Raw genomic sequence first — 57,671 nt, 5'->3', positions numbered from 1 at the left:
GCGCCACGTCGAGCGCGTCGTCGTCACCCATCCGCCGTAAGTCGAATGTGACGAGCCTGCGGCCGCGCAACTGACTCGGCACCTGTCCTCTGTCGATGCGATACTTCAAGCCTCTGACCAGCTCGGTCTTGCCCACACCCGCCGGGCCGGACAGCAGCACGCTGTACCGCCCGCGGCGCACCAGGATCTGGGTGAGACGTTGCAGCTCCCGATCCCGCCCCACGGCCGGCCGTTCCGCACCGGCCGGCGGAGTGTCTGCCGAGGATGGCCCGACGAGCTTCGTCAGCAGCCCGGCTCGATCGACGCCCAGCTCGTCGAGGATCCGGAACGCTCCACCGTCGCTCTGCCGCAGCAGAGCGATCAGGACGTGCTCGATCCGGACCTCGCGGTCCTCCGCGTTCTCCGACTCCGTCACCGCGAGTCCGCAGATCTCCTTGGCCCGCCGCGTGAACGGAATGCCGGTGGGGTCCTCCCTGGCCGGTCCCCGGGCGCGGGGAAACGTGGCGAGCGCTCTCCCCCGGGTGATCCCGGCATCGCGCAGCAGGTCGGACGCGGTTGTCCCGGTCGCGCCGACGAGGGCGAGCAGGACATGCTCCGTACCCATGTAGTCGTGGCCCAGCTCGTGCGCCTCCTCCTGCGCGCGGAGGAAGACCCGGCGGGCTGCCGCGTCGAACTTCTCAAACATCGGTGCCGTCCTGGAGCTTGCGAAGCAGCTCCTCCGCCGTCGCGTCCGCGTCTTTCACCCGATCGGACTCCAGCTCGATCTCCCGCTCGCCCAGCCGCACCCGGATGCGGGTCGGCTGCCGCTGCCGGCCCAGCCAGCCCGCGACCGCTCCGGCGAGCGCCGCCAGCAGCGTGTTGTTGTCGGTCACCCACTGCAGCGCGTCCGGGACGAAGCCCATCTCGCCGGGCTTGATCGGTGCGTCGACGCGGCTCAGACGCGTACCCCGCAGATCGGCGTCGGAGCGCAGGTCGCGCTCCACGGCGCGCAGGGTCTCCGGGTCCGCGAAAATCTTTACGGTGAGCGCCATGAAAGCACGTTACGGCATCAGCTCAAGCGCACCTGCAGACTGGAGAGGCTGGGGCGCACGGTGACCACCGTGCCGGCCGGGTAGCGCAGCGTGTGGTCGCGCTCGGTGGAGATCAGGACGAGGCCGATCCGGTGCCCGGCGGCGAAGACGTGGTCGGTGGTCTGGAGGTCCCAGTGGAAGGTGTACTCCCGGCCCGCCGTGATCGGCACGGTGCGAGCGGGTGAGAACCGGTTCCGCACGTCCAGCCAGCCGCGCGTGACGATCTCGAACGGGGTCGACGCCGTGACGTACTCACGCTGGTTGAAGCAGCCCGGGTCGCCCTCGATGCCGGGGCCGATGCAGTCCTGGGTGGTCAGGGTGCGCAGGCCGGCGTACCGATCGGCGGCCCCGTAATCGACGAGCAGGGCGGTCAGGTACGGCGAGTCGCCGGTCAGCGAGGCGCGCACGGTGACCGTCGGCGTGCCGGTGAGCCGGGTCTGCCGGGACAGCGGCGACGACAGGTAGGCGAGGCGGTTCGGGTCGGCGCCGATCGTCGCGGCGAGATCCTCGGCGGTCCGGGACGGGTCGTCCACGAACGACTGGGCCGCGTGTGACCAGCCACCGCCGAGCGTGCCGTCACCGAGCCGGAGCGACTGGGACAGGCCGGGCAGGGGCCAGCGGGCCGAGGTCTGCCAGACGCCGGGCGCGGTCTCCACGTCCGCGATCGGCTCCCGCATGACGCCGGTGTCGATCTTGTACAGCCACTGGTCGAACCATCGGTGCAGGGTCGTGAGCCACTGCTGCCGCCGTACGTTGAAGGGGTCGGTGTGCGCGGCCTGGTGCAGCCAGATCTTGCGCGGCACGCCGCGCGCGGAGAGCGCGTCCCACCACTGGCCGGCCTGGAGCGTGCGCACGTTCTCGTCGTGCAGCCCGTGCACGAGGAAGACGCTGGCCCGCACTTTGTTCACGTCGCGCAGGTAATCACGTTCCGCCCAGAACGCGCTGTAGTCACCGGTCTCCCGATCCTGCGCTTTCTCCAGATAATTCATCGCTTCGGTGCAGACTTCCGGATCGGCGCGCGTCAGCACGGCCTTCGCCAGCACGTCGGTGTCCTCGCCCTGGAACCCGCCGGGCGCCACCACGCCGCCGTTGGCCCGGTAGTAGTCGTACCAGGAGGAGATCGCCGCGATCGGGACGATCGTCTCCAGGCCCTGCACGCCGGTGGTGGCGACCGCGTTCGGCAGCGTGCCGTTGTAGGAGACGCCGATCATGCCGGTACGCCCGGTGGACCAGCTCGCCGCGACGGGCCGGCCCGCGGCGTCGAACGCCGGCGCCCGCCCGTTCAGCCAGTCCACAACGGCTTTCGCGCCGAGCGTCTCGTTGCGCCCGCCCGAGGTCGGGCAGCCGTCCGACCCGCCGGTGCCGAGGCTGTCGGCGAAGACCACCGCGTAACCGCGCGGCACGAAGTAGTTGTCCAGATATCCGGCGAAGGTGATGTTCTGCGCCCGGTCGACCACCCCGGCCGAGCCGACCGTGAGGCCGCCGTCGCGGTCGATGTCGTCGTGGTTCGGCACGTCGTTGAGGCCGGCGTAGTACGGGCTGGCCTGGAAGATGGCCGGCACCTTGACCGGGGCCACCGGCCGGATGACGCGCACCGCGACCCGGTCCGGCTTGCCGTCGGCGTCGCTGTCGACGCTGGTCTGCACCCACACCTGCTCACGGATCGCCGAGGCGTAGTCGTAGATCGGCTGGGTACCCGGAGCGGCGGCCTGCGCGGGCGCTCCGGTGAGCACGGGGGCGCCGACGAGGGCCAGCAGAACCGCCAAGACGATGCGCATCGCCGCACTATATCGCCGCACGTCGATCAACGGTACGGATGATGCATCGATCGCCGACTTCGTCTACGGTCAGCGGTGTTCCGATGTGGACAGGAGAATCCGCGATGAAGCTGAGGATCTTCGCGGCGGCGGCCACCGCCACCGCCCTGGTCATCGTCCCCGGTACCGCCGCCGCCGCAGGTGGGCACGGTCACCGCGACCCATGTGCGCGACAGGCCAACGACACCTACGCCGAACTGCTCAAGTGCGTGACGCTCAACGGCGTTCTCGGTCACCTCCAGAAGTTCCAGAAGATTGCCGACAAGAACGACGACGCCTACTACCCCGGCTCCCGGGCGGCCGGCACCGAGGGGTACGCGGAGAGCGTCAGGTACGTCTCCGGGCTGCTCCGCAAGGCCGGCTACAAGGTCACACTCGACGAGTTCGAGTTCGAGTTCGTCTTCCCGGCCCTGCTCCAGCAGCTCACCCCGGTGAACGCGGAGTACGAGACCGGCGCCTTCACCAACAGCCCGCCCGGCGACGTGACCGGCCCGGTCGTCCCGGTCGACGTCAACCTGACCGGCGACCGCGCCACCACCAGCGGTTGCTCCGCCGACGACTTCACCGGCCTGGACTTCAGCGGGCCGAACGACATCGCGCTGGTCCAGCGTGGCGGCACGCTGCCGGACGGCACCACCGCCTGTTCCTTCGTGATCAAGGCGCAGAACGCCGAGGCGGCCGGCGCCGAGGCCGTGATCGTCTTCAACCAGGGCAACGACCCGACCCGGGAGGGCCTGATCGTCGGCACGCTCGGCGACAACCCGACGGTCACCATCCCGGTGGTGGGCGCTAGCTTCGCCGACGGCGCGGCACTCGCGCAGGCCGGCTCGACCGCGCGCGTGCGGGTGCTGCCGTCCGAGACGCGCACCGACGTGAACGTCATCGCCGAACTGCCCGGCAAGAACCGGAACAACGTGGTGATGGCCGGCGCCCACCTGGACAGCGTCGGTGACGGGCCGGGCATCAACGACAACGGCTCCGGCTCCGCCGCGATCCTGGAGACCGCGCTGCAGATGGCGAGGATCAAGCCGCAGAACACCGTGCGGTTCGCCTGGTGGGGCGCCGAGGAGGAGGGCCTGATCGGCTCGACCGCGTACGTCGCGGACCTGCCCCAGGCCGAGCGTGACCGGATCGCGCTCTACCTCAACTACGACATGGTCGGCTCGCCGAACTACATCTTCCAGGTCTACGACGCGGACGAGTCGTCGTTCCCGGCCCCGGTCGTGGTGCCGCCCGGCTCGACCGCGATCGAGGACCTCTACGAGTCGTACTACACCTGGAAGGACGAGCCCTACGACGACGCCGAGTTCTCCGGCCGCAGCGACTACCAGGCGTTCATCGAGGCGGGCATCCCGTCCGGCGGCCTGTTCACCGGCGCCGAAGTGGTGAAGACCGCCGAGCAGCAGGCGATCTGGGGCGGTGTCGCCGGCGAGTCGTTCGACCAGTGCTACCACCAGGCCTGCGACACGATCAACAATCTGGATCTGCGCGCGCTCGAAGTCAACAGCGACCTGATCGCCTTCGCGCAGCTCACGTTCGCCTACTCGACCGAGTCGGTGAACGGCGTGCCCGGCCGGAAGGTCCCGGGCAAGCCGATCCGGCTGCCGGCGCCGGCCGGCCCGCAGGGCACGTTCAGCACGGACGGCGGGGACGGCCCGCACCACCCGGAGGACTGATCTTCACAGGTCCGCAAGGGCCCGACCAGGGGCGCGGGCCGCGGCGATCAGCCGCGGCCCGCTGCCTTGTCCTTCCGGGTGCGTTGAGGGTACGTGTACCGCTTCCGCCCCCGCCTTTTCCTGTTGTCCGGGGTACTGCTCGGCATGGCATCGCTGGCCGCCGCCACGACGGCTGCCCGGACCGGCGCCGATCGAGCCTTCTGGGTCCCGGCGACCCCGCCGCCGGCCCTGGTGGCGCACTACACCTTCGACGGCACCGGGCCGGCGACCTGGGCGGACAGCTCCGGCAAGGGCCACACGCTCACCCCGGTCACCGGCCACGCCACCCCGGAGCTGGCGGTCCGTGACACCGGCCGGGCCGTGCGCTTCCCCGCCCCCTGCCGGATGTCGCCCTGCCCGCGACTGGTGCTGCGGGCCGCGAGCAGCCCGGACCTGAATCCCGGCGTCCGGCCGTTCCGGTACGGCGCGTCGGTGCGGCTCGCTCCGAACCGCACCAGCAAGGGGCAGAACATCCTGCAGAAGGGCTATGCGACCGAGGGCAGCCAGTACAAGCTGCAGGTCGACGGCCGGTCCGGCCACCCCAGCTGCGCCCTGGTCGCCGGCGCGGCGATCCACCTGGTCCTGGCCCGGGTGACAGTCGCCGACGACCGCTGGCACACCGTCGAGTGCCGCCGCCACGGCGCGAACCTCGCCGTCTACGTGGATCGGACCGCCCAGGGCATCGTGGCGCTCCCGACGGACCTGTCAGTGGTGAACAGGGACCCGCTGAGCCTCGGCGGCAAGAGCGCGTTCGGCGACAACGACCAGTTTCACGGGATGCTCGACGACGTCTGGGTCGCGGTCGGCTGACGGTCCCGCTCCCACAGCTTGCGCGCCGCGGCGGCCTCGGTGAGGGCCCGCAGCAGCGGCAGCGCCTGCTCGGTGGCGACCCGGCCGGCCTGCTCGAACTCCGGGATCCGGGAGAGCTCCCAGAACGCGTACCCGTCCACCTCCGGGCTGAGCACCAGGTCGGCGTCCTTCGCCAGGTTGTTCGTGCCGCCCGGCTGCAGCGTGGAGACCGCCACCATGATGTGCAGGATCGTGGCCGGCGGGCGGCGCGGCAGCGGGCCGGACACGTCGACCGCCACCACGATGTCGGCCCCGAGCCGGCGGGCCACCCCGGCCGGGACGATGTTGACGAGCGAGCCGTCGACGAGCATCAGCCCGTCCCGGTCCACCGGCGGGAACACGCCGGGCACGGCCGCGCTGGCGAGCACCGCCTGGGCCACCGGCCCGTCCCGCATCACCACCTCCTCGCCGGTCGCCAGGTCACAGGCGACCGCCGCGAACGGCAGCCTCAGGTCGTCGAAGGTGGCGTGGTCCAGCGCCGTCTCCAGGAAGACGCCCAGCCTGCTGGTCTCGAAGAGCGCTTTCCGGGTACGGCCCGGGCGCACCAGCCGCGCCCACCGCAGCGTCTGCGCCAGCTTCAGGATCTCGGACGGCGACTTCCCGGCCGCGTAGAGCGCCCCGACCAGCGCTCCGGCGCTGGTCCCGGTGATCACCGCCGGCTCCAGCCCGGCCTGGTCGAGCACCTCCAGCACGCCGACGTGCGCGGCGCCCCGCACCGCGCCGCCACCGAGGGCCAGCCCGATCCTGATCTCCGGCGTCTCGTCCCGGTCCATTCCCCCACCCTGCGGTCCGCCCGGACGCTTCGGCAAGCCGGTGTGTCCAGCTCCATCCCGGCTGTCCAGCCCTCATCGCGCCAGCCCTCATCGCGCCAAACCTCACCGCGCCAAACCTCATCGCGCCAGCCCTCATCGTGTCAGCCCAGACCGAGCTCGGCCCGCCGCTTCTCCACCGAGGCCGCCAGCCGCTCCGGGTCACAAGCCACCAGATGGTCACGAATCAGCAGGTGGATGAAGCGGTACTCCCCCTCGGCGCTGGTGAGGATGCTGCGATCGGTGGCGAACCTGAGAAACGCCCGACGCCACGGCACCAGGTCACCGGCGACGTACATCGACAGCCATGACGCGCGGCCGGTGAGCGCCAGCCCCAGCAAGATGGCGGGCACCAAGCCGCTGAGCAGGCCGACCACGAGACCGGCCAGCGGCGCGATCATCGGGCGGAACCACGACTCGGTGAACAGCAGAATCGACGCGGACATACCGGCCAGGGAGACCAGGAAACCGGCGACCCTGGCCGTCCTGGACCTTTCCACAGGAGGAAACGACGGACTTTCCAGGAAGGGCACCACCGTGCCGAAGACCAGGAACACCGTGCCGAGGCCCGCCGCCCAGGCCGTCCCCGCCGACCGCGGAACGCCGGTGAAGAACGTGGTGACGGCCACCCCGGTGCCGACCGCCAGAGGGATGAACGGGAGGAGCCGGTCCGAGTGATCGTCTCTCCACCAGATCACGGTGCTGACACCGGCCACGGTCATGATCACCATGGCGGGAAGGACCCGGGAATCCGTGTCGACCGCGTTCACCGCGACGTGCAGCGTGATCATCAGTCCGGCGGAGAAGACCAGCAGGAGGACCACGACGGCGACGAAAAGCCACCATCTGCGTATCAGGTTCGCCCAGCCGTCGACCAGCGCGAGATCGACGAACTGCCAATACAGCAGACCGCCCAGGATCAGGGCAAGGAAGCCGTTCGCCCCGACTGCCACAGCCGCGGTGCTCACCACCGCGGCCACGGTGAAGGTCGCCGGAAAGAAGCGCACCGCGGAAACGGCCAGCCCGGCATCACTGACCGTGCTTTTCGCATTCATGTCGTCGGGGAAGATCACCCGGACGCTGCCGCCGGCCTTGAGCGAGCCTTCGGCCAGCAATCGGAGAGCCCGCAGCACCTGCACGGCCGAGCTGATCTCACCGTATCGGCGGCGGGCCAGCACCTCCACCAGGTACGCGTCGAACACGTCCGCGCGCCGGGCCTGCCGATCGGTCTCCTCGGGGAGCGCCGGCAGCGCCGCGTCGCTCTGCGCCAGCGCCATGATGTGCAGCATCAGCGGCGTGGTCAGCAACTCCCACAGCTCGTCGTCGGCACGCAGGGCCTCCGCAGTGCGGGCCAGATACGGGCTGACCGTGTCGAAGTACGCCGTCACCTGCTCCCTGGTCAGCGGCCGGATCGACACCGCGCCCTGCAGCCGGAGCCGCGCGGACAGCTTCTCGTAGTCGGCTTCCCGGCTGCACACCACGACCCGGGTCGCGATCCCGCGCTCCTGCAATCTGTTGATCTCCGCGACGCAGCGGTCGCGGTACGAGTCGCGGACCTCGTCGAGCCCGTCCAGCAGCAGAATCAGCCGGTCGGCCGCCAGCCACGACCGCGCCACCGCGACCGGGATCCGGTAACGCCGCTTGAGCGACACGAGCAGCCAATCCGCGAAGGCCCGGGGTTCCTCCTCGCCGCCACCGAACAGCCGCCAGCGGCTCGCGCCGGAGCGGGACCAGTCGGCGAGATCGACCACGACCGGGATCCGCGTCTCGTCGGCGCGAGCCACCAGCATCGAGGCCAGATCGATGAGCAGCGTCGTCTTCCCGGCTCCCGGCGCGCCGAGGATCAGCATCGAGCCGTCCATCTCGTCGAAGACGTCGGCGATGCCGTGCTCCGCGGAGAGCTGGAAGTCGGCGCCGCTGATCCGCTGGACAAGGTGCACGGTCTGCCGGACCGCCGTCGGGCGCTCGTCGAGGGCGAGCGCGAGCCGGACCTTCTCGTCGAGGGCGCCCTTCTGCCGGCCCTCGACGTAGTGGGCGATCTGGGCGAGGGCGCGCGGGGCGTTGCGCGGGTCGTCCGGGTGCAGCGCCGAGATCGGCTTGGCCGGGCGGCCCTCCCGCCGGGACAGCCACTCCAGGACGATGACCACGGCGACGCAGGCCAGGGCCACCGGCCACAGCCAGTTGATGTAGGGCTTCAGCCACGGCGGCGCGTCACCGCTGGTCCCCACGTTGACGGCGACCGGCACCACGAGCAGGCTGGCGATCGCGCCGAGCGTGATCTGAAGGATGCGGCCCATGTCGGCGACTCCACCGGATGCGGACGGGTCACCGATTGTCGCAGATCGTGGCGCTGTCCTATTTGACCTTTCGGGTGGATCTGGCGACCACCGTGTCGTACTCCGGGTGCTTCTCCAGCCAGCCGCTGATGAAGGGGCAGATCGGCACAACGGTCCGGTTGCGGGACTTCGCGTCGTCCATCACGGCCTTCGCGAGGGCGGAACCCACGCCGTGCCCCTCGTACGCCGGGACGACCTCGGTGTGCGTGTAGACGATGATGGCGCCGGTCAGCTGATAGGTGACGAACCCGGCCAGGTTGCCGTCGTCGTCACGCGCCTCGAAGCGTTCGCGCTCGGGCGCGTCGGTCACAGAGATGCTCACCGTCCCATCCAATCAAGCCAGGAGCAGACCAGCGGCGGCGGGCAGGTCGGCCACCACGGCGGTCGCGGGCGGCTCGTCCGGGCAGTCGGTGTACTCGCCGGTGCGTACCCGGATGGAGCGGGCGCCGAGCGCGGCCGCGACCGCCACGTCCTTGCCCGGGCGGTCGCCGATCACCACGAGCTCGGAGGGCGCGACGCCGAGCCGGGACGCCGCCTCGCGCAGGCCGGCCGGATGGGGCTTGCGGACGGTACGGCCACCCAGCTCGTCGGTGATCACGACGACCGGGAAGAAGTCGTCCATGCCGACCGCGGCCAGTTTGGCGCGCTGGATCACCGGGTTGCCGTCGGTCAGGCAGGCGATCGGGTAGCGGGCGGCGATCGCGTCGAGGGCGGCGGCCGCGCCGGGGAACACGGGCAGCCGCCGCGGGCGGTAACCGGTGAACGCCGCGACCAGGACCGGCAGGATCGCGGGCAGCTCGGCGGCCGGTACCCCGTACCGGAGAAGGGCTCTGTCGATCGTCCCGCCGCGATCCGATCCGGCGATCAGCTGACGCCGGACCGCCCGGCCGAGCCGCACCGGGTCGAGGCCCGCCGCGGCGCCGGCGCGACCCACCGCGCGGGCCGCGCCGTAGAGGTACGCGGCCTGCGGGTAGATCGTGTCGTCGAGGTCCACGACGACGCCTGTCACGCCGAGGAAGGCGGCGGAATCGGTCACGCCACGGCCCAGGGCAGCGGGCCGGCGGTGTAGTCGGGCTCGTCCAGGGCGAGCAGCGCGTCGACGATCGGATCGGCGAGCAGCTCGGCGACGCGCGGACCGGTGTTGCCGTCACCGTACGGGCAGGGCAGCGCCGCGATGTGCGCGAGCATCAGTGGCGCGCTCAGCCGGTGGGCCGCCGCGACCGCCCGGTCGGCCTCCTCGTCGGTGCTGATCCCGGTGAGCACCGCGGTTCCGGTCTCCACCCCTTCCCAGCGGGGCGTGGAGCGCCGCAGCACGACCACCGGGACGCCGAGGTAGGAGGCCTCCTCCTGGAGTCCGCCGGAGTCGGTGACGACGACCCGGCTGGTGGCCAGCTCGCGGAGCAGGTCGTCGTAGCCGAGCGGGTCCTCACAGGTCACGCCGGGCACCGCGGCGAGGCGTTCGGCGAGGCCGTGTTCGCGCAGGCGGGCGCCGGTGCGCGGGTGGACCGGGAAGCGGACCGGTCCGATGTCGGCGAGCCGGGCGACGACGCCGATCAGGCGGGCCAGGCGATCCGGGTCGTCGACGTTGCTCGCGCGGTGGGCGGTGACGAGCACCCCGGTACGGTTCGCGGGCGGCACCGGCGTGATGCCACGCTGCCGCAGCGCGTCGATCACCGGGTTGCCGACGATGAAGATCCGGTCGGCGTCCACGCCCTCTCCGGCGAGGAAGCCGGCGGCCCGGCCGGTCGGCGCGAAGTGCAGCTGGGCGGTGGCCGCGGCGACCCGGCGGTTGACCTCTTCGAGGCTGCGCGGGTTGAAGCTGCGCAGCCCGGCTTCGAGGTGGGCGAACGGCACGCCGGCGGCACGGGAGGCGAGGGCGTACGCGGGAACGGTGTGGGTGTCGCCCAGGGCGAGCACCAGGTCGACCGGGTTGGACCGCAGCACCTCGTCGGCGCCCTCCAGCAGCGCGCCGAGCCGGCTGCCGCCGTCCTGCGCCGCTTCCGGCAGGGACCGCCGGATGTCCGGCCGCAGGCCGAGGTCGCGCTGCACGTCACCGGCCATCGCGGCGTCGGTGTGCTGCCCGGTGTCGACGGCCAGGACGGTGTGCCCGTACTCGCGCAGGGCGGCCACGACCGGGGCAAGTTTGATGACCTCGGGCCGGGTGCCGAACGGGACGAGGATGCGTTTGGCGGTCATCGGGCAGCTCCCACGAGCTCGTCGGCGGACGTGTAGAAGATCTCGCTGAAGTACCGGGCCATCCGCAGGCCCGGCCGGAACTCGAGCGGTGGCAGGTCGGCGGCCGGGTCGAGGATCCCGGCGACGTAGGTGCCGACCACGTCGGCGCCGGCCGCGAGGGTGAGCGGCAGGCCACCGGAGAAACGCGGGTTGACCTCGACGATCGTGACCTCGCCGGCCGGGCCGACGAAGCCCTGCACGTTGGCGGGGCCACTGTGGCCGACGGCCCGGAGCGTGGCGGCGACCACCTCGGTGACGGCCGGCGACGCGAACGTGGTGCCGCGCACCGAGATGCCGCCCCGGGTCTCGTCGCGCCAGCGGGGCACGCAGGCCAGCATCCGGCCGTCCCGGGCGACCAGGGCGTCGGCGGTGAACTCGCGGCCGTCCAGGCGGGTCTGGACGATCGCGCCGGGGACGGTGAAGAACGCGTGCGGCAGGTCGGCGGGCTCGTCGACGAGGACCACGTCGCGGCTGCCCCGGCCGCGGGCCGGTTTCACCACCCAGGGGCCGGGGACCAGGCCGGCGGTGCCGGCGGTCCAGGCGGTCGCCGGGTGCGGCACCCCGGCGGCGTGCAGGGCGGTGGCGAAGGCGACCTTGTCGAGGCAGGTCTCGGCGGCGGCCGGGTCGGGCAGCCAGGTCCGCACGCCCATCTCGTCGAGACGGGCGGTGAGCGGGGTCAGCGCCCGGTACTCCTCGGCGACCGTGCAGACCAGCGCCGACGGCCGGTGCTCCGCGAGGACGGCGAGCAGGCTGTCCGCGTACCCGGGCTGGTCCGCTCGCGGCAGCACCGCGGCGTGCGCGGCGAGCCGGAGCCCGGCCCCGTCGGGGTTGGCGTCCAGCGCGAGGACCTCGTCGCCGGCCTTCCGCAGCGCCTGGATCACCGCGACGCCGGCCGGACCGCCGGCGCCGGTCACCGCGATCAGGCGGCCGGTCGGTGCCGGCCCGGTCGGTGCCGGCCCGGTCGCGGCCGGCGCGCGCATCAGCCAGGCACGGGCCCAGAGGCGCAGCGCGATCACGTCGGCGCTGGCGATCGGCTCCCACTGGCGGGCGGCGACCACGTCGGCGAGCGCGTCCAGCACCCCGGTGTCGGTCTCGTGGGTGGCGACGGCGAGCAGGGTGGCGGTGTGCACGCCGAGGCCCTTGCCGGCCAGGTCGCGGACGATGGCGGCGCGGCGGGCGGCGTTCTCGTGGCCGACCCGGTAGTCCACGCGGGTGCGCTCCCGGCGGCGGGCGAGGCGCGCCGACAGGGCCCGCGGCAGGACCTTGCGGTGCAGGAACGCCGCTACCTGAACCTTCGGCGCCTTCGGGGCGTCGTCGGAGTCGAGCGGCACCCGGTGACCGAGCCCGGGACGGGCCCAGGCCTCGGGCCGGTCCGCGGTGTGCCGTCCCGTGTGATCCTGCTCGGCGCGCTGGGCGTCGTACATCGTCATTCCGATCATGATGAGCAGTCCGATCAGGGTGTAGGCGAAATTGATGACCGCGCCGATCCAGTCGTGGAAGAAGACCAGCGCGTCCACGGCGAAGTACCGCCCGGCCAGCAGCGACAGCAGGAGCCGGACCTGGTTGGCGGCGAGCACGAAGACGGCCGCGACGGCGAACCCGGCGATGACCTGGGACCGCTCGCGCAGGACGATGACGGCGAGGGCGGCCAGGGCCAGGACGCTGGACAGGATCGAGCAGGATCCGGTCATCTGCGCGACCACCGGCTCGAACCCGGGACCGAAGACGAGGAACGAGTCGCCGAGCGCCGCCGAGATCCGGTCGACGCCGAGCGCCAGGATGATCTGCTCGCAGATCCGCACCTCGAGGTGGCGGGCCCCGTCGATCCAGAGCAGGTATCCGCCGACGCAGCCGAGCACCGCGAGCGCTATCTCGATCAGGACCAGGTGGCGGCGGCGGGCCGTGCCGCCGGCGACCAGCCGGCGCGCGGCCCGGTCGTGCAGGGCGTGGTCGAGGCGGCGGGCGACGAGGGTCATGCCGCCTCCATCACCGGGGCCTGGACCGGGGCGCTGGTCGCGCCCGAGCGCGCGGTCTTGGACCAGCTGTAGGTGGTCCCCCACATGCCGTCGAGGTAGGCCTTGGTGGCGGTCAGGATCGACATCCCGAAGGCGGGGATGAATCCGACGAGCATCCACACGGCCTTGCGGGACACCCGCCCGAGCACCAGCCCGACCGCGAGCTCGGTGAACGGCCCGGCGAACAGCAGCGCGGACAGCGAGATCATCTGGAGGAGGGAGGCGCCGCCGATCCCGAAGGCCCTCAGGGCGATCAATATCAGCCCGAGACCGCAGAGAACGGGCACGTGGTAGACCCAGAGGAAGAGGACCGTCTCCAGTTTCTCCATGAGGGACAGATGGGGTGAGACGACCACCGGCCGCCAGTAGTCCCGCAGACACTTCTGGTGCCCGCGCGCCCACCGGTACCGCTGCCGCCAGAACCGGCTGTTCGACAGCACCGCTTCCTCGAAGTCGACAGCGGTCGAGTCGTAGCGGACCCGGTACCCGTCCAGCAGCAGCCGCAGCGTGAGGTCGGTGTCCTCGGTGACGGTGTGCGGGTTCCAGCCGCCGAGGGCCCGGATCAGATCGGTGCGGACCGCGCAGTTCGCGCCACCGTAGGCGGGCAGCTCGAACAGCGCCTGCCGGCCGTACTCGTTGACCAGATAGCCGGACAGGTAGTCGATGAAGATCGTCGACGCGAGGTTCGACTCGACACCGTTGCGGACCACGCAGCGCCCCATCACCGCGCCCACCCGCGGGTCCCGGAAATGCCTGACGAGCCGGCGCAGCACGCTCGGCTCGGGCTGGTGATCGGCGTCGAAGATGACCGCGATCTCCGCCTCGACCAGGGCGAGGGCGTCGTTGAGGGCGCCCGACTTGCCGCCGCCGGCGCCGGGCGGCCGGTGCAGCACCCGCAGCCGGGGGTTGGCCGCGTGCCAGGCGTCGAGTTTCGCGCCGGTGCCGTCGGTGGAGGCGTCGTCGACGACGACCACGGTCAGCGCCGACGGCGGGTAGGACAGGTCGAGCATGGCCGCCACCATGCCGTCGACCACGAGTTCCTCGTCCTTGCAGGCGACCAGGACGGCGATCGAGGGGGTGTAGGTCTCGATGCCGACGACGGGCGCGTCGAGGTCGCGTTCCGCCCAGCGGGCCGCTGAGACCGCGAACGCGAGATGCCGGAAGAAGAAGAGCAGGAACACGACGTTGAGCACCGTCGCGGCCCAGCCCAGCGTCCGGTCAACGCCGAACAGCGCGAACGCCGCGGCGAGGACCAGGACGTGGGTGAGCAGGGCGCGACGGTGGTGCTCCGGCACGCGGCGGTGGCGCCCCCGTCCGGCAGGGGACGCCACGCCGCCGGTCACGCGGCTACCTGAGCCGCGTACACCGGCATCTCCGACCTCATCGGCAGCACCAGAGGCGGCGCCAGATCCCACACGAAGCGGGCCGGCATGTACGCCTCCGCGAAACGGACCCGGGCCTGGGCGCCGAAGTGCCGGGCCGAGGCGGCGACCACCTCCGGGTCGACCATCGCGGACGACTCGACCTGGCTGCGGTGACACGCCAGGGCGGCGATCTTGCGGTCCAGGTGTGCCGAGATGTCGACGTAGACGGTCGGCTCGAACCGGGTGGTGGACGGGCTGCGGTAGTGCAGGATCCGCCGGCTGTGCCGGGTCGCGGACAGCGTGGCCGCCGCGACCGCGCGGTGGTCCTGGTGCGAGTCGTCCGGCGCGTGCACGTAGACGACGTCCGCCTCGGCCTCGCGGATCGCCTGCTCGATCAGCGCCACCGTGGCCGCGTCCGGGCTGACCGCGCAGTCCACCAGACTGCCCCAGATCAGGCCGCAGTCCAGGCTGCGGGCGGCGGCCTCGGCCTCGGCCCGGCGGCCGTCGACCAGGCCCGGACCGTTCTGCCCGCCGGTCACCACGAGCATGGTGACCTTGTCGCCGGCCGCCCGGTGCGCGGCGAGGGTGCCGCCGCAGCCGAGCTCGATGTCGTCGGGGTGCGCGCCGATCGCCAGGACGCTGCGCATCGTCACGGCTGGGTCACCGTGCGACGCTTGCGCCACAGGTAGACTCCTCCGCCCACCAGAGCAGCGATGACCAGCACGAGGATCGGCCCGGAGCCGTTGCCGCCGGCGGGCAGGCTGACGTCCTTGCCGCACGTCGGCCGGTTCCAGTGCCCGGTGACGTACTTGCCGCCGACCTTCCAGGTGACCTGGGTGTCCTTGGAGATCCACCCGGTCGCGAACGACGCCTTGTGGGTGCCCGGGTCGAACCGGGTGGTGACCTTCGCGTCGGTGCTCCTGGTCGTGCCGGTCAGCACGACCTTGTTGTTCTCCCCGGCGTCGATCTTCCCGGACTTGCCGGCCGTGCTGACGTAGCCGAACACCGCGCGGTAGGAGTTGGTCTTGCTGTCCTGCACGACACAGTCACAGGTGGGCGTGCCGGAGAACGTCTGCCAGGTGGCCGCCGCAGGCGTCGAGTTCAGCACGAGCACCGTCGCGATCGCGGCGACCAGCGCGGCACCGGACGCCGCCAGGAGCGCACGGCGCCTCCGCAGTGACTGGGGCACGAGACGCATGGGTTTACCTCCGCAGGTCTGCCGGACACGCCGGGTGGCGCGTCGTACCCATCGGCCCGGCCCGGAGATGCCTGAGTAGCGGGCGGGTTGCACCGCGACATCTGTAAGGGTGTGCCGAGTTCGCCCGTCGTTGCAGCGAAATGCTCGATTCCGGCCTCGGCTTCGCCGTCGGCACCTGCCTTCTCCGGTACGGGTGACCGAACGGTCCCCGAGAGTCCTTGATGATCTTCGGTAACGTGTCCGGCCATGACTCTCACCGATGTGCTGGCCAGGGCAGCTGCTCTCGCCCCCGATCAAGGCATCGTGCATGTCGGAGACACCGAGCGTTTCGTCGGTTACGCGGAGCTGCACGCCGACGCGCTGCGCGTGGCGGGCGGCCTGCGGGCGGCCGGCTTGAACCCGGGCGACCCGCTGCTGGTGGTGGCGGCCGCCGGCGAGGACTTCCTGGCGCTCTTCTGGGGTGCGGTGCTGGCCGGGGTCGTACCCGTGCCGTTGCCGCCGGAACCGGACCGCCTGGCCGCCGTCCGGCGTCATCTGTCGTCGCCGGCCGCTTCTCCGGTGTCGCCGGCCCTGGCCGGTGACGCCGTCCTGCCCGGCGCGCTCTCGCTGGCGACGCTGCGCTCGGCCGAGCCGCTCGCGGAGCCGCATCCGGCCCGGCCCGACGACGTGGCGTTCCTGCAGTTCTCGTCGGGCAGCACCGGAGCGCCGAAGGGCGTCGAGCTGACCCACCGCAACGTTGTCGCGAACCTGGAACAGGCCGCGCAGGCCAGCCGGATCGGGCCGTCGGACGTGGTCGTCACCTGGATGCCCTACTTCCACGACATGGGCCTGATCGGCACCCACCTCACCCCGGTGCACGTCCGCTGCCGGCAGGTGCGGATCAGCCCGCTGACCTTCGCGAAGCGGCCCGAGACATGGCTGCGGGTCGCCGACCGGCACCGGGGCACGGTGCTGTCGGCGGCCAACTTCGCGCTCGCCCTGGTGGTGCGCCGGGTGCCGGACGCGGTGCTGGACACCCTCGACCTGAGCAGCGTGCGCCTGCTGATGGTGGGCGCGGAGCCGATCTCGCCTGCGGTCTGGCGGGCGTTCGCCGCGAAGATGGACCGCGCCCGGCTGCGGCGGTCGGCGCTCGCACCGGTGTACGGGCTGGCCGAGGCCACGGTGGCTGTCGCGTTCCCGCCGATGGGCGAGGTCGCCGAGCCGGTCGCGCTGAGCCGGGCGGCGCTGTCCCGCGGTGTCGCTGTCGCGGCGCCACCGTCGGCGTCCGCGGTCGAGTTCATGGACGTCGGCCACCCGGTGCCCGGCTGCGCGGTCCGGATCGTGGACGCCGGCGGGCTCGTGGTCGAGGACGGCCTGGTCGGGGCGGTTCAGGTGTCCGGCCCGAACGTGACGCGGGGTTACCACCGCGATCCGCGGGCCACGGCGGCGGCGCTGACCGGTGACGGGTGGCTGCGGACCGGCGACATCGGCTTCGTCCGGAACGGGCGGCTGGTGATCAGCGGCCGGGAGAAGGACGTGCTGTTCGTGCACGGCCGCAACTTCCACGCCGCTGACCTGGAGGAGGTGGCGGCCGCTACGCCGGGGCTGGGTGCCGGGCCGGTCGCGGTGGTCGGCGCCACCGACCAGGCCGGCGGGCGCGAGCTGGTCGTGGTCTTCGTGGCCGCGCCGGCCGTGCGATCCGATCCGGACGTGGCCGAGCGGGTGCGGCGGCGGGTGGCCGAGGCGCTCGGTTACGACCATGTCCGGGTCGAGGTGGTGCCGCGGGGGGCTTTCGCCCGAACCACCAGCGGCAAGCTGCGCCGTCAGGCCCTGCGCGACCGCATCCCGGCCACGCCGCTCTCCGCCGCGCCCATCCCGGCGGTGCCCCTTCCTGCCGAGCCGTCCACCCGAGGTACACCCGAAATCTCGCCTGATACCGGATATTTCCGGTCTCGGCGGGACATGGAAGGGCTGGTCCGGGCGGCGTGGGCGCGGGTGCTGCGCATCGAGCCGGAGACGATCGGCGCGGAGGACCGGTTTCTCGCGATCGGCGGCTCGTCGCTCGCGGCCATGGAGGTGCTCGCGGAGCTGGAGGACGCGCTCGGCCGTACCCTCGATCCGGTCCTCCTGCGCGACTGCGCGACCGTTCCCGCCCTGGCCGACCGCCTCCTGGCCGACCGCCCCCCGGCTGAGCGACCCCTTGCCGGTCCTCTTCCCTCAGCGGTTGAGCCCGGGCCGGGCGCGGCCGGCGCTGCCCACGACCTGGCGATCATCGGGATGGCCTGCCGGTTCCCCGGCGCTGACACGCCCGAGCAGTTCTGGGACAACCTGATCAACGGCCGGGACTCGGTCACCCGGTCCGACCGCTGGGACGGCCATGGCGCGTTCCTCGACGACCCGTCGCTGTTCGACGCCGGCTACTTCGGCATCGGCGACGAGGAAGCCCGCCTCCTCGACCCGCACGCCCGGATCTTCCTGGAGCTCGCCCACGAAGCCCTGGAACGCGCCGGATACGCCGGCCCGCGCCGCCACGGCCACCGGATCGGCGTCTTCGCGGCGGTGGGCGAATCCGGGTACCCGGAACTGGTCCGCGACGCCCTGCCCACGACCAGCTCGCACGCGCTCACCGGCAGTCTTCGCAATCTCACTCCCGCGCGGGTGGCGCACCTGCTCGACCTGCACGGTCCCGCCGTCGCGATCGACACCGCCTGCTCGTCGGCGCTCGCCGCGCTGCACCTGGCCCGGCTCAGCCTGCTCGCCGGCGACTGCGACGTGGCGATCGTCGGCGGCGTGAACCTCAACCTGACCAGTACCGGGCACAGCCTGCTCGCCGGCGCGCAGGCCCTCTCCCCCACCGGCCGGTGCCGGGCGTTCGCCGGCGACGCCGACGGTTTCGTACCGGGCGAGGGCGGCGCGGCGCTCGTCCTGGCACGCCCGGAGACCACCGGCGGCGCACCGGCGCTCGCCCTGCTGAAGGGCACCGCCGTCAACAACGACGGCCGTTCGCTGAGCCTGATGGCCCCGAATCCGGTCCGGCAACGCGAGGTGGTCGCCGAGCCCTACCGGCGGATGGGCCTGGACCCGGACGGCGTCACCTACATCGAGGCGCACGGCACCGGCACCCCGGTCGGCGACCCGATCGAGGTTCGGTCGCTGGCCCACGCGTTCCCGCCCCGGCCGGGCGGCGAGCCACGACTGCTCGGCTCCGTGAAGACCAATATCGGTCACCTGCTCAACGCGGCTGCCATGCCCGCGCTGCTCAAGGTGATCCTCGCCTTCCAGCACCGCGAGCTCCCGCCGTCACTGCACCGGGGCGAACCGTCCCACCGCTTCGACCTGGCCGCGGCCGGCTTCGAGGTCCTCACCGAGCGCCGCCCGTGGACCGGCCCGCTGGCCGCGGTGAACAGCTTCGGCTTCGGCGGAACCAACGCCCACGCCGTCCTGGCCGCACCCCCGGCGACCGCTTCCGGCGCCTCGGGCGCGATGCCGTCGCGCACACCGTGCCTGCTCACCCTCTCCGCGCACTCCGCGGCAGCGCTCGCCGCCGTGGTCGCCGATCTCGCCGCCCACCTGCGCGAGCACCCGGAACTGCACGAACACGACGTCTGTGCCACCGCGTCGACGGCTCGCGACGATCAGCCGTACCGGCTCGCTCTGGTCTGCGACGGTGACCTCGCCGAGCGACTCGCGGCAGCGAAGCCCGCGCCTCGCACAGGCCGCGCGCCCCGCGTGGCGTTCCTCTTCACCGAGCCGGCCCCGTCCGGCGTCGCCGAGGCGGCCCGGTTGCGCGCGTTCGGCATCCAGCCGGACGCCGTCGCCGGCCACGACGACGGCGAGCTGACCGAGGCCGTGATCACGCGCCTGCTGGCGGACGGTTTCGACACATTCGTCGTGATCGGGGAACACCGTGAGCTCCTGTCCAAGCTGCCCAGCGGTTCGGCGCTGACCGCCGAAACTGGCGATCGCGCGCTTCTCGAGACCGCCGCTGAGCTGTGGCGACGTGGCGCACGGCTGGATCGGGCGGGCCTTGATGCGGGCAGCCGGCGGGTGCCGTTGCCGACGTACCCGTTCCAGCGCCGGCAATTCTGGATCACCCCGCCGATCACGCTCGCCACGCCGCGCTGGCTCCCGGACCCACTGACCGCTTCCGATCCCACCGGCGAAGTGTCCGTCTTGTGGGGATCTTTCAACGCCATGACAGCCCCGACATCCGGTCATCTTCTTGTCATCACCGAAAATGCCCTGGTTACCGGCGTAGACGGGGAAACCCACGACCCGGCCCAGGCGGTCCGGCTCGGCCTGGCGATGGCCTGGGCCGACGAAAACCCCGACCTTGGGGTACGGGTAATCGACCTCTCCACGTCCGATCCCGAACAGGACCGTCACGACGTCGTCGCCCGGGAGGCCGCCGCCCCGCCGTCTCCCGGCCCGGCCTCCGTCGTGGCCTGGCGCAACGGTCAGCGGCTGGCGCGCTCGTTCCGGCCCGAGAAGACGCCCGAGCCGGTGGACCTGCCACCGGACGGCAGTTATCTGATCGTCGGCGGAGCGGGTGCCGCCGGTTCCGTCATCGCCCGCGACCTGGCCCGGCGCGGCCGGCCGTCCCTGCTGCTGGCAGGCCGCTCGGCAGAACCCGTCGCCCTGCTCGCCGAGCTGCGCGCCCTGGGCGCCACGGCCGAGTACCGGGTCGCGGACATCGCCGTGGAGTCCGACGTCGCGGCGCTGGTGGACGGCCGGACCTTCGACGTGGTGGTGCAGGCGGCCGGCGTGGTGCGGCCGGGCAGCCTGCGGTCCAAGAGCCCCGCCGACCTGGCGGCCGGGCTGGCGGCCAAGGTGACCGGCACCACACTGCTGTTCGACGCCATCGTCCGCCGGCAGCCGCCACGCGCAGCAGTGCTCAGCGAGCGGCCGGCAACGCAGGCGGGCGCGGACCCGCTCGTGGACGCGGACCCGGGCGCGGACGCGGAGGCGGCTCCCGGGCCGCTGTTCGTGGCGCTGTCCTCGGTGTCGTCGGTGGTGCCGGGGCTGGCCGGCGCGATCGGCGAGTACGTCGCCGGCAACGCCTTCCTGGACGCTTTCGCGGCGGCGCAACGGGCGGCCGGCCACAGGTTCGTGGCGGTCAACCTCCCGGCGCTCTCCGGCGGCGGCCTGGCGAACGGCATCGGCGGAGAGCTCCCTGTCACACAGGTCCCGGAGATCCTCTGGTCGGCCGCAGCCCTGAACGCCGCCCAGGTGCTGGCCGGCGCACCCAGCGCCGCCCCTGCCACCGCCGCCGGTCCCGGCGTTGGCGCGGTCGCGGATCGGCCAGGACCTGCGGTGCGAGAGGCCAGCCTCCGGCGGGACGAGCTTGTTGCTGTCCTCCGGGAGCTGCTCGGCAAGGCGCTCGATCGGGAACCGTCGAGCATCGGACCGGACGAGCCGTTCCTGTCCCTCGGGCTGGACTCGCTCACCGCCGTCGACCTGGTCAAGGAGCTGGAGACACGGCTCGGGCGCAGCCTGTCGACGACGCTCTTCTTCGAGCATCGAACAGCCGGTGAGCTCGCCGGCCATCTCGCGGGACCGGACGGGTTCCCGCTCAGCCCGGTGCAGCAGGCCTTTCACACGGCCGGCCGGCTCTATCCCGAGGTGCCGGCTTACGCGTACGTGAGGCAGACCGTGACCGGACCGCTCGACCTGGACCGGCTCCGCGAAGCGTTCGTGGCGCTGGAGGAGCGCCATCCGATGCTGCGTGTGCGGATCGACGCCGCTGGGCAGCGCTTCGAGCGTGGCGGCAGGGCGTCCTGGTTCAGGGTCGTGGAGCTGGACCGGCCACTGGCGGAGTTCGACGCGGAGCTGCGGAACTCGACGTTCGACCTCACCCGGGAAGCCCCGATCCGCGCGGTGCTGGCCCTCGATCACCCGGAGCGGAACACGGCCGGCGACGCGGAAGCAGGCCCGGTCGCTGCGGCGCATCTGCTCGTGGTGGCGCATCACGCGGCCGCTGACGGGTACAGCCTGGCGATCCTCGGTGACGAACTCTGGTCGATATACGGGGGTCCGCCGCCGCCCGCGCCACCGGCCACGACGTTCGCCGAGCACGAGGCGTTGCGGGCCGCGCCGAAGCCGGCCGACCTCGAGCATTGGCGGTCGGCGCTGGGCGGATATCCGTCGCTGGCGCTGCCGTTCGCCGGGTCCCCGGAACCCCGGCCGCCCTATGCCGTGCATCAGGTCTCGGCTGATCCGGCGCTGACGGTGGCGCTCGACGAACAGGCTCGGGCGGCCGGTGTCTCGCTGTTCCACCTGCTGCTGGCCGCCTATGCGCGGTGTCTTTCCCGGTGGTCCGGCCAGTCCTCGGTTCCGGTGCTTGTCGCTCGCGCCGGTCGAGAGGCGCGGCTGGCCGGGATTGATCGGATGGTGGGCCCGTTCGCGGACACCCTGCCGGTGCTCGCCACCGTCGAACCGGACGAATCCGCGGCAGCGCTGGCCGGGCGGCTGCGGGACGCGTGGCTGGTCAGTGAGCAGCACGGGTCGGTGTCCAGCCTGGATCTCTCGCGGTTGCTCGTGGACGTGGAGACGGCGAGCTTCAGCTTCGCCCGGTTTCCCTCGGCGGGGGTGACCGCTGTTGAACAGGTGACCGAGACCGTCGCGGGTACCGCGACGGCCGGGACCCGGCTCGGCCTGGTCTGTTTCGAGGCGCACGGCGCGCTGCACTTCTCCTGGAACCACCCCGCCGGCCTGTTCGAGCCGGCGACGGTGGCCCGCTTCGCGGCGGAACATCTGGCCGAGGTGACCGCTCTGGCCCACGGTGAGCCGTCGAGTCCGCAGCCGATCGTGGAGCGGATCAGGGCGCAGTGCCGGCGCACTCCGGCGGCCACCGCCGTGCTGACCAGCGGGAAGCCGCTCACCTACCGAGATCTCGACCTGGCCTCCGACCGGCTGGCCGCCACGCTGCACGCACACCTCTCCCCCACAGGCGACGTCAGCGACAGCCCCGGCAGCGCTGGGCCCGACAGCGGCAGCGGCCGGCGACGGGTCGGGCTGCTCACCGGACGCGGCAGCGCTACCGTGATCGGCCTCGTCGGCATCCTCAAGGCGAACGCCGCCTGGATTCCCCTCGACGCGGCCCACCCGCCCGCGCGCCTCGCCGACCAGCTGATCCGGACCGGCGCGGACATCGTCGTCTGCGACGCCGAAACCCGCGGCGTAGCCCACGAGCTGGGCACCTTCACCGTCGTCGACGTGAGTGCCGCACCACCGGCAGCGCATGCCCATGCTCGACCAGCCACCGCCCCGCCCCCGGTGGAGACCCGGCCGGACGACATCGCCTATGTCATCTTCACGTCCGGCTCCACCGGGCGCCCCAAGGCCGTGCCGATCACCCACCGCTCGATGGTCAACTACCTCGACTGGGCCATCGACGAGTTCGGATACCACTCCGGCGACCGGCTGGCGCAGACGGCATCCCCCTGCTTCGACGCCTCGGTGCGCCAGCTGCTGGCGCCCCTGCTCGTCGGCGCGACCATCGTGGCCTGGGACAACGACACCGTGCGTGATCCGGCTGAGCTGTTCGAGCGGCTGGCCGACGACCGGGTCACCGTGTGGAGTTCGGTCCCGACGCTGTGGGAGCGGCTGCTCGGCGCCGCCGAGAAGAGCCACCGGAACCCTCCCCTGCGACTCGTGCACGTCGGCGGCGAGGAGCTCTCCCCCGTACACGTCAGGCGGTGGTTTGACCGCTTCGGACCAGGTCAGCGAATCACCAACCTCTATGGCCCGACCGAGACCACGATCAACGCCACCTGTCACGTCATCACCGAGCGCCCGGCGGACGACGTCCTGCGCCTGCCGATTGGAAGACCAGTCAGGGGTACGGTCGTCGCGGTGCTCAGCGAGAACGCGGACGGCCGGCCGTGCGCTGCCGGTGAGGTCGGTGAGCTCTACATCGGCGGGGCCGGGCTGTCTCCCGGCTATCTGGACGACCCGGAGCAAACCGCGGCACGGTTCATCGAACGAGACGGCCGGCGCTGGTACCGCAGCGGCGACCGCGCCGTGATCGACGCCGACGGCCTCCTCTGGTTCCGGGGCCGCGTCGACGACCAGGTGAAACTCCACGGGTACCGGATCGAGCCCGGCGAGGTGACAGCGGCGCTGCGCCGGCACCCGTCGGTGGAGAGCGCCGCCGTGCGGGTCGAGGCCGGCCGCCTCACCGCCTGGGTCCAGCCCCGCGAACCCGTCGAGCCGGCCGAGCTGCGGGCGTTCCTCGCGCAGTCGCTGCCCCCGTACCTGGTGCCGTCCCGCTTCGAGATCGTCACCGCGCTGCCGCTCACCGCGACCGGAAAGGTTCAGCTGCCGGCGAGCCGCACCGAGCAGCTTCTCGCCCGGATCTGGTGCGAGCAGCTGGGCCTCGCCCGGGTGGGTCGTGACGACGACTATTTCCAGCTCGGCGGGGATTCGATCGGCGTTCTCGACATGTTCGCCACCCTGGAGACCGCCCTGCGCGAGGACGTTCCCGCGACGGCACTCGCGGAACCGTCCGGCGCCACGGAACCGCCGGTCCTGCCGCGGCCCACGGTGATCTACCGGCACCGTACCCTCGCAGCACTGGCCGCGGCCGTCGACGGCGCGCGGGCGGCCCCGCCCGAGCCGGCGCCGGACGACGGCGGCGCCTTCGCGCTGACCGCGAGCCAGCGTGGTTTCCTGCTCGCCGACGCGGTCGGCGCCCCGTCGACGTGGCTGGCCGCGCCGCGCCTGCACGGGCCGCTCGATCGGGAGCGATTCCAGCGCGCCGTCGATGTCCTGGTCGAGCGGCATCCGATGCTGCGTACCGTCGTCCAGCCCGATTCCCGGCCGCCGACGCAGCGGGAGCTGACCGCGCCGGGACGGCTGACCGTCGGGTTCGAGGCCGATCCGGCGTCACTCGACGAGGAGCTCGCGACCGAGAAGGCCCATCGGTTCGATCCGGCGCAGTGGCCTCTGCTGCGGTTGCGGCTGCTGCGCACGGGGCCGGACGAGCATGTGCTGATCATGCATGCGCACCATCTGATCGGGGACGGCTACAGCGTCGCGCTGCTGGCCCGGGAGTTGTTCGCGGTCTATGACGGTGCGGAGCTGCCGCCGTTGCGGTCGACGTTCCGGGACTACGCGGCGCTACTCGACGGGCTGACCCCCGAGGTCGTCGTCGACGGTGGCTCGTTCGGGGCCGGGACGGTGTCGGCGGCCGGGTTCACGGTGCCGGGGCGGGTTCCGTTCGCGACGGTGCTCTCTGCGTACCGTGCGGCTCTGACCAGCGTCACCGGTTCGCCGGAGCCGGTGATCGGCGTGGCGGTGACCGGTCGTGATCACGCGCTTCCGGACCTCGGCCGGGTCTTCGGGCCGTGCGCGACGGCGGTGGCGGCACGGCCCGGCACCGATCTCGCGGAGGCCCGCACCCGGGTGTTCGCCGCCCCACGCGGCTGGCGCTACTTCCTCACGTATCTGGACTTCGACGCGCTCGGCCCGCTGACCGGCGACACACTGCGATGGGAGTGGTCGGATTCGGACTCGGAGCTGACCGTGCCGCCCGGAACCGACGTCCTGCTGGCGGCCCGTCCCGTTGCCGGCGGCCTCCGGGTGACGCTGCGCGGTCATCTGCCCGCGGAGACCGTGGAGCGGCTGGCGGCGGCGCTGCGCACCGCCTTGCGGCGGCTCGACGCCGCGCTGATCGGCTACCTTCCGGCCCCCGCGCAGCTCGCGCAACTGATCCCCGCATCGGTACGGGCCCTGCTGCCGACCCTGGATCGCGAGAGCATCCGGGCAGCCCTCTTCCCCGACGGCAGAGCACGCCTGCTGGAGACGGCCGACACCCCGCTCGGGCGTTCCGGATTCGTGTGCCTGCCGAGATTCGCCGACGAACTCGGCGACCCGGGTCTCGCGGAGGCGGCCGCCGCGGCGGTGGACGTGGCCGCCGGCCACGGCGCCCGCACCGTCTCGCTGGCCGGCATGATTCCGGCGCAGACCGGATACGGCACGGCGGTGGCCGAGCTGGTCCGTTCGACCGCTGTAATCACTACCGGTCATGCGGTCACGGCGGCGTCGGTGGTCCGCACCACCCTGGCGGCGCTCGCCGCGCGGGGCCGCGACCTGTCCGGCAGCGTGGTGGCGGTGGTCGGCGTCGGCTCGATCGGCACCTCGTCGCTGCGGCTGCTGCTGGCCCGCGGCCCGGAGTCGCCGGCCGGTCTGATCCTCTGCGACCTGCCCGCGGCCGCCGACCGGCTGGCGGCCCTGGCCGATTCCCTGGCCGATTCCCTGGCCGGCTCCCGGCCCGGCGTCCGCACCGAGATCGTCGCGGCCGCACCGGCGGCGCCGGACGCCGTCTACCGCGCCGACGTCATCATCGCGGCGACGAGCGGCGGCCCCGGCACCCTCGACGTCGACCGGCTGCGACCGGGAACGATCGTCGTCGACGACTCGTTCCCGCACTGTTTCGACACCACGAAAGCCCTCACCCGGATGCGCGAGCGGGGCGACGTCCTGATCGTCGGCGGCGGCCTGCTCGACTGCGGCCCGTCGACCCGCGAGGTCACGCCCGGACTGCCGGCGGCCCAGTTCAGCCTGCCCGGCACGATCGCCTCCTGCCAGCTGGAGTCCCTCCTGCACGCGACGGCAGGCGACACCCCACCAACGGCCGGGAATCCCGGAGCGACGGCAGGCGGCACCCCGGCCGCGGCAGGCGGTGCCGGGGCCGCGACCGGCGATCCGAGGACCGCGCGGACGGCCGGGCTCCCTGCCGTCCTCGGGCCGGTGACGGCGGAGCAGGCGGCGGCCTACGGGGACGCGCTCGACGCGGCCGGCGTGCGAGCAGCGCCGTTGCACCTGCTGGGCACGGTGGTCGCTCCCCGGGAGGGTCAATCCCAGGAGGGCATCCACCACTGCCAGCCGTAGGGCGGCGGCGGCCAGGACGGGTCGGGGCGCCAGCCGGGTGGTGGTTTCCACCCGTAGGGCGGCTCCGGCCAGTTCGGCGGCACGACGAACCGGATGCCGGTCGGTTCGGGCGGGATCGTGCCCGGGTCCCAGCCCGCCGCGGGCGCCGTGCCGGGACCAGCGGACGGCGAATCCGGAATCACCGCAGCCGCAGCCGGTGCCGGTGCCGGTGCCGGTGCCGGTGCCGGTGCCGGTGCCGGTGCCGGTGCCGGTGCCGGTGCCGGTCCCGGTCCCGGGATGACTGGCGCCAGGCCGGGAACCACGGGTGGCGGGCCCGGGATCACGGGCGGCACGGTGGATGTCTGCGGTGAGCCGCCGGCAACCGACCCGAGCGAAAGGGAGAACGTCGCCGCACCCGCCGGCACCGGGACCGGCGACGCGGGCGGCACCGGAACCGCCGGTGGCGGCGGGATGGTGACCGTCGACGGCTCCGCGCCCATCTTCACGGCGTACACGTGCGCGTCCGCGATCCAGCTCTCCGGCAGCTCGTGCGCCCGGACCACCTGCAGCACCACTTCGGCCTTGAGCCGGTTCCCCTTGACCACGGCCCGCACCCCGGCGCCCAGCCCACCCTCGGCGAGCATCCGCACGGCGGGCAGCACCTCACCGCTCATCTTCGGCGTCAGCTGACCGACCCGTACCCCGTCGATGCGCACCTCGACCACGGTCCGGACGCTGCGGGCCAGTTGTTCGGTGACCTCGTGCAGGGTGGCGTGCACCCAGCACTCGCCTTCCGGGCAGAGCCACGGGATCAGCGCGTCGAGGTGGTGTTCCTCGCCGGTGACCTGGATGGCGCCGCCGAGCGGCAGCATCAGATGCGGCCCGGTGGGTGGGGCGTTCCCGGGTACGAGCATGTGCGGCTCGGCCAGTTCGAGGCGCGCCGAGTACCCCCAGTCGCCGCCCCAGACGTGCGCGGTGACCTGCGGCTCCCACCCGTTGGCGACGAGCTCGGACAGAACCGGGACGTAACGTGCGGCGTCGGCGCGGGACAGGTGGCCGATCTGACCCGAGCCGGCCCAGACACCGACCGCGTTGGGGTCGTGCCGGTTGCGCGGATCCGGCACCAGCCGCACGGCCGTGACGATCTCGGCGTCAGCCGAGCCGCCGACCGGCGAGGACCGACGAAACAGGGACTTCAGCGCCGGGGTGTAGTGCGACTCGCCGACGACCTCGATGTTCGCCCAGCCGCGCTGGCCCCACAGGTCAAACGGTACCGACATGGACGGCAAGCGTACGGACGCCCGGGCGGGACGGCACTCCGCGACGCTCGCCCGTACAGCCAGCGTTTTCGCCGGATCAGCGGAAGCGAACTCCCGTCATTCACAGGCCTCAATTCACAGTGTTAGCGTCTGACCACCCAACGCTGGGAGGAACAGATGAGAAGGATCCTCGCTGTCTCCACGAGCAGTGCCCTCATGACCACTGCCCTCATGACCACTGCCCTCATGACCTTCGGACTGGCGTCCGGCGCCCAGGCAGCGCCCGCGGAAGCTGCCGTCACCGCGGTGCCCGGCGCCGAGGCGGTGCCCGGAAGCTACATCGTGGTGCTGAAGTCCGGCACGGTGGCGAGCACTGTCGCCGCGGAGCACGACGCGACGGTGCTCCACACGTACCACAGGGTGTTGAACGGTTTTGCCGCAAGCATGACGGCGCGCGAAGCGCGGCAGATGGCCGCCGACCCGGACGTAGCGTTCGTGCAGCCCAACGTGATCCATCGGATCTCGGACACGCAGGCCAACCCGCCGTCGTGGGGCCTGGACCGGATCGACCAGCGCAACCGGCCGGTGAACGCGGCCTACACCTACGGCACGACCGCGTCGAACGTGCACGCCTACATCATCGACACCGGGATCCGGACCACGCACCAGGACTTCGGCGGGCGCGCGAGCAGCGGATTCGACGCTGTCGACGGCGGCACGGCGGACGACTGCAACGGGCACGGCACGCACGTGGCCGGCACGGTCGGCGGCGGTTCGTACGGCGTGGCGAAGGGCGTGCAGCTGGTCGGCGTGCGGGTGCTCGACTGCCAGGGCAGCGGCACGACGGCGCAGGTCGTGGCGGGGATCGAGTGGGTCACCGCGAACGCGCGGAAGCCGGCGGTGGCGAACATGAGCCTCGGTGGCGGCGCCGACACCGCACTGGACAACGCGGTCCGCGCCTCGATCACCTCCGGCGTCAGCTACGCGATCGCGGCCGGCAACGGGCTGTTCGGCCTGTTCGCGCTGGACGCCTGCACCCAGTCGCCGGCCCGCGTCGCGACCGCGATCACCGTGTCGGCCACCAACTCCAGCGACGCGAAACCGTCCTGGGCCAACCGCGGGAGCTGCGTGGACGTCTTCGCGCCGGGCATCAGCATCCCGTCCACGTGGCACACGGGCGACACCGCGACGAACACGATCAGCGGCACGTCGATGGCGTCGCCGCACGTCGCCGGGGCGGCCGCGCTCCACCTCGCGACCCACCCGGGCGACTCACCTGCTCAGGTACACAGCGCGGTCGTCGGCAACGCGACCGCCGGCGTCGTGATCAGCCCAGGCTCGGGCACGCCGAACCGGCTGCTCTACACCGGAGCGTTCTGAGCCGCCCGCGTCCTGCGGCCGCGCCCACCCTGTCGCGATCAGGGCGAGCGCGGCCGCGTGCGCGGCGGCGGCGACCGCGGGGAGGTGCAGGCCGGCATGTCCCAGATCGGCATGCCCCAGCCCGGTCAGCACATCCGCGACCACGAACAGCACCCCGCCCGCCGCCACCAGCGGCGAAACCCCTGCCGCTGCCGCGGCCATCGCGGCCAGCGCGAGGCTGTAGACCAGCAGGGGTACGCGGAGAGCACCCCACCGGTCGCCGAAGAGCGCATTGACCGAGACCGCCAGCAGGGCGAACGTGGCCGACGGGGACGGCAGCGGTTTCGCCCGGTTGAGGAACGCCAGCGTGAGGCAGACCAGGGTGCCGAGGAAGAAGGCCATGCCGGCCAGCAGGCCACCGCGGTGCGGGACGAGCAGGGCGATGTCACCGGCGGTGGCGAACCCGAGGCCGTAGACGACGGCGTCAGGTCGTCCCCTGGCGTGCAGGACATGCCAGATCAGGAGCGGGGCCAGTAGCGGGGCGGTGACCCACTGGAGTACGGACAGGCCGGTGGCGGCGGCCGCGACCTGCACGGCGGCGCCTACAGCGAACAATTTCAGTGGAAGCGTCATACCCGGCGATACCCCGTCATGGCGGGCAATCATGACGGTGGGATGGAGCGCGCGTCAACGGCTTCGACCAGTTGTTAACGCGCGGTTCATGAGCTCTACCTCAAAGGGGCACTCCGCGTGCGAGACCGCGCCGGCCCGGCGCGCCGATCGGACGGTGCGGTCCCGTGTGCGTTACGCGGTGCGCTCGTTGCGCCCGGCCGTGCTCCGCCCGGCCGGGGAGTAGTTCCGCTGCCCGGTGTTCCCGGCGTCGAGCCGCTGGATGTCCAGTTGCAGATGCTCCGGCAGGCCGGTGCCGCACGAGTCCATGAAGATCGCGTTCCGGACCCGTGCGGCACGGCCGCCGGGCAGGGTGACAGGCGTTCCCGGCGGGGCGACCGTGTCCGGCGGACAGAAGATCACTTCGTTTCTGACCAGGCACGGGCCCACCTCGGTGCCGTCGACGTGGACGGTGCGTGGCTCGTCGGCGTGCAGCAGCGCGAATTCCAGCCAGTTCACGTCTACCAGTTTGCCCGCACGTCGGTGGATCAACCCAAGTTCTTGCGCGTGACCGTCCACTGTGTTCCGCTGCCCAGCCCCAGGATCAGCGAGCGGGCCGCCTGGTCGCCGTTGAGCTGCCATTTCAGCCAGGCCACGCCGACCCTGCCGTACTCACCGCCGTTCACCTCGGCGAAGGTGCCGTAGTGACCGACCGGCAGGTGCGCGAGCAGCGCCGGCAGGCCGGCGGGCAGGCGGCTGTAGTCGTCGACCGCGTTCGGGTACGCGATGTCGTCCGGCCCACCGGTGATGTAGGCGACCGGCGCGTGCAGCCGGGCGAGACGGTAGTTCTCCAGGTCGCTGAGCAGCCCGCTGTTCCAGACCACCGTGGTGTCGACCCGCGCGTCGGCGCTCGCCTCGACGGCTTCGATGCCGCCGCAGGACTGACCCATCACCGCGACCTTGCCGGTGTCGATCTTCCCGCGGTACCTGCTGCCCACCCGGCTGTTCTCCGCGACGGCCCAGTCGATCGCGTCGATGAGCATGTCGGCGTCGGTGCTGCCGGTGCCGCCCGGCCGGCCGTTCGCGATCACCAGGAAGCCGTGCGAGGCGAACTCCTTGAGGATGTTCTGGAACCAGGTGCCGTCGGCCCGGCAGGCGCCGTTGCCCCAGACCACGATCGGCAGCCTCTCCGCCGGGAGGGTGGCCGGGCGATAGATGGTGTGGTTGTAGAGACGGATCGTGGTCTCGTAGTCGGCCGGATAGGGCCCGGAGCCACCGGGCGCCGCCTGCGCCGGGGTGGCGGTGAGGGTGAGGGTGAGGGTGGCAGCGAGCGTGATCGTGATCGCTGCGATGAGCGCCTTTCTCATGCCGTTCCTCCGATCGTGAAAGAACCGGGTGGCTTCGGCGCGGAGGCTCTTCATCCCCGTCCCTCCTTCGCCGCGCCCTTTGACATCGACGTTCGCCGATTAGGCGCCGTCCCGGATCGGCGAAATCACCGGCCCTGAACCGGGGCCGGTCCGCACTGGTACACCCGCACGTGACTCTTGGGCTGGTCGAGGACGCGCACCAGGTCGCGTCCGGCATCCGGAACGGCAGCTGGGTGGACGCCTCACTGGGCGGCGCCGGGGTGTCACTCGAGGCGTTGTCCTTCGTCCTCGATCCCCTCGGCGGCCTGGTCAGCTGGGGTGTCGGCTGGTTGCTGGAGCACGTCGAGCCGCTGCGCGAGGCCCTGGACGAACTGGCCGGCGACGCCGCGGCCGTATCCGCGCAGGCAGCGACGTGGCAACAGGCGGCGACGTCGATGTCGTCCGCCCGGACGTCATATCTCGGCCGGGTCCGGGCGGACACCGTGGCGTGGTACGGGGACTCCGGCGACGCCTACCGGGTCCACGCCGACGGGCACCTCACCACGATGGAGGGCATCGGCATCGCGGCCGGTGGCATCGCGGCGGCGGTCTCCGGCGCGGGCACGCTGGTGGCGATGGTCCGCGAGATCGTCCGCGACCTGATTGCCGACTTCGTGGCCACGCTCGCGGTGCGATTGCCGCAGTGGCTGGCCGCCGAAGGTTTGACGCTCGGCATAGCGACGCCGGTCGTCGCCAGCCAGGTGGCGAGCCTGGTCTCCGGCTGGGCCCACCGGATCCAGCACTTCATCCGAGGCCTGCTGACCAGCCTGCGGCGGCTGAGCGGGAGACTCGCCGAGCTCACCAGGACGCTGACCGACCTGGAGAAGCTGGCCCAGCGGCTCAGCCGGAAGCACCCGGCGGACCGCACTCCACTCTTCTCCCGTTCGGGAGCGCTGTCCAACCGCGAGGTCGTCGATCAGGGCGTCGGATTGCCGCGGACCAGCGAGATCGTCGACCACTACACGAAGCTGGCCGGGGTCGACTTCCGTGGCGCTCCGGTGGAGATCCTGGAATCGCCCGACGACATCGCCTACCTCGACTACTGGAAGGCCGTCGCGCGAACCGACTCGGCTGGTGTTCAACTCGGACCGGCCGCATTCCAGGACGAGGACACCCTGGTACGTACGCTGGGGCACGAAAGCGTTCACGTCCGCCAGTACGCGGACGGGCGCGTCGAGAGCATCACCGGTCCGCTCGAGGACGAGGCATACGCCGCCGAGGAGGGATTCGTCGCCACATGGATGAGCAATCGCAGGTAGCCAGACTCGTCGTCGACGAGCTCCACCGGCTCTCCACCCGCCCCTGGGTCTTCGTCACCGGCCGGTTGGAGGGCGGCGTTCTGCGGATCGGCGATCGGCTCGCCGTCACCTACCGCGACCAGCCACCGGCCGAAGCGGTGATCCGGACGATCGAGATACACACCCGGCCGGGGACGACGACGATCGCGGTCGACGCCGAGCTCGCCGACCACCTGGGCAAGGGCGCCGTGCTCACCCACGTTCCCGGTTGATCCGCCGGCCCACCGGCCGACCGGCCGATGGGCCGGCGGGCAAGCGCCGGATCAGCGGCGGCGGAGGGTGGGGTCGAGCAGGGACGGGGGTGTGTCGAACTTTTCGTCGGGGGCCAGGTCGCGGCCCGGAGCGACGATGCGGTCGATGGCGTCCAGGACGTGGGCGGGCAGGACCGTGTCGGCGGCGGCCAGCTGGGAGTGCAGGTGGTCGAGCGTGCGGGGGCCGATGATGGCGCTGGTCACCGCGGGATGGGCGGTCACGAAGCCGAGCGCCAGCTGGATCAGCGTGAGGCCGGCGTCGTCGGCCAGCTCGGCGAGTTGCTCGACGGCCTCGAGGCGGGCCTGATTGGCGGCGGTGGTGAGGTCGAAACGGCCGGGCAGGACCGCGGAGCGGTGGGTGGTGATCTCACGGCCGGCGCGGACGGCCCCGGAGAGCCAGCCGGAGGCGAGCGGGCTCCAGGCGAGCACGCCCATGCCGTACTCCTGGGTCGCCGGGAGCACGTGTGCCTCGATGCCACGCTGCAGGATCGAGTAACTGGGCTGCTCGGTGGCGTACCGGGAAAGATGGTTTGTGGCGGACGCCCATTGCGCCTGGACGATGCGGTACGCGGGGAAGGTCGACGAACCGAAGGAGCGGATCTTGCCGGCTCGCTGGAGGTCGGTGAGGGCGGACAGGGTCTCCTCGTCGCTGGTCCGGGGGTCCCAGCGGTGGACCTGGTAGAGATCGACGTGGTCGACGCCGAGGCGCCGCAGGCTGTTGTCGAGGGCGGTCATCAGCCAGCGGCGTGAGCTGCCCTGATGGTTGCGCTCGTCGCTCATCGGCATGGCGGCCTTCGTGGCGAGCACGATGTCGTCGCGGCGGCCGGCGATGGCCTTGCCGACCATCTCCTCGGAATCGCCGGTGCCGTACATGTCGGCCGTGTCGATCATGTTGATCCCGGCGTCGAGCGCCGCGTCGACGATGGCGGTGGCCTCGGCCTGGGTAGTGTTGCCGATCTTTCCGAAGTTCATCGCGCCGAGCACGAGCGTGCTGACCTGCACACCGGTCCGGCCCAAGGTGCGGTACTGCATGGCGGTTCCTCCTGAAGATCTGGCATGCTGTTCAAACGGAACGTTGTTCCGCTAGGGAACCATACGGAACAACGTTCCGTTTACCAAGAGACGTGACGGAGGCGACAGCACGGTGGTGCCACGGAAACGCGCCGACGCGCGCCGCAACGAGGAGACGCTGCTGGAGGCGGCCGCCGCCGCGTTCGTGGCATCGGGCGTGAACGTGCCGGTCCGCGAGATCGCCGCGCAGGCCGGTGTCGGCGTCGGCACCATCTACCGGCACTTCCCGACCCGGGCCGACCTGGTCGTCGCCGTCTACCGGCACCAGATCGAGGCCTGCGCCGAAGCCGGACCGGCGCTGCTGGCCGGCGGCGGGACGGCTCACCAGGCGCTGGCGGCGTGGATCGACATGTTCGTCGATTTTCTGGTCACCAAACACGGGCTGGCGGAGGCGTTGCAGTCCGACGACGCGACGTTCCAGACGCTGCATGGGTACTTCTTGGAGCGTCTGCTGCCGGTGTGCGAGCGGTTGATGGAGGCAGCGCGGGAGGCCGGTGAGGTGCGGGAGGATGTGTCGGCTTATGAGGTGATGCGGGGGGTCGGGAATCTGTGCGCCGGGGCCGGTGATTCGCGGTATGACGCGCGGCGGCTCGTGGGGGTGCTTGTGGGAGGGTTGCGGGTCAGCGCTTGAGCCAGGGAAGGGGTTCGGGGGCGCGGTGCCACCACCACGCCTTGTCCGCCGGGACGCCGGGGATCTCCCGGGTCGCCTTCCGGAACGTCTCGTCGACCATCGCCACCGCGGCCATGACGGTCTCGGCCAGGTCGAGTGGAAGCTGTTCGAGGTCGGCGGCCAATCGATCGCGCGTTCCGAGATCCTCCTGCCAATACTCCAACGGATACCACCCGTCCGGTGGCCAACCGGACGTCATCCGCACCACCATTGCTTCCCATGCCGCCAGCGCGCCCAGAACCTCACGCACTGCTCTTGTTGACTCTGACGGCGACCGCAGCCGGTTGGCGATCGGGGTCTCCATGCGATGTTCACGGATCACTTCGGGCTGGGCTTCGACACGAGCATGCGGAAGCAGACCGACCGGCCTCTCCACTGCTTCGATCACATGCAGCCAGACCTCTCCTTGCTCTTTCCCGTCCAGGCGGACCCTCATCCGCGGACCGTGGGGTTCCACCAGCCAGAAGGCGCTCGGTGGGTAGCTCTCAGCGGCATAGACGATCGGCGTGCACAGCCGCGCGGCAAGCCGTTGAGCGAATTCAGCCTCGGAAAAGTCCACCGTCCTCATGTAGAAATCGAGATGGTAGGTCAAATCACCATCGAACGGCTCATATGTGCATAGTACGGCTGCACCCGAATTTCTGCCCTCGTGCCAGTCGGAATCAATGTCGACGTCATCGCCGGAGACTCCGGCGAGTTCGCACAACGCAGCATGCAACCGGCCGACGTCCAGGGTGTCCAGAAGATAAAGGTCGTAGATCGCAGCGGTGGTCATAGCAGCGGCTGCGGCAACGGCCGGACCGGGTGCCCTGCGACAAGAGCCGCAACCTCGACACCGTCCAACCAGTCGTGCCACCCACTGTGGAACACCACTTCGCCCGGCGACCATTGCAGGATTGCGACATCGCCGTTGTGAAGCAGCACGCCACGGCTGGCGTACCTCGCCGAGAACGCCAGTGCTGAGGAAATCATCAAGGCCACGTTGTGCTCACGATCGCGTTCACTGGCCAGGTTTTGGAAGCGGAACGTCCCACTGACCCGCTCGTTGAATCCGAACAGGCGAGAGGTCTCGTCTTCCTCGCCATCAGCGACCCGGTAAACCGTGGCATACATGCCGTCCCGGAAGACTGTCCCACCGGCACCTATCTCCCCCTCGATCGCGGCGGCGAAGAACTCTCGCAACTCGTCATCGTCCAGATCCGCATCGGTGCTCAGGTCGTATTCAAGGGCCATCTTCATCACTCACCAAAGGGGTAGAAGGGAATCACTTCGCCATCCTGCACGACGAGTATCTCCTTCAGATTCGCTATTGGCTTACGCTGCAACACTGCAGCTATCTCCTCCATCGTGCGCGGCGTGTCGTCCATGAACAGGACGAGCCGATCCGCCTGCTCTTCCCTGACCTTCTTGCTCAGCTTGTTCCGGATCTTCTCCGCGTTGTCGGACGCCGGCGAGTAGCAGTCGAAGTACTCGCCCGCGATCTTGTAGTCCGGTTCCTTGCCGTTGGCTTTCTTCTCCGGGTTCTGTTCGATGTCGTAGCCGTGTCGGGCGAGCACATCAGCCGATTCGTTCTCCCGTCGCACGCCCCTGTCGTTGAGTCGCTCCGGGTGAGCCTCGGTTCGCTTGCCTCGAGGGCGCAAGTTCGGGTTCGGCGGCCCGGATGGTGTCGTCGAACCCGACCTACCACCGGTTGCACCACCAGCACCCGACTTGCCGGCGGCACCGGTGCCGCCGGTGCTGGGGTCGACTCGACCGGTGAAGGGAAGCTTGCGGGCCATCCGGGCCAGCAATTCTCGTAGCTTTTCCAGGATCCTGGACAGGGATTCGGTCTTCGGAAGCAGGTTGCGGAGGCTTGCGAGCAGACCCCGGATGAAGTGCTGGATCCGGTTGGCCCACTTCGCCACCAGGCTCGATACCTGGCTGGCCACGAAGGGCGTCGCGATGCCCAGGGTCAGGCCCTCCGCCGCGAGCCACTGCGGCAGCCGGACCGCCAGCGTCGCCACGAAGTCGGCGATCAAATCTCGGACGATCTCGCGGACCAGGGCGACCAGCAATCCCGTACCCTCAACGGCCGAGGCGATGCCGCCGGCGGCGACGCCTATGCCGTCCAGCGCAGCCAGATGCTCGCCGGCGTGGGCGCGGTAGGCGTCGCCGGACTCGCCGGCCCAGGCGGAGACGTCGGCGGAGAGCCGGGCCGCGTAGTCCGCCCGCGCCGCCTGCGTGTACGCCGCCACGTTCTGCCACGTCGCCGCGTGGGCGGCCACCTCGTCGGCGTTGCCCGCGAGGTTGTCCAGGGCTTCCTTCAGAACCGAGACGTGTTCCATCAGCCAGCCGACGCCCCAGCTCACGATGCCGCCGATCGGGTCGAGGACCAGCGACAACGCCTCCAGCGACGCTCCCACGCCGCCGAGGGAGGCGTCGATCCAGCTGCCGTTCTGGATGCCGGTGACGATCTGGTGGGCGTCCTCGACCAGCCCGAGCCCGGTGATGCCGGTGGTCGAGTCGGCCACCGGCGCGACGAGCGGGCTGGTCACGGTGACCTGATCTCGCCGGCCGCGTGGTTGTCGGTGGCCTCGAACGTGCGGACCGCGTCGCGCAGGTTCAACGCGGTCTCCTGCAACGCCTCGGCGCTGCCGTTCATCGCGACCACGGCGACCTCGAACACCCCGGACAGGATGCCGGGCAGGAACGAGCACAACATGCCGTACGCGCCGGGGTCCATTGCGACCTGCGAAACCGCGGAACGTGCCGTGCGGACCGCGTCGGTGACCCCCTCGACCGCCGACGCGTGCCCGAGCACGGCGGGGACCGGCAGATCCACGAACTCAGCCATCGGAGTCCCCCACCGCCGGTGACGGGAAGCGCCGGGTGAAGCCGTCCAGCACGGCCCGCCCGGTCTCCGAGTCGGCTCCGACGGTGTCGCGGACCTCCTCGGCGACCAGGTCCACGAGCGACTGCTGCGCGGACCGCATCACGGCGAGGATCTCCTCGCTCAATTCGTGCGGGCTCAGCTCGTACATCCGATCATCGAGGTCCAGGCCCACGACCTGGCCGTTCGCGCCCACGGTGACCGACGCGTAGTGGCCTCGCGCCCGCGCGCTCAGGCCGGCCACCCGCTGCGCCAGCCGGGCCGCGCGGGCGGCCTGCGCGTCGATGCGCGCGGTCCAGCCTTCCAGCCACTCGTCGGCCGCATCGATGTCCCTCACCGTCGCCACCCCCTTCGCCGTGCTGTACCCGCGGGCTGTGCGCCCGGTTCAGTACGCCCGGTTCAGTCGGGACTTACGGCCCTGACCGGACGGGCGGCCGGGGAGAAGGCTGAAGGTGACACGAACGAGGGAAGTGACGACATGCGCGCAGCGGTGGTGACCAGCTTCGATCAGCCCCTGGTGGTCCGGGAGGTGCCTCTGCCCACTCCGGGTGAAGGACAGATCCGGGTACGGGTCGAAGCGAGCGGACTCTGCCACACCGATATCCACGCCGCTCAGGGCGACTGGCCGGTGAAGCCCAATCCGCCGTTCATTCCCGGTCACGAGGGTGTCGGGATCATCGAGGAGCTGGGTGCCGGCGTGACGCAGCTGAGCGTCGGCGACCGGGTCGCGGTGCCGTGGCTGGGATACGCCTGCGGCACCTGCGAGTACTGCGTCGACGGCTGGGAGACGCTCTGCGAGTCGCAGCTGAACACGGGCTATGCGATCGACGGCGGGCACGCGGAGTTCCTGGTGGCCGACGCGCGCTACGTGATCACGGTGCCGGACGGCATCGACCCGGCCGAGGCGGCGCCACTCACGTGCGCCGGGGTCACCACGTACAAAGCGGTCAAGGTTGGTGGCGTGGCGCCCGGCGACCGGGTGGCGATCTTCGGGATCGGCGGCCTGGGACACCTGGCGCAGCAGTACGCGCAGATCTTCGGCGGGGAGACGATCGCGGTCGACGTGACCGAGGAGAAGCTGGCTCTGGCCCGGGATCTGGGCGCGGCGCACACGGTGAACGCGGCCGAAACTGATCCCGTTGCCGCGATCCAGGCGCTGGGTGGCGCGGACGTCGCGGTGGTCCTCGCGGCGAGCCCGAAGGTCCTCGAACAGGCGCACGCGTCGCTGCGGCGCGGCGGCCGGCTGGTGCTGGTGTCGCTGCCGAAGGACAACGCGATGTCGCTGCCGATCTTCGAGACGGTGCTGAAGGGGATCCGGGTGATCGGGTCGATCGTCGGCACCCGCAAGGATCTCGCCGAGGTGTTCCGGCTGCACGCCGCCGGGCGGACCAGGGTGCTCTACGAGACCCGGAAGCTCGACGAGATCAACACCGCGATCGACGACGTGCTCGCGAGCCGCGTACCGGCCCGCCTCGTCCTCATTCCGTGAAAAGGAGCCGATCATGCAAGCGTGGCGAGGCTTCGCCGGTGCGAGCTGGCGGGACAGCATCGACGTCGGCGCGTTCCTGCGGGACAACGTGGAGCCGTACCTCGGTGACGCGGGTTTCCTGGCCGGGCCGACGCAGCGCACCGAGCGGATCTGGCAGCAGCTGCAGGGGATGTTCGTCGAGGAGCGCCGGCGCGGGATCTACGACGTGGACGCGCACACCCCGTCGAGCATCACCGCGCACGAGCCGGGCTATCTGGACGCGGACGCCGAGCTGATCGTCGGGTTGCAGACCAACGCGCCGCTGCGCCGCGCGATCATGCCGGCCGGCGGGTTGCGCATGGTGCGTCAAGGGCTTGCCGCGTACGGCTACAGCCTGGACGAACGTGTCGCGGAGGTCTTCACCCGGTACCGCAAGACCCACAACGACGGCGTGTTCGACGCCTACCCGCAATCCGTCCTCGCCGCCCGCCGCTCGCACGTGATCACCGGGTTGCCGGACGCGTACGGCCGTGGCCGGATCATCGGCGACTACCGGCGGGTGGCCCTCTACGGCGTGGACCGGTTGATCGCCGAGCGCCGCGCCCTCAAGGACGCCCTGGACGGACGGCTGTCGTCGGAGGACGTGGTCCGCGACCGGGAGGAGCTGGCCGAGCAGATCCGCGCGCTGCAGGAGCTGCGGTTCATGGCGGAGAAGTACGGCTACGACATCTCCGGTCCGGCGACGACCGGCCGCGAGGCGATCCAGTGGCTGTACTTCGCGTACCTGGCCGCGACGAAGGAGCAGAACGGCGCGGCCATGTCGCTGGGCCGCACGGCCAGTTTCGTCGACGTCTACCTGCAGCGTGACCTGGCCGAGGGGACGATCACCGAGGAGCAGGCGCAGGAGCTCGTCGACGACTTCGTGATCAAGCTGCGGATCATCCGGTTCCTGCGGACACCGGAGTACGACGAGCTGTTCTCCGGCGACCCGACGTGGGTGACCGAGTCGCTCGGCGGGATCGACGCGGACGGGCGGCCGCTGGTCACCCGGACCAGCTTCCGGTACCTGCAGACGCTCTACAACCTGGGGCCGGCTCCCGAGCCGAACCTGACGGTGCTCTGGTCGCCGTCGCTGCCGGAGGGTTTCAAGCGGTTCTGCGCACAGGTCTCGATGGACACCAGCGCGATCCAGTACGAGAACGACGACCTGATCCGGCCGGTGTACAGCGACGACACGGCGATCGCGTGCTGCGTGTCAGCGATGCGGGTCGGCAAGGACATGCAGTTCTTCGGCGCGCGGGCGAACCTGGCGAAGGCGTTGCTCTACGCGATCAACGGCGGCCGTGACGAGATCAGTGGTGACGTCGTGGCGCCCGGGTTGACTGCGATCAATGTTGACGTTCTGGACTATGCGGACGTGTTGACTGCACTGGACAAGACGCTCGACTGGCTTGCGGAAGTTTATGTTGACGCGCTCAATGTCATCCACTACATGCATGACAAATATGCATACGAACGTCTGGAGATGGCACTCCACGACTATCCCGTCAACAGGTTCCTCGCGACCGGCATAGCGGGACTGTCCGTGGCCGTCGACAGCCTGTCGGCCATCAAGTACGCGCAGGTGAAAGTGCTGCGTGACGAGACCGGCCTCGCGGTGGACTACCAGGTCGACGGGACGTTCCCGACGTACGGCAACAACGACGACCGGGCCGACGCGATCGCCGTGGACCTGGTCGAGCGGTTCATGGCGAAGATCCGGCGGCAGCCGGCGTACCGGGGCGCCACGCCGACCCTGTCGGTGCTGACCATCACGTCGAACGTGGTGTACGGCAAGCACACCGGCAACACGCCGGACGGCCGGCGTGCCGGTGAGCCGTTCGCGCCCGGCGCGAACCCGATGAACGGCCGGGACAAGCACGGCCTGGTCGCGGCGGCGCTGTCGGTGGCAAAGCTGCCGTACGCCTCGGCGCGCGACGGCATCTCGCTGACCACCACCGTCACGCCGGACGGCCTCGGGCACTCCCGGGACGAGCGGATCGGCAACCTGGTCGGGGTGCTCGACGGGTACACCGACGCGGGTGGCTTCCACCTCAACGTCAACGTGCTGAACCGGGCGACCCTGGAGGACGCGATGACCCACCCGGAGAAGTATCCGCAGCTGACCATCCGGGTCTCCGGGTACGCGGTGAACTTCGTCCGGCTCACCACCGAACAGCAGCGCGACGTCATCTCGCGCACCTTCCACGGCGCGCTGTGATGCTCCGGGAGCTGACCGGTTCCGTCCACTCGTTCGACGTGTCGACCGGGGTGGACGGGCCGGGCACCCGGTTCGTGGCGTTCCTCGCCGGATGCCCGCTGCGCTGCCAGTACTGCCACAGCCCGGACACCTGGTACCGGCGGTCCGGCACGCCCACCACCCCGGACCAGCTGCTCGCCCAGATCCGCCGCTACGAGCGGTTCATCAAGGTCGCCGGCGGCGGGGTGACGATCAGCGGCGGGGAGCCGCTGCAGCAGCCCGCGTTCGTGCGGGACGTGCTGCGGCGGTGCACTGAGCTGGGCCTGCACACCGCCGTCGACACCAGTGGATATCTCGGCGACCGGGCCGACGACGATCTGCTCGACGTGACCGACCTCGTGCTGCTGGACATCAAGTCGGGAGATCCGGGGACCTATCGTTCGGTCACCCGGACCGGCCGGCTCGCGCCCACCGTGCGCTTCGCGCACCGGCTCGCGGACCGAGGACTGCCCATTTGGGTACGGTTCGTGCTCGTCCCCGGTCTGACGGACGCCCCGGAGAACGTCGAGGCGGTGGCCGCGATCGCCGCGTCGGTGCCGACCGTGCAACGGGTCGAGGTGTTGCCGTTCCACCGGCTCGGCGCGGCCAAGTACGCGGCACTGGGACTGGACTTCCCCCTCGCCACGACGGAGGCGCCGACGCCGGAGCTGATCGACCGCGTGCGGGGACAGTTTCGCGATCATGGACTGTGCGTATTCTGAGGCCGGTGGAGGTTGATCTCGCACTGGTCGGCTACGGCGGCGCCGCGGCGCTGGTCCTCGCCGCGCTGACCAGGGCCGGCGTGACGGACCTGCGGGTCGCGGTGATCGACCCGGTTCCCGGCGTCAAGCCGCGGACCTGGGCGTACTGGACCGGAGCCGTCGACGACCTCGATCCGGTCCTGGACGCCCAGTGGTCCGGCGTGGATCTCTTCGGGCCGTCGGGACGCCGGCAGCGGATCGAGCTGAGCCCCCTGCGGTACGCGATGGTCCGCTCCGAGCCGGTCTTCCGGCTCGCCGCCGAGGCCGCCGAGCGGCTGCACGCCCGGACCGTGGTGGCGAACGTCGAACGGCTGGCCGACGACGGCGCCGGCGTCGACGTGATCGACGAGGGCGGCGCCACCGTCGTCCGGGCCCGCTGGGTTCTCGACTCCCGGCCGGCGAAACCGGTCACGCCCGGCCGCACCTTCTGGTTGCAGCACTTCCGCGGCTGGTGGGTGCGCTCCGCCGAGGAGATCTTCGACCCGGCGTCGGCGGTGCTGATGGACTTCCGGACCCCGCAGCCGGCCCGCGGGGTGTCGTTCGGCTACGTGCTGCCGACCGGTCCTCGCACCGCCCTGATCGAGTACACCGAGTTCTCCCCGAACCGGCTGGACGACCAGGGCTATGACGGGGCGCTCCGGGCGTACATGGAGCAATGGGGTTTTGCGAATGTGATCGTCGACGAGGTGGAGGACGGCGCGATCCCGATGACCGACGCGCGGTTCGACCCGAGGCCGTCGGCGCGGGTGGTGCGGATCGGGACGGCGGGCGGGGCGACGCGGCCGTCGACCGGGTACACGTTCTCGGCGATGCGACGGCAGGCCACGGAGATCGCTCGGCTGATCAAATCCGGTCGTGATCCGGTTCCGGCGGCCGCCTATCCACGTCGGCACCTGTGGATGGACGCGGTCGCGCTGCGGGCCTGGGACGGTGGGCTGGTGTCCGCGCCGGAGTTCTTCGAGCGGCTCTTTCTGCGCAATCCGCCGGATCGGGTGCTGCGCTTCCTCGACGGGCGGACGTCGCCGGCCGAGGAGCTGGCCCTGATGGCGTCGACGCCGCTGGTGCCGATGTCGCGGGCGGCCGCTAATGTGGGCGTTTCGTCACTTCTGCGGCGTTTATAGGCGCGGCCGGAGCTTCGGGTCGGCGAGCCGTTCCAGCAGATCATCGGTGCCGGGCACGGGCTTACACGGCGTCACGCTGGTCACGCTGGTCACGCTGGTCACACTGGTCACACTGGTCACGCTGGGTCACCGGAATCGGTGGAGCGCTGCTGCTTTGCGTCATTCTGTGGGGCGTGGGGCGTCCGCAGGTATCCGGAAAGCGCCGCCTTCACCCCCGATGCCGGCACGCCGGGTGACGATCACGGACGTCGGCAGCGCGCCGCTGACCCGAACTCCACACGCTCGGCGACATCACCGCCTGCGTGTGAATCTGAGGCGCGCCTCGCACCCGAACTCCACACGCTCGGCGACATCACCGCCTGCGTGTGAATCTGAGGCGCGTCCCGCACCCGAACTCCACACCCCATGGCACGCTTCCAAGATTGCGCACGGAAAGCGGCGGCGGGGCACGCTGATCAGGAGATACACGAACGCCGGGGAGACCGCCACAGCCCCACCGCGGGCCTGCGGCGTTCGCTAGCGGCGGGTGCCCGCCAGCTCCGCCTGCCTCAGCACGATTCGCGTCGCCGGCTCCGGCGTCGCGCCCAGCGTGCTCAGTGTCTCCCGGACCCGGCACACCACCCGGCCCAGCGCCACCGGGTCGCGCCGCTGGGTCTCCGCCGCGAGCAGCAGGCGCATGCAGCGTTCGGCGTACGGCTCGGCGGCCAGTGCCCGGCGGGCCAGCTCGGCGGCGGCTGCGGTGTCGCCCTCGGCGAGGCGGCGTTCGCCCAGCGTGAGGGCGGCCTCGGTGAGGTCGGCGAGCACCCCCGCCGTGAGGCCGTCGAAGCCGATCAGGTCGGTGAGCGGGTCGCCGCGCCACAACCGGACGGCGGCGGTCAGGGAGGTGTCGGCGGCTGCCGGGTCGCCGCGGCTGCGGGCCGCGTCCGCCTCCGCCAGGTGATCCCGCAGGTCGGCCAGGTCGACGGTGAGGGCCTTGGAGCGCACCAGCCGGACCCGGGATCTGTCGCAGCGCAGGTGGTCGGGGCCGAGTGCCTGCCGCAGGTAGGTGAGGGTGACCCGCAGGTTGCGGGCGGCCGCAGCCGGGTCCAGGTCGGGCCAGAGCAGGTCCATCAGGCGGTCGCGGTCCAGTTCGCCGGTGACGGCCAGGACCGTGAGCAGCTGGCGGACCCGGCGGCGGCGCAGTTCGACGGGGCGGCCGTCGACCAGGACCCGCAGCGGGCCGAGGACGGCGACCACGGTGGTCGAGGACGGCGTCACCGGAACGGCGGCGAGCAACTGCCGCGCCCCGGAATCCAGCAACCGCCGCGCCCGGCAAACGTCTGACGCCCCGGAATCCGGCGACTGCCGCGCCGGACGAGCGGCTCGCGCCCCGGAATCCGGCGACTGCCGGTCGGCCACCGAGCGCAGGGCGTCGTGGGCGCGCCGGCCCAGGTGATCGACCAGCCACTGGAACAGCTGGCGGCCGAACGGCAGGCCCGCGCCCGCGGCGTGGGCGGCCAGCTCCACCGCCCACGGCAGGGGCAGAGCGATGAGCACGGTCTCCGGGGTCACACCGGCCATCGAAGGCGTCACATCGGCCGCCGAAACCGTCACACCGACCATCGAAGCCGTCGCGCCGGCCGCCGAAGCCGTCACGCCGGCCGAGGTCAAGCGGCCGGCCCGGGCCGCGAGAAACAGCCGGGCCACCTCACGGACCCGCTGGTGAGCCGGGCCGAGCGGCGCGGAGTCCCAGGCGCGGCGGGCCGGTGGGGACAGCACATACCCGTACCCGGGGAAGCGCCGGAGATGCACCGCCGCAACCGGATCGCCCAGCGGATGCTCGTCGACGAAGGCGGCGAGCAGCGCGCGGGCCGCCTCCTCGTCGCCGTTCAGGATCGCCCGGGCGGCCGCGGCCGTGGCCAGCATCGCGGCGTCGCGGGTGTCGTCGCCGAGGCCGCTCGCCGCGAGCTGGGCCCAGGAGTGTTCGAGGGCCGGCCGGTCGCCGAGGGAGGCGGCGACGACGGTGGCGAAGGCGAGGAAGTTGTACCGGTAGCGATCGTTGGCGTCGGACTCCGGCAGGTGGGCGGGACGGTCCGGGGAGTGCGCGGCGGGCAGCAGGTCGCTGGGGTCGCCGGCCATCCAGCGGGCGAGCTGCGGCATCCGGCGGACGTGCGCGTACGGCGACGTGGCCAGGTGCTTCTGAGCGATCACCGCCGCCTCGTCGGCCCGGCCGGCCAGCAGCAGGAGGTACACGTGGAACCGTACGATGATCTTGCCGGGCTGTTGATCCACGTCGTCGGACGAGAGCGCCTCGACCAGCGCGAGGGCGTCGTCGATCGACCCCATCAGCTCGAAGATGGCGCCGCGCACCCCGGCCATCAGCAGCCGCAGGGTGGGCTCCTCGTCGGCGCCGGGCAGGTCGAGCGACTCCTGGAACAACTCGGCGAGCCGGTTCTCGTCGCCGCGGGCGTGCGCGGCGATCGTCGCGAGGCTCAGCGCCGCGGTCTTCACCCGCGGGTCGCCGTCCCGGAAGGCCTCGTCCACGATGCCGTCCACCTCACGGTCGCCGGCCCGCGAGGCGTAGCGGGTGGCGGCGGTGAGCAGCCGCAACCCCGGCCGCCCGTGCTCGCTCTCGGCCACCGCGGCCAGCCAGCGCACGCCGGTGTCCTGCGGGAACGTCGCCAGCGTCGAGGCGACCAGCACGGTGGCGGCGCGGTCCAGCAGGTCCACGTCCCCGGCCTCGATCGCGATGCTGCCGGCCCGCAGCGCGTCACCGCGGTCCAGCAGCAGGCCGGCGGCGTGCGCGCGGACGGCGGCCACCTGCGCGGCCGGGAGCAGCCTGGTCAGCGCGTCGGTCCACAGGTGGTGCGCCCGGATCCGGCCGTCGCCGAAGCGGGCCACCAGCGGAACCCGGTCCAGCAGATCGGAGGCGTCGGCGGAACCGAGCATGGCGAGGTAGAGCAGCGCTTCGCGGTCGGCGGGGCTGAGACCGCTGACCACCTCCTCCCAGAGGTAGTCCCGGGCCACCCCGGGCGGCGCCGCGAGCGTGAGCCGGACCAGCGCGGGCCAGCCGCCGAGACCGGCCACGTCGGCGGCGGCGCGGTCGGCATGCCCGGCGGCCTGCGCGAGTTCGCCGTCGTCGAACGCGAGATCGGCCTGGTGGAAGCAGCGGATCAGCTCGGCGGCGTGCAGCCGGGCCAGCGGCGCGGCCGGCAGGCGCCGCCCACTGAGCAGCAGATGCGCGCCGGCCGGCAGGTGCCGCACCAGGTCCGCGATCAGCCGTTCGCCGGACGACCCGGCCGGGATCTCGTGACAGTCGTCGAGGAACAGGCACGTCTCGATCGGCGACGCGGCCCGCAGCGCTTCCAGGACCGCGTCGAGCGGCGCGACCGCCGGGGCCGGCACGTCGAACGCGCGGCAGACGGCGGCGGCCAGGCGGCGCGCGTCCTCGTCACCCGGTTCGCAGGTCACCCACGCCTCGACGCCGCGCGGATCGGCGGCGTGCCGCCGCATCGCCTGGGCCAGGGCGGTCGACTTGCCGAAGCCGGGACCCGCGACGACGGTCGTGACCGGGACGTCCCAGCGCGCGGCGAGACGGTCGATCAGCCGGGCCCGCAGGATCTCGCCGCTGATGGCCCGTGGTGGCCCGCCGGGAAGTCGCACCCCTTCATCTCGCGCCCGGCCCGGAGGCGGAACAACCGTCGAGTCGCGTAGGTGACTGACGGTTTGTGGCTAACGAACCGCTAACGGCGCCCGGCGAACCTTCTCCCATCCAATGTTCTAAGGAGAGGGAAAATGGCCGAGACACGAGTAGGCAAACACACGTTCGTCTACAACGGGGAGCGCTACTTCCGGGACAAGTCCGAGGATCTCGTGATGTGCTCGTACGGCGAGAAGGAGGACCAGCTCGGTTCGCGGGCCAGCCTGAACGTCAACGACCACGTCGACCGGGCGCTGCTCAAGGGCAAGGTCCACTACGTCACCACGGCGGAGATCGACTGGCAGCGGCAGGCCAAGGCGGAGGTGGAGGCCGACGGCGCGCTGAAGTACTTCACCGCCCAGGCGTCCGGCACGGCGGCGTTCTCCTACGAGCGCGCCAAGTCCGCGAAGCTGAAGCTGGCCAAGTTCGTGATCGACGAGGGTCCGCTGCAGACCCTGCTCAACCAGGACGCCACCAGGGCCCGCAAGTTCCTGGACACCGAGCGCGCCGACGGCCGGATCGTGTCGACGATCTGGGTGGTCGTCGAGGGCGAGATCGCGGAGTCGTTCGCGGCGGCCGGCAAGTCCACCGGCGCGATCGAGGCGGAGGTGCTGTCTGCGGTCAAGATGCGGCTCACCGTGAAGAAGAAGGGCAGCGCCAGCGGCACCACGACGATCGTGTGGGAGCCGGGAACGACGTTCGCCTACCTGATGCACAAGGTCGGCAAATGGAACAAGGACCGCACCCGGATCGAGGAACTGGTCATCGACGCCAAGGGCCTCAGCTGACAGGACTCGCCGCCGGCTGTGCCGGCGGCGAGCTCATTTCCCGGGGTACGGGCTCAGCACACGCCCGTCAGTTGTCGTCTATCTCGATGCTCACCCGGTGCTCGTCGGAGCGCCACGCCGGGACCGGCAGGTGGGTCCAGCCGTCGCTGCGGGACTTCGCGACGATCGAGACCGTGCCACGCGCCGGGATGAACAGGTCCAGCCCGGTCATGAACGTGATGGCGAAGAACTCCGGCAGCGGCGCCGACAGGTCGGTGACGCGATCGCTGCCGTCGTCGAAGGCGAAGACGCCGATCACCCGCTTGACCCGGGGCGCGTTGGCGGCGTTGAGCACCTGCCGCCCGTTGATCCACAGCTGGTCGCCGGCCGTGCCCTGGTCGCCCCACCACTCCTTCTGGCGCTGGAACGTCAGGGCCGTGTGCCGCTCGCTCGTGTCGACGAGCGCGCCGATGCCCTCACCGGGCCGGCTGGTGAGCAGCCGGACGAGGGTGTCGGTGCGCTGGAACGGTTCGAAGTAGAAGTGGTGGGTGGCCTGCCCGGGACGGACCAGGGCGAACTCGTACCGGGCCCGGGGGTTGACCGGAACCGGGGCGAACGCGCCGTCGGCGGCCACCTGACGCACGTGCGCCGGCCGTTTCGACAGCCGCCGGCCGTTGCGCGGGTCGAGCCGGTACACCTCCACCGTCGCGTCCTCGGCCGCGGCGTTGCTGGGGAAGAGCACGGCCCGGCCGGAGACCTGCGGATGGCGGTCCGCGACGATCGCCGTGGTGCGCGGGTCGTGGCCGCGGAAGAAGCGGTAGAACTCGCGGAACGTCTCCACCGACGACACCGTCTGGGTGTGCGACTGGTCGGGGAAGGAGACGTTGGTGGCGCCGGCGACGGCACGGGCCGGGTCGCCCTCACCCCAGATCGCCAGCGTCGGCACGCCGCCGGGCAGCGCCGCGGCGGGCCGGCCGTCCAGGTTGACGTAGTGGGCGACCCGCGCGGCCCGGGCCGGTGAGCTGTTCAGATAGCCCTGCATCACGAACGTGCCGAGCGAGTGCGCGAGCAGGTCGACCTTGTCGGCGCCGGATGCGGCGAGCAGCCGGTCGATGCGGGCGTCGAGTCCGGCGTAGACCTGCGGCAGGATGGTGGCGATGTTCGGCGAGTCGTACTCGTGCGCCTCGATGAGCCGCGCCGGGTACCCGTTGCTGGCCAGGCGCTTGGCCTGGGTGCGGAACTGCATGGCGGAGCCGGCGCTGCCGTGCACGAACACGACGGGCCGGAGGTTCTCGGCCGGTTTTTCCGTCGCTGCTGCCGTTGCTGCGGTGGCCGATGTCGCTGTCGCTGTGGCTGTTGCTGGGGCGGACAGGCCACCGGCGCCGAGGACGACACCGGTGAGCAGGGCGAAGAGTTTTCGGCGGGCAATCAACACTGATCCTCCCGATCGATGACGGTGGTTATCGCACTCTAGGTGCAAATACTGATGGTCGCTATGACTTTCGGCCGATGCGATCGGCCGGCGGCCAGATGTGGGCGGGGGCCGCCGGAGTCGATCATGAGGACATGTCCGGCACCCAGACCCAGATCCCCGCTCTGCCCGTTCTCGTCCCGCTCGCCGTGATGCTCTTCGCCGCCGTGGGGTGGCGGCTGCGCCGCACACCGGGGCGGCTGCTGCTCGGCGCCGCCGCGGTCGCGTACGCCCTGGCGGTCGTCGCCGTGACACTGCTCCCGCTGCAGATCGCGACCGGCGACTACGCCAACCAGATCCCCTGGTACGAGAAGGGCAACTGGCTGCCGGTGATCACCATCGACGTGGTCACGTTCGTGGCCAACATCGTGATGTTCGTTCCGCTCGGGGTGCTGCTGGCGCTCGGGGACCGCACCCGCACCGCGGGGAACGTCGCGCGGATCGCGCTGGCCTGCAGCGCCGCCGTCGAGATCGTTCAGTTCGTGACGAACGTGCTGGTCAGCAGCGGCCGGCAGGCCGACGTGAACGACCTGATCGCGAACACGCTCGGCGGTGTGCTCGGCTTCCTCGCCTGGCGCGCGATCTCGGTTAGAGTGGTGTCGGCCACCTGATCCACAAGGGTCCGAAGCGTCTCGACTAGCATTTGCTGCGTTCGGCAAGCGTGAGGCGAGGCGACATGCGGTTTCTCCGGCTCGGGCTGCGCAAGCGGCGCGTCCAGCACGATCCCGCCCGGCAGCAGGCGCTGCTGCAGGACGTCCGGCAACAGTTCGGAACCCACCTGACCACCCCCTACGGCGACCAGTCGGCGCAGCTCACCGAGCTGCTCGTCGGCACCGACGGCCTGCTGGTCGCCACCGAGATCCTGCGTGAGTTCGCCGAGAGCGCCCACGCCTCCGTCGTCGTGCAGGCCGCCGGGCTCGGCCTGGTCGCCGACCGGACCAACTACCGCACGCTGTGGAAGACCGCGGGCAAGCGGCTGCGCTCCCCGCTGTTCGAGCAGGCCCTGCACCCGTACATCCAGGTCACCGCGGCGGTCAACGCGCTGGGCGCACACGCCCGGCAGACGGTCCGGATCACCGACGCCGAGCAGCTGCTGAGCCACGTCTTCGAGGTGCTCGACCTGACCGTCGCCGGCTGGCAGTACGGCCGGGTGCTGGTCGACACGCACGGCGCCGAGCTGGCCGCCGGGCTGATCACCACGGCCACCGAGCTGCGCAACGCGATGGACGACCCGCCGCCGCTGCCGCCGCCGGTCCGCGAGCAGATGCGCTCCAACGCCAGCGTCGACGTGCTCGACCCGGCCGCCAGCCTCTTCGTCGGCCAGTGGAACCCGGGCAAGCAGATGCGGGAATCACTTCTCGCGTAGAAGTTTTCCTTCACCGGCGGGCGGCCCGGCCGATCTTCGGGCTCGTTGCGGACGGAAAGGAATCCCCCCAATGACCCAGACATCAGCACGTGGTGTGCCGATGCGCGACGACCGCTGGCAACCCCAGGACGAGTTGCTCAACAGCGTCATCGACAAGTGCATCGACGAGGCGTATCGGACCGCCGCCGCCGACAAGGGCGGCAGTCCGGTCATGGTCGCCGGCGCCATGGTGCTCGCCGTCATCGGCCTGATCATCGGCTTCGGCACCGGCGATCCGCTGCTGACCGCCGGCATCGTCGTGGCGCTCGCCCTGGCCGGGTTCGGCTTCGCAGCGCTGAACACCCCCGCGGTACGGGTGAACAAGCTGTCGGTCCTCGACCCGATCGGCGGGCCCGGCAACCTGCCCGCCGGGTACCTGGTCTACCCGAAGGCGTGGGAGGCCGGCATGCGCGAGTACGTCGCCCCGATCACCGACCAGCAGTTCCGCCTCGCGGTGCGGCTGTGCCGGCAGCACCCCGGTTCGGTCTCCGACGTGATCCGCCTGGTGAAGCGGGCCGAGAAGCACGCCGCCCAGCACTCCGGCGGCGAGGCCGTCACCGAAGCCGACGCGTTCAAGGTGGCGTCGCGGTGGACGAACGAGCACGCCCGCAATTCCCCGACGATGGTGATGCGGGTCGCTGCCCGGTAGAGCCCTCCGGCCGGGACGGCAGTGCCCTCCGGCCGGGACGGCAGTGGCGCGAAAGGCGCGCTGCGGCCCGGCTCCGCAGGTGGTCGCGTGGTACTCCACGGGACGGACCGGCTGCCCTTGTGGGCAGCCGGTCTCGTACATTCATGGTTGTTTTTCGGTAGTCACCCGGCGGTCGTCGGGGAGCCGGCGGGTGAGGCCTTCGCGATCGAGGAGTTCGAGGAGCGGGACGGCTACCCGGCGGGTCGTCCGGAGGGCGTTCTTGGCCTCGCTCATGGTGAACGGCTGGGGCAGGCCGGCGAGGATCTCGGCGGCTCGGGCGGGCGCCTCGGGCGGCAGGACCACCGTGTCGGCCAGGCGGATCAGCAGGCCGGCGCGGCTGGCGGCGGCGAGTTGCCGCGGGCCGAGGCCGAGTTCGACGAGCCGGTTCACCTCCGGGGCGGCGAACAGGTCCGCCCCGTCGAACGCCCGATCTATCGCCTTTATCAGGATTTCGGGGATCTCGGGGTTTCCTGTCGTGACTCGTCCCGAGCGACTGGTAAGGGGTGGGCGGATCAGGGCCTCCACCAGCGCACGGTCGGGGAGATCGAGGCGATGGCGGAGGGCCTCCAGCGGGGCGCCGGCCTCCAGCGGCTGCTCCGCGGCGTAACTCCTGACCTCGTCGATCAGCCGCTGGTGCAGCGACGCCCAGTGCTCCGGGTCGGCGAGCCACTCCCCCGCCACCGGCGTGATCACGCCGGCCGGCACACCCATGCTCTCCAGCTCGGCGCGGGAGATCAGCCTGCGGCGGCGCAGCTCGGCCACCGGGTCCGCGGCGCCGTCCATGCCGGCGAGCTGTTCGGCCCGCGCGGCGGCGGCGCCCCGGCGGGTCAGGGCGGGCGGGGCGACGTCGAGGAGTGTGACACCGCCGGCCACGTGATGCCGTCCCGGATCCCGGATCAGGGCCCGGTCGCCGATCCGCAGCGGCAGCGGGCGGGACAGCCGCAGCCGCGCCGTGTCCGGGCCGAGCGGGCGGACCGCCACCGGCACCGCCGCCGAGCCGATGTGCAGCATGATCGTGGCGGGCAGGCCGGTGGCCGGATCCCCGTGCACCCGGACGTCGATCAGGTCGGTGTGCCGGAACCGTCCCGGCGTCAGCAGGGCGGTGCCCCGGGTGATCGCGCCGCGGTCGGTTCCGCGCAGGTTGACCGCCACCCGGGCGACGGCCTCGACCCGGTCGACGGGGCTCCCGAGCGTCTGCAGGCCGCGGATCCGCACCCTCGTCCCGACCAGTTCCAGCTCGTCGCCCTTGGTCAGCACGCCGCCGCCGAGGGTGCCGGTCACCACCGTGCCGGCCCCCTTGATCGTGAAGGAGCGGTCGATCCAGAGCCGGACCGGTCCGCCGGTGACCGGCGGCGGCAGCCGGTCGGTGAGCCGTCGCAACGCGGCCCGCAGCGCGGGCAGGCCGGCGCCGGTACGGCCGCTGACCGTGACCGCCTCCACCGTGCCCAGCGTCGACCCCGCGATCTGCTCGGTCGCGGCGCGCAGGGCCGGGCCCGGGTCGGCGAGGTCGCAGCGGGTCACCACCAGCAGGCCGTGCCGGACGTTCAGGGCGTGCAGGGCGGCCAGGTGCTCGGCGGACTGCGGCATCCAGCCCTCGTCGGCCGCCACGACGATCATCGCGGCCGGTACCGGGCCGATGCCGGCCAGCATGTTCGGCACGAACCGCTCGTGCCCCGGCACGTCGACGAACGCGACGGCCGCGCCGGAGTCCAGGGTGGTCCAGGCGAATCCGAGGTCGATGGTCATGCCCCGGCGGCGCTCCTCGGCCCAGCGGTCGGGCTCCATGCCGGTCAGCGCACGGACGAGAGTGGACTTGCCGTGGTCGACGTGGCCCGCGGTGGCTACGACGTACATGCCGGCCCCTCGGCGGGTGCCTTCCGCTGGGCCTGCGCGGTGGCGCGGATCGCCTCGGTGAGCGGGGTGTCGGCGGCCGGCGGGACACAGCGCAGGTCGAGCAGCAGCCGGCCGCGCTCGACGCGGCCGACCACCGGCGGCTCGCCCTCGCGCAGCGGCGCCGCCCACTCCGCCGGCAGCGCCAGTGCCCAGGACGGCAGTTCCAGCTCCGGCGCCCCGCCGCCGCCGACGACCGCGGTCGCCGCGACGACCTCGCCGAAGCCGAGCCGCGCCCGGAGCGCCTCGGTACGGTCGCGCAACTCGCCGGCGTCGGCCCGGAGCGCCTGCCAGGTCGGCGTCGGCGGGCCGGCCACCGTGGCGTGCAGCGCGGCCAGGGTCAGCTTGTCGACCCGCAGCGCGCGGGCGAGCGGATGGCGGCGCAGCCGTTCGATCAGGGCGGCGTCGCCGAGCAGCAGCCCGGACTGCGGGCCGCCGAGCAGTTTGTCGCCGCTCGCGATGACCAGGCCGGCGCCGGCGCGCAGGGTGGTGGCGGCGTCCGGCTCGTCGGGCAGCAGGGGGTCGGGGTGGAGCAGTCCCGAGCCGATGTCGGCGACGACCGGCACGCCCAAGCCTGACATCTCCGATATATCGGTGGAACGGGTGAATCCTCGGATCACGAAGTTCGACGGGTGCACCTTCAGGATGAAGCCGGTCTCCGGCCCGGCGGCGTTCGCGTAGTCCGCGATCGACGTGCGGTTGGTGGTGCCGACCTCCCGCAGCCGCGCCCCCGTCGAGGCGAGCAGGTCCGGCAGCCGGAACCCGTCCCCGATCTCCACCATCTCCCCGCGACTGACGATGATCTCCCGCCCGGCGGCCAGCGCGGTGGCGGCCAGGACCAGCGCGGCAGCGCCGTTGTTGACGACGTGCACCGCCCCGGCGTCCGGCACCGCGGCGGCCAGCGCGGCGAGCACGTCACGTCCCCGGCGCGCCCGCTTGCCGCTGCGCAGGTCCAGTTCGACGTCGGTGTGCCCGGCCGCGCCGACGACCGCGTCCACGGCAGCCGGTGACAGCGCGGCACGGCCCAGGTTGGTGTGCAGCACGACGCCGGTGGCGTTGAGCACCGCCCGCATCCCCGCCGGGAGTGCCGCGACGGCGGCGTCCGCGACCGCGGCGGCCTCGATCTCCCCGGCGCGCGCCCGGCCCTGTGCGGCCAGGACCGCGGCCTTCACCGCCTGTCGCCCCAGTCGCGCGGCGGCGGCTTGCAGGCGAGGATCGGACAACACCACGTCGGTACGGGGTACCAGCCGCCGATGATCCACGCCCATGCGCCTCTCCCACCCGTGCTGGTTGTGGCGGAGGCGGACGGGAATCGAACCCGCCTGACCCGGTTACCGGGTCACGTCGGTTTTGAAGACCGCGAGGAGCACCAGCTACCTGAACGCCTCCGCCGCCCACCGTAGCCGCCCGCGTCACCGCCCGCGCGGCAGCACGCCCGCACTCGCCGGGGAATGAGCCGAGCGCGGTGACCGGACATGTGCGACAGTGCGACGGTGACGGTCCGGCTTACTCAGTTCGCGCACGGCGGTGGCTGTGCCTGCAAGATCCCGCCCGGAGAGCTGGAGGACGTGGTGTCCGGCCTGATCGGCGGCTCCGCGCCGCGCGGGCCGGGTGAGCTGCTCGTCGGCCTCGACGACGGTGACGACGCCGCGGTGGTCCGGATCGCCGCCGGTACGGCAGTGGTCGCCACCGCCGACTTTTTCACACCGGTGGTGGACGACGCCTACGACTGGGGGCGGATCGCGGCCGCCAACGCGCTCTCCGACGTCTACGCCATGGGCGGGACGCCGGTGGTGGCGGTGAACCTGCTCGGCTGGCCCCGCGAGAAACTGCCGATGGAGCTGGCCGGCGAGGTGCTGCGCGGCGGCCTGGACGTCGCTCGCGAGGCCGGCTGCCATGTCGCCGGTGGGCACAGCGTGGACGACCCGGAGCCGAAGTACGGCATGGCGGTCACCGGTGTCGCCGACCCGGCGCGGCTGATGCGCAACGACGCCGGGCGGCCCGGCATGCCGCTGACCCTCACGAAGCCGCTCGGCATCGGGGTGCTGAACAGCCGGCACAAGTCGACGGGCGAGGTGTTCCCGCAGGCCGTCGCGGCGATGACCCGGCTCAACCGGGAGGCGTCCGAAATGGCCCTGGCGAGCGGCGTGGTCTGCGCGACCGACGTGACCGGGTTCGGGCTGCTGGGGCATCTGCACAAGCTGGCCCGGGCGAGCGGGGTGACGGCCCGGATCGACGCGGCGAAGGTCCCCTATCTGGACGGCGCCCGGGAGGCGCTGAAGGACGGCTTCGTCAGCGGCGGCACCCGCCGCAATCTGGACTGGGTCCGCCCGCACCTGGACTCCGGCGGCGTGGCCGAGGACGAGCTGTTGCTGCTCGCGGACGCGCAGACCTCCGGTGGGCTGCTGGTCGCCGGCGAGATCCCCGGTCACCCGGTGATCGGTGAGCTGCTGCCCGCCCGGCCCGGCGTCACGGTGACCGTCCGCTGAAAGCGCGCTCCCCGGGTTCGGGGCGCGCGTGTGGAGTTCGGGTTCGCTCCGTGCCTAAAGTCCACACGGTCAGCGGAAACCGGGACATTGTGTGAAGTTTGGGCGCGCTCCGCACCCCAAGTCCACACACTCGGCGGGGACCGGGACATTGTGTGGAGTTTGGGCGCGCTCCGCACCCCAAGTCCACACACTCGGCGGGGACCGGGACATTGTGGAGTTCGGGTCAGCGGGCGGTTCGGGACTGCCAGGCGGCCAGAGCGGGGAGGACGGCTCGCAGGTCGGGGCTGGTCACCGCCGTGTGGGCGGCGGCCTGGGCGGCCGGGGTGGCGTTGAAGGCGATCGCCAGGCCGGCTTCGGCGAACAGGGGCAGGTCGGATCGGCTGTCGCCTACGGCGGCGCAGTGCTTCAGGCCCACGCCTAGTTCGGCCGCTACGCCGCGGGCGAAGCCGCGTTTGCCATGCTCGTCCAGGTGCTCGGCGACCTCGCCGCTGTAGCGGCCGTCGATCACCTCCAGGCGTGGGCCGCACGATCGGGCGAATCCGAACCTGTCGCACAGGTAGGCGCCGACGGCGTCCCAGGCGAGCGTGGCGAGCACCGGCACGAGGTCGTGGCGGCGGCACCACGCCAGGGTCTCCGGGATGCCGTCGACGAGTGGCAGGGAATCGAGGAAGTCGTGCACGTCGGCCGGAGTCCAGGTGGCCCAGCCGCGGGCGTCGAGGACGGAGGCCTCCTGGTTGGTGAGGGTGCCGTCGTCGTAGCGGGCCTCGGCGTCCCGGCAGAGCTCGGCGTGGCCCAGGCGGTCGGCGAGGTGCTGGCCGCTGCTGATGCCGGGAACCAGCGTCCCGTCGACGTCGAAGAAGACCGCTCCCCTGATGCGCACACCGGCAGCGTAGTGACTCGCGGCCCGGATGCGGTCCGGTGCACCGGCCCCGGTCAGCGCAGGCCGAGGAACTCACCGGCCTTCGCGCAGGTCAGCGCCGACCGACGAACGCACGGGCCTTCGTACGGGTCATCGCCGGCTGATGCGGTCGCGGGCCTTTGCGCGGGCGGCCTGCAGCGGGGTATCGCCCGTGGCGCGGGCCGTCTGCAGGATCTCGGTCAGCGTGCCGGCGATGCCCTGGATCCGGGTGGTGGCCTGCTCGGACGTCTCGTGGTGCAGTTCCACGGCTGTGGCGTGGATGATGCCACCCGCGCTGACGATGACGTCCGGGGCCCACAGGATGCCGCGCTGCTGCAACAGGGTGGCGGTCTCGTCGGCGTCGAGCTGGTTGTTGGCGGGACCGGCGATCGCGGCGCAGCGCAAGGCCGGCACCGAATCCGGGGTGAGCAGGCCGCCGAGCGCGGACGGGACGAGGACGTCGACGTCGGCGGTCAGGCAGTCCTGGGGGCTGACCCACGTCGCGCCGTCGGCGACCGCGCGGCGGCTCTCGTCGATGTCCGCGGCGATCAGGGTCGCGCCGTGCTCGGCGAGCATGCGCAGCACGTGGGCGCCGACGCGGCCGAGGCCGAGCACCGCGAAGCTGCGGGCGGTCAGGTCGGCCGAGCCGAAGCGGTCGGCGCAGAGTGCCCGGAGGGCGGCGAGGACTCCGGCGGCAGTGTGTCCGGAGGAGTCGCCGCTCCCGCCCGCCGCGACGGGACGGCAGAACGCGTACGGGGTGCGCTCGGCGATCGTGGTCATGTCGTCGGGACCGGTGCCGACGTCCGGACCGGTGGCGTACGCCCCGTCGAGGCCGGCGATCACGTCGCCGACGTCGTGCAGGACGTCCCGGCGTGCGGGCGCGTCCAGCCGTTCGCCGGGTGGGAGGACCACGACGGTCTTTCCGCCGCCGTTGGGCAGGCCTGCCAGGGCCGCCTTGTCGGACATCGCGGCGGAGAGGCGCAGCGCGTCGGTGAGGCCGTCGCGCCAGTACGGGTAGCGGGCGATCCGGCAGCCACCGATGGCCTGGCCGAGGGCTGTCGAATGCACGGCGACGATGATCGGCAGGGCGGATCGGGTGCCTCGCCGGATGACGATGGTTTCGTGTTCCACGGGTGGAACGGTAGACATCTGGACGGTACGGAACGGTCCCTGGCGAACGTCGTTCGGGGAAAGTGCGAAAATCCCGGTCGTGGATGAACTTGATACGGCGATCGTCGAGCATCTCCAGACGAATGCGCGGCAGACCAACCGCGAACTGGCCCGGGCGGTCGGCATCGCCCCGTCCACCTGCCTGGAACGGGTGCGGTCGCTGCGGGAACGCGGGGTGATCAGCGGTTACCACGCCGAGATCAGCCTGGCGGCGCTGAACCGTGGTGTCCAGGCACTGCTGCACGTGCAGGTCCGGCCGCTGAGCAGGTCCGTCATCGAGGGCTTCAAGACGTACGCGATGAGCCTCCCCGAAGTGCTGTCGGTGTTCGTGGTGACCGGCGGCGACGACTTCCTCGTGCACGTGGCGGTCCCCAGCGTGGATTCCCTGCACGCGTTCGTGATGGACAAGTTCAGCGGGCGGCGGGAGATCGTCGGGTTCCGCAGTTCGGTGATCTATCAGCACGCCCGGCGGCAGGTCGTCGAGCCGCTGGACCCCTGACCGTGACACGCTGCCCGGCATGACATCGCTCGATTC

Annotated in this window: 46 protein-coding genes and 1 tRNA gene (2 of these 47 only partly in view); 18 read left to right on the top strand and 29 right to left on the bottom strand. The window is 71.8% G+C overall.

What is annotated here, in order from left to right; genetic code table 11:
- The 3 genes in view from AB0F72_RS10040 to AB0F72_RS10030 are tightly spaced (at most 17 nt apart) and all read right to left on the bottom strand, a layout consistent with a single transcriptional unit that may run on beyond the window.
- Positions 1-685, bottom strand: partial view of a Clp protease N-terminal domain-containing protein gene (locus AB0F72_RS10040; RefSeq protein ID WP_360428217.1) — the beginning only. Its footprint begins 1,256 nt before the window's first position; only the first 685 of its 1,941 coding nucleotides appear in the window; it begins with the start codon at positions 683-685; its stop codon lies off the left edge, out of view.
- Positions 678-1,031, bottom strand: a complete 354-nt coding sequence (locus tag AB0F72_RS10035; RefSeq protein ID WP_360428214.1) for a hypothetical protein — start codon at positions 1,029-1,031, stop codon at positions 678-680. The genes AB0F72_RS10040 and AB0F72_RS10035 overlap by 8 nt, the downstream gene beginning before the upstream one ends.
- Before the next feature lie 17 nt (positions 1,032-1,048).
- Positions 1,049-2,848: a Xaa-Pro dipeptidyl-peptidase gene (locus AB0F72_RS10030; protein WP_360428212.1), complete on the bottom strand. Its 1,800-nt coding sequence runs from the start codon at positions 2,846-2,848 to the stop codon at positions 1,049-1,051.
- Positions 2,849-2,952: 104 nt separating this feature from the next.
- On the opposite strand from AB0F72_RS10030, the gene AB0F72_RS10025 reads away from it, so the two are divergent.
- Positions 2,953-4,563: a M28 family metallopeptidase gene (locus AB0F72_RS10025; RefSeq protein ID WP_360428209.1), complete on the top strand. Its 1,611-nt coding sequence runs from the start codon at positions 2,953-2,955 to the stop codon at positions 4,561-4,563.
- Between the two features lie 144 nt (positions 4,564-4,707).
- Positions 4,708-5,412: a LamG-like jellyroll fold domain-containing protein gene (locus AB0F72_RS10020; RefSeq protein ID WP_360428206.1), complete on the top strand. Its 705-nt coding sequence runs from the start codon at positions 4,708-4,710 to the stop codon at positions 5,410-5,412.
- Here AB0F72_RS10020 and AB0F72_RS10015 read toward each other — a convergent pair.
- The 9 genes from AB0F72_RS10015 to AB0F72_RS09975 all read right to left on the bottom strand — a co-directional run bounded on the left by AB0F72_RS10015 (position 5,373) and on the right by AB0F72_RS09975 (position 15,408).
- Positions 5,373-6,224, bottom strand: coding sequence for a patatin-like phospholipase family protein (locus AB0F72_RS10015; RefSeq protein WP_360428203.1), 852 nt, complete (start codon positions 6,222-6,224; stop codon positions 5,373-5,375). The two genes, AB0F72_RS10020 and AB0F72_RS10015, sit on opposite strands and share 40 nt — an antisense overlap.
- Before the next feature lie 140 nt (positions 6,225-6,364).
- Positions 6,365-8,557 carry an NACHT domain-containing protein gene (locus AB0F72_RS10010; protein WP_360428200.1) on the bottom strand — a complete coding sequence of 731 codons (2,193 nt, stop codon included), beginning with the start codon at positions 8,555-8,557 and terminating at the stop codon, positions 6,365-6,367.
- A 58-nt stretch (positions 8,558-8,615) separates the two neighbouring features.
- On the bottom strand, positions 8,616-8,918 hold the full coding sequence (locus AB0F72_RS10005) for a GNAT family N-acetyltransferase (protein WP_360428197.1): 303 nt from the start codon (positions 8,916-8,918) through the stop codon (positions 8,616-8,618).
- A gap of 12 nt (positions 8,919-8,930) precedes the next feature.
- A complete protein-coding gene (locus AB0F72_RS10000) occupies positions 8,931-9,632 on the bottom strand; it encodes an HAD family hydrolase (RefSeq protein WP_360428194.1) in 702 nt (233 codons plus the stop codon).
- Positions 9,629-10,792 (bottom strand): UDP-N-acetylglucosamine 2-epimerase (non-hydrolyzing), encoded by a 1,164-nt coding sequence (gene wecB, locus AB0F72_RS09995; protein WP_360428191.1) that lies wholly within the window; start codon positions 10,790-10,792, stop codon positions 9,629-9,631. The genes AB0F72_RS10000 and wecB overlap by 4 nt, the downstream gene beginning before the upstream one ends.
- Positions 10,789-12,807: an ATP-grasp domain-containing protein gene (locus AB0F72_RS09990; RefSeq protein WP_360428188.1), complete on the bottom strand. Its 2,019-nt coding sequence runs from the start codon at positions 12,805-12,807 to the stop codon at positions 10,789-10,791. Before AB0F72_RS09990 ends, wecB begins: the two co-directional genes overlap by 4 nt.
- On the bottom strand, positions 12,804-14,141 hold the full coding sequence (locus AB0F72_RS09985) for a glycosyltransferase (RefSeq protein ID WP_360428185.1): 1,338 nt from the start codon (positions 14,139-14,141) through the stop codon (positions 12,804-12,806). Before AB0F72_RS09985 ends, AB0F72_RS09990 begins: the two co-directional genes overlap by 4 nt.
- Positions 14,142-14,185: 44 nt before the next feature.
- Entirely contained in the window at positions 14,186-14,857 is a 672-nt protein-coding gene (locus AB0F72_RS09980; protein ID WP_360428377.1) for a PIG-L deacetylase family protein, read from the bottom strand.
- 2 nt (positions 14,858-14,859) lie between these two features.
- Positions 14,860-15,408: a hypothetical protein gene (locus AB0F72_RS09975; RefSeq protein WP_360428182.1), complete on the bottom strand. Its 549-nt coding sequence runs from the start codon at positions 15,406-15,408 to the stop codon at positions 14,860-14,862.
- A gap of 246 nt (positions 15,409-15,654) precedes the next feature.
- Between AB0F72_RS09975 and AB0F72_RS09970 the strand changes: the two genes are divergently transcribed.
- Positions 15,655-26,280 (top strand): amino acid adenylation domain-containing protein, encoded by a 10,626-nt coding sequence (locus tag AB0F72_RS09970; RefSeq protein WP_360428179.1) that lies wholly within the window; start codon positions 15,655-15,657, stop codon positions 26,278-26,280.
- On the opposite strand, the gene AB0F72_RS09965 is transcribed toward AB0F72_RS09970, so the two are convergent.
- Complete coding sequence (locus tag AB0F72_RS09965) at positions 26,244-27,539, bottom strand: HIRAN domain-containing protein (protein ID WP_360428176.1); 1,296 nt, start codon at positions 27,537-27,539, stop codon at positions 26,244-26,246. The genes AB0F72_RS09970 and AB0F72_RS09965 overlap by 37 nt on opposite strands.
- Before the next feature lie 195 nt (positions 27,540-27,734).
- Between AB0F72_RS09965 and AB0F72_RS09960 the strand changes: the two genes are divergently transcribed.
- Positions 27,735-28,898, top strand: coding sequence for a S8 family peptidase (locus AB0F72_RS09960; protein ID WP_360428173.1), 1,164 nt, complete (start codon positions 27,735-27,737; stop codon positions 28,896-28,898).
- Here the strand turns inward: AB0F72_RS09960 and AB0F72_RS09955 are convergent.
- The 3 genes from AB0F72_RS09955 to AB0F72_RS09945 all read right to left on the bottom strand — a co-directional run bounded on the left by AB0F72_RS09955 (position 28,791) and on the right by AB0F72_RS09945 (position 30,853).
- The gene (locus AB0F72_RS09955; RefSeq protein WP_360428170.1) at positions 28,791-29,510 is read right to left on the bottom strand and encodes a lysoplasmalogenase family protein; all 720 of its coding nucleotides are present in this window, start codon (positions 29,508-29,510) and stop codon (positions 28,791-28,793) included. The genes AB0F72_RS09960 and AB0F72_RS09955 overlap by 108 nt on opposite strands.
- 171 nt (positions 29,511-29,681) lie before the next feature.
- Positions 29,682-30,005, bottom strand: a complete 324-nt coding sequence (locus AB0F72_RS09950) for a hypothetical protein (protein WP_360428167.1) — start codon at positions 30,003-30,005, stop codon at positions 29,682-29,684.
- A gap of 29 nt (positions 30,006-30,034) precedes the next feature.
- A complete protein-coding gene (locus AB0F72_RS09945; protein WP_360428164.1) occupies positions 30,035-30,853 on the bottom strand; it encodes an alpha/beta hydrolase in 819 nt (272 codons plus the stop codon).
- Between the two features lie 170 nt (positions 30,854-31,023).
- On the opposite strand from AB0F72_RS09945, the gene AB0F72_RS09940 reads away from it, so the two are divergent.
- Both AB0F72_RS09940 and AB0F72_RS09935 read left to right on the top strand, forming a co-directional pair.
- On the top strand, positions 31,024-32,151 hold the full coding sequence (locus AB0F72_RS09940) for a hypothetical protein (protein ID WP_360428161.1): 1,128 nt from the start codon (positions 31,024-31,026) through the stop codon (positions 32,149-32,151).
- Entirely contained in the window at positions 32,130-32,402 is a 273-nt protein-coding gene (locus AB0F72_RS09935) for a hypothetical protein (RefSeq protein WP_360428158.1), read from the top strand. The genes AB0F72_RS09940 and AB0F72_RS09935 overlap by 22 nt, the downstream gene beginning before the upstream one ends.
- A 51-nt stretch (positions 32,403-32,453) precedes the next feature.
- On the opposite strand, the gene AB0F72_RS09930 is transcribed toward AB0F72_RS09935, so the two are convergent.
- Complete coding sequence (locus AB0F72_RS09930; protein WP_360428155.1) at positions 32,454-33,473, bottom strand: aldo/keto reductase; 1,020 nt, start codon at positions 33,471-33,473, stop codon at positions 32,454-32,456.
- Between the two features lie 112 nt (positions 33,474-33,585).
- Between AB0F72_RS09930 and AB0F72_RS09925 the strand changes: the two genes are divergently transcribed.
- Positions 33,586-34,143 (top strand): TetR/AcrR family transcriptional regulator, encoded by a 558-nt coding sequence (locus tag AB0F72_RS09925; RefSeq protein WP_360428152.1) that lies wholly within the window; start codon positions 33,586-33,588, stop codon positions 34,141-34,143.
- Here AB0F72_RS09925 and AB0F72_RS09920 read toward each other — a convergent pair.
- Genes AB0F72_RS09920 through AB0F72_RS09900 form a run of 5 tightly spaced genes read right to left on the bottom strand, consistent with a single transcriptional unit; the run spans position 34,133 to position 37,388 of the window.
- Positions 34,133-34,957 carry a hypothetical protein gene (locus tag AB0F72_RS09920; RefSeq protein WP_360428150.1) on the bottom strand — a complete coding sequence of 275 codons (825 nt, stop codon included), beginning with the start codon at positions 34,955-34,957 and terminating at the stop codon, positions 34,133-34,135. The genes AB0F72_RS09925 and AB0F72_RS09920 overlap by 11 nt on opposite strands.
- A complete protein-coding gene (locus AB0F72_RS09915) occupies positions 34,954-35,421 on the bottom strand; it encodes a SitI3 family protein (RefSeq protein WP_360428147.1) in 468 nt (155 codons plus the stop codon). The genes AB0F72_RS09920 and AB0F72_RS09915 overlap by 4 nt, the downstream gene beginning before the upstream one ends.
- A complete protein-coding gene (locus AB0F72_RS09910) occupies positions 35,421-36,716 on the bottom strand; it encodes a hypothetical protein (protein ID WP_360428144.1) in 1,296 nt (431 codons plus the stop codon). The genes AB0F72_RS09915 and AB0F72_RS09910 overlap by 1 nt, the downstream gene beginning before the upstream one ends.
- On the bottom strand, positions 36,713-37,015 hold the full coding sequence (locus tag AB0F72_RS09905; protein ID WP_360428141.1) for a type VII secretion target: 303 nt from the start codon (positions 37,013-37,015) through the stop codon (positions 36,713-36,715). Before AB0F72_RS09905 ends, AB0F72_RS09910 begins: the two co-directional genes overlap by 4 nt.
- Entirely contained in the window at positions 37,008-37,388 is a 381-nt protein-coding gene (locus AB0F72_RS09900; RefSeq protein WP_360428139.1) for a hypothetical protein, read from the bottom strand. The genes AB0F72_RS09905 and AB0F72_RS09900 overlap by 8 nt, the downstream gene beginning before the upstream one ends.
- A 141-nt stretch (positions 37,389-37,529) precedes the next feature.
- Here AB0F72_RS09900 and adhP point away from each other — a divergent pair, with 141 nt between their 5' ends.
- Genes adhP through AB0F72_RS09880 form a run of 4 tightly spaced genes read left to right on the top strand, consistent with a single transcriptional unit; the run spans position 37,530 to position 42,679 of the window.
- Positions 37,530-38,540, top strand: coding sequence for an alcohol dehydrogenase AdhP (gene adhP, locus AB0F72_RS09895; protein ID WP_360428136.1), 1,011 nt, complete (start codon positions 37,530-37,532; stop codon positions 38,538-38,540).
- Between the two features lie 13 nt (positions 38,541-38,553).
- Positions 38,554-40,779, top strand: a complete 2,226-nt coding sequence (gene pflB / locus AB0F72_RS09890) for a formate C-acetyltransferase (RefSeq protein WP_360428133.1) — start codon at positions 38,554-38,556, stop codon at positions 40,777-40,779.
- The gene (gene pflA, locus AB0F72_RS09885; protein WP_360428130.1) at positions 40,779-41,519 is read left to right on the top strand and encodes a pyruvate formate-lyase-activating protein; all 741 of its coding nucleotides are present in this window, start codon (positions 40,779-40,781) and stop codon (positions 41,517-41,519) included. Before pflB ends, pflA begins: the two co-directional genes overlap by 1 nt.
- Positions 41,516-42,679, top strand: coding sequence for a lycopene cyclase family protein (locus AB0F72_RS09880; protein ID WP_360428374.1), 1,164 nt, complete (start codon positions 41,516-41,518; stop codon positions 42,677-42,679). Before pflA ends, AB0F72_RS09880 begins: the two co-directional genes overlap by 4 nt.
- Before the next feature lie 516 nt (positions 42,680-43,195).
- On the opposite strand, the gene AB0F72_RS09875 is transcribed toward AB0F72_RS09880, so the two are convergent.
- Positions 43,196-46,321, bottom strand: coding sequence for a BTAD domain-containing putative transcriptional regulator (locus tag AB0F72_RS09875; protein WP_360428127.1), 3,126 nt, complete (start codon positions 46,319-46,321; stop codon positions 43,196-43,198).
- A gap of 132 nt (positions 46,322-46,453) precedes the next feature.
- On the opposite strand from AB0F72_RS09875, the gene AB0F72_RS09870 reads away from it, so the two are divergent.
- The gene (locus tag AB0F72_RS09870) at positions 46,454-47,146 is read left to right on the top strand and encodes a hypothetical protein (protein ID WP_360428124.1); all 693 of its coding nucleotides are present in this window, start codon (positions 46,454-46,456) and stop codon (positions 47,144-47,146) included.
- 67 nt (positions 47,147-47,213) lie between these two features.
- On the opposite strand, the gene AB0F72_RS09865 is transcribed toward AB0F72_RS09870, so the two are convergent.
- Complete coding sequence (locus tag AB0F72_RS09865) at positions 47,214-48,560, bottom strand: alpha/beta hydrolase (protein ID WP_360428121.1); 1,347 nt, start codon at positions 48,558-48,560, stop codon at positions 47,214-47,216.
- 131 nt (positions 48,561-48,691) lie between these two features.
- Between AB0F72_RS09865 and AB0F72_RS09860 the strand changes: the two genes are divergently transcribed.
- From AB0F72_RS09860 to AB0F72_RS09850, 3 genes are all read left to right on the top strand, one after another.
- Positions 48,692-49,207, top strand: coding sequence for a VanZ family protein (locus AB0F72_RS09860; RefSeq protein ID WP_360428118.1), 516 nt, complete (start codon positions 48,692-48,694; stop codon positions 49,205-49,207).
- Positions 49,208-49,272: 65 nt separating this feature from the next.
- The gene (locus AB0F72_RS09855) at positions 49,273-49,962 is read left to right on the top strand and encodes a hypothetical protein (protein WP_360428115.1); all 690 of its coding nucleotides are present in this window, start codon (positions 49,273-49,275) and stop codon (positions 49,960-49,962) included.
- Between the two features lie 70 nt (positions 49,963-50,032).
- A complete protein-coding gene (locus AB0F72_RS09850; RefSeq protein WP_360428113.1) occupies positions 50,033-50,650 on the top strand; it encodes a hypothetical protein in 618 nt (205 codons plus the stop codon).
- A gap of 141 nt (positions 50,651-50,791) precedes the next feature.
- On the opposite strand, the gene selB is transcribed toward AB0F72_RS09850, so the two are convergent.
- The 3 genes from selB to AB0F72_RS09835 form a co-directional block, all read right to left on the bottom strand.
- The gene (gene selB, locus AB0F72_RS09845; RefSeq protein ID WP_360428110.1) at positions 50,792-52,543 is read right to left on the bottom strand and encodes a selenocysteine-specific translation elongation factor; all 1,752 of its coding nucleotides are present in this window, start codon (positions 52,541-52,543) and stop codon (positions 50,792-50,794) included.
- Complete coding sequence (selA, locus tag AB0F72_RS09840) at positions 52,531-53,847, bottom strand: L-seryl-tRNA(Sec) selenium transferase (protein WP_360428107.1); 1,317 nt, start codon at positions 53,845-53,847, stop codon at positions 52,531-52,533. The genes selB and selA overlap by 13 nt, the downstream gene beginning before the upstream one ends.
- A gap of 25 nt (positions 53,848-53,872) precedes the next feature.
- Positions 53,873-53,968 (bottom strand) — tRNA-Sec (locus tag AB0F72_RS09835).
- An 86-nt stretch (positions 53,969-54,054) separates the two neighbouring features.
- On the opposite strand from AB0F72_RS09835, the gene selD reads away from it, so the two are divergent.
- On the top strand, positions 54,055-55,068 hold the full coding sequence (gene selD / locus AB0F72_RS09830) for a selenide, water dikinase SelD (protein WP_360428105.1): 1,014 nt from the start codon (positions 54,055-54,057) through the stop codon (positions 55,066-55,068).
- 223 nt (positions 55,069-55,291) lie between these two features.
- On the opposite strand, the gene AB0F72_RS09825 is transcribed toward selD, so the two are convergent.
- Together AB0F72_RS09825 and AB0F72_RS09820 are read right to left on the bottom strand one after the other, a co-directional pair.
- Entirely contained in the window at positions 55,292-55,948 is a 657-nt protein-coding gene (locus AB0F72_RS09825) for a haloacid dehalogenase-like hydrolase (RefSeq protein ID WP_360428102.1), read from the bottom strand.
- A 129-nt stretch (positions 55,949-56,077) separates the two neighbouring features.
- Positions 56,078-57,097: a Glu/Leu/Phe/Val dehydrogenase dimerization domain-containing protein gene (locus tag AB0F72_RS09820; protein WP_360428099.1), complete on the bottom strand. Its 1,020-nt coding sequence runs from the start codon at positions 57,095-57,097 to the stop codon at positions 56,078-56,080.
- Positions 57,098-57,176: 79 nt separating this feature from the next.
- Between AB0F72_RS09820 and AB0F72_RS09815 the strand changes: the two genes are divergently transcribed.
- Together AB0F72_RS09815 and AB0F72_RS09810 are read left to right on the top strand one after the other, a co-directional pair.
- Positions 57,177-57,635: an Lrp/AsnC family transcriptional regulator gene (locus tag AB0F72_RS09815; RefSeq protein ID WP_360428096.1), complete on the top strand. Its 459-nt coding sequence runs from the start codon at positions 57,177-57,179 to the stop codon at positions 57,633-57,635.
- Positions 57,636-57,654: 19 nt separating this feature from the next.
- Positions 57,655-57,671, top strand: the beginning of a protein-coding gene (locus tag AB0F72_RS09810) for a DinB family protein (RefSeq protein ID WP_360428093.1). Its footprint extends 586 nt past the window's final position; the window shows 17 of its 603 coding nt (coding positions 1-17); the start codon lies at positions 57,655-57,657; its stop codon lies off the right edge, out of view.

The organism is Actinoplanes sp. NPDC023936 (genome assembly GCF_040639325.1).
Taxonomy (GTDB): Bacteria; Actinomycetota; Actinomycetes; order Mycobacteriales; family Micromonosporaceae; genus Actinoplanes.
Note: the sequence above shows the minus strand (reverse complement) of the source record. Positions and strands in the feature narration are given on the sequence as shown.

What these genes read in the sequence shown, in the direction of transcription:
- AB0F72_RS09960 (WP_360428173.1), top strand. Translation starts at nt 27,735, where the DNA reads ATGACCACTGCCCTCATGACCACTGCCCTCATGACCTTCGGACTGGCG.
- AB0F72_RS09970 (WP_360428179.1), top strand. Translation starts at nt 15,655, where the DNA reads ATGACTCTCACCGATGTGCTGGCCAGGGCAGCTGCTCTCGCCCCCGAT.
- adhP (WP_360428136.1), top strand. Translation starts at nt 37,530, where the DNA reads ATGCGCGCAGCGGTGGTGACCAGCTTCGATCAGCCCCTGGTGGTCCGG.
- AB0F72_RS09965 (WP_360428176.1), bottom strand. Translation starts at nt 27,539, where the DNA reads ATGTCGGTACCGTTTGACCTGTGGGGCCAGCGCGGCTGGGCGAACATC.
- AB0F72_RS09990 (WP_360428188.1), bottom strand. Translation starts at nt 12,807, where the DNA reads ATGACCCTCGTCGCCCGCCGCCTCGACCACGCCCTGCACGACCGGGCC.
- AB0F72_RS09860 (WP_360428118.1), top strand. Translation starts at nt 48,692, where the DNA reads ATGTCCGGCACCCAGACCCAGATCCCCGCTCTGCCCGTTCTCGTCCCG.
- AB0F72_RS09850 (WP_360428113.1), top strand. Translation starts at nt 50,033, where the DNA reads ATGACCCAGACATCAGCACGTGGTGTGCCGATGCGCGACGACCGCTGG.
- AB0F72_RS09945 (WP_360428164.1), bottom strand. Translation starts at nt 30,853, where the DNA reads ATGAGAAAGGCGCTCATCGCAGCGATCACGATCACGCTCGCTGCCACC.
- AB0F72_RS09935 (WP_360428158.1), top strand. Translation starts at nt 32,130, where the DNA reads ATGGATGAGCAATCGCAGGTAGCCAGACTCGTCGTCGACGAGCTCCAC.
- AB0F72_RS09955 (WP_360428170.1), bottom strand. Translation starts at nt 29,510, where the DNA reads ATGACGCTTCCACTGAAATTGTTCGCTGTAGGCGCCGCCGTGCAGGTC.
- AB0F72_RS10020 (WP_360428206.1), top strand. Translation starts at nt 4,708, where the DNA reads ATGGCATCGCTGGCCGCCGCCACGACGGCTGCCCGGACCGGCGCCGAT.
- pflB (WP_360428133.1), top strand. Translation starts at nt 38,554, where the DNA reads ATGCAAGCGTGGCGAGGCTTCGCCGGTGCGAGCTGGCGGGACAGCATC.
- selD (WP_360428105.1), top strand. Translation starts at nt 54,055, where the DNA reads ATGTGCGACAGTGCGACGGTGACGGTCCGGCTTACTCAGTTCGCGCAC.
- AB0F72_RS10035 (WP_360428214.1), bottom strand. Translation starts at nt 1,031, where the DNA reads ATGGCGCTCACCGTAAAGATTTTCGCGGACCCGGAGACCCTGCGCGCC.
- AB0F72_RS09975 (WP_360428182.1), bottom strand. Translation starts at nt 15,408, where the DNA reads ATGCGTCTCGTGCCCCAGTCACTGCGGAGGCGCCGTGCGCTCCTGGCG.
- AB0F72_RS09980 (WP_360428377.1), bottom strand. Translation starts at nt 14,857, where the DNA reads ATGCGCAGCGTCCTGGCGATCGGCGCGCACCCCGACGACATCGAGCTC.
- AB0F72_RS10010 (WP_360428200.1), bottom strand. Translation starts at nt 8,557, where the DNA reads ATGGGCCGCATCCTTCAGATCACGCTCGGCGCGATCGCCAGCCTGCTC.
- selB (WP_360428110.1), bottom strand. Translation starts at nt 52,543, where the DNA reads ATGTACGTCGTAGCCACCGCGGGCCACGTCGACCACGGCAAGTCCACT.
- selA (WP_360428107.1), bottom strand. Translation starts at nt 53,847, where the DNA reads ATGGGCGTGGATCATCGGCGGCTGGTACCCCGTACCGACGTGGTGTTG.
- AB0F72_RS09855 (WP_360428115.1), top strand. Translation starts at nt 49,273, where the DNA reads ATGCGGTTTCTCCGGCTCGGGCTGCGCAAGCGGCGCGTCCAGCACGAT.
- AB0F72_RS09870 (WP_360428124.1), top strand. Translation starts at nt 46,454, where the DNA reads ATGGCCGAGACACGAGTAGGCAAACACACGTTCGTCTACAACGGGGAG.
- AB0F72_RS10015 (WP_360428203.1), bottom strand. Translation starts at nt 6,224, where the DNA reads ATGGACCGGGACGAGACGCCGGAGATCAGGATCGGGCTGGCCCTCGGT.
- AB0F72_RS09915 (WP_360428147.1), bottom strand. Translation starts at nt 35,421, where the DNA reads ATGAAGATGGCCCTTGAATACGACCTGAGCACCGATGCGGATCTGGAC.
- AB0F72_RS09920 (WP_360428150.1), bottom strand. Translation starts at nt 34,957, where the DNA reads ATGACCACCGCTGCGATCTACGACCTTTATCTTCTGGACACCCTGGAC.
- AB0F72_RS09930 (WP_360428155.1), bottom strand. Translation starts at nt 33,473, where the DNA reads ATGCAGTACCGCACCTTGGGCCGGACCGGTGTGCAGGTCAGCACGCTC.
- pflA (WP_360428130.1), top strand. Translation starts at nt 40,779, where the DNA reads ATGCTCCGGGAGCTGACCGGTTCCGTCCACTCGTTCGACGTGTCGACC.
- AB0F72_RS09905 (WP_360428141.1), bottom strand. Translation starts at nt 37,015, where the DNA reads ATGGCTGAGTTCGTGGATCTGCCGGTCCCCGCCGTGCTCGGGCACGCG.
- wecB (WP_360428191.1), bottom strand. Translation starts at nt 10,792, where the DNA reads ATGACCGCCAAACGCATCCTCGTCCCGTTCGGCACCCGGCCCGAGGTC.
- AB0F72_RS10025 (WP_360428209.1), top strand. Translation starts at nt 2,953, where the DNA reads ATGAAGCTGAGGATCTTCGCGGCGGCGGCCACCGCCACCGCCCTGGTC.
- AB0F72_RS10030 (WP_360428212.1), bottom strand. Translation starts at nt 2,848, where the DNA reads ATGCGCATCGTCTTGGCGGTTCTGCTGGCCCTCGTCGGCGCCCCCGTG.